The following is a 57,671-nucleotide window of genomic DNA, read 5'->3' on the forward strand; positions in this document are numbered from 1 at the left end:
AACTAGTAAACGATGTAAACTTAGACGGAATGATTGGAGAAAGAACTATTGATGTTTCTTCTCTTGCTTCTGGAGTCTACATGGTACAGATCTCTGGTGAGAACAACGTAGTTGTAAAAAGATTAATCATCGAGTAATCGGTAATTAATAAACACCAATAAATTAAGAAGCCCTTCTCATTGAGAAGGGCTTTTTTTATTTGATTACAATGAACTGTTTAGCTATAAAGATAAGTTCATGTACCGTATTATTTGATTTGTTTAAGAGGCAATAATCCCTTCAGAATGTATAACAGGAATTTCAGTAGTATTTTTTTCAGAAATAGAATGAGGTAAAAAAGTAAATACCTTTTCGTAGAGTTTGTCTTCAGAAAAATAAGTAACCAAATATTCATTGGTAAAGCCTAAAACAGTATCTGTAATAAATTCAATTTTTATTGAACTTTCAGGAGAAAGATTTCCCAAGTTTCGTCTAAGGGTTGTCGTTTTTTTATCCTCACTAATACCTCGAGACATCACCAAAACTGTTTCTAGCAACACATCACTATTATTTACAACGTATATATTCCAGTGTTGCGCAAGAAAATCTTTATCCCACTCTCGAATAGCTACTACTTGTACTTTTTCGGCAGTGTGGAAATTGATATCTTTTCTCATCTATAATTTAATAGGCACTTTTGAATTGTTCTAGAAAACGAAGATCGTTCTCACTAAACATACGGATATCTGGAATCTGATGTAATAACAAGGCAATACGATCTATTCCCATTCCAAAAGCAAAACCAGAGTATACTTCTGGATCTATATTACAGTTTCGTAACACATTGGGATCTACCATACCACAGCCCATAATCTCAAGCCATCCAGTACCTTTAGTCATCTTATAATCGGTTTCTGTTTCCAAACCCCAGTATACATCAACTTCTGCACTGGGCTCTGTAAAGGGGAAATAAGAAGGTCTTAGTCTAATTTTTGACTTTCCAAACATCTCGGTAGTAAAATATTGAAGGGTTTGTTTCAAGTCTGCAAAACTTACTCCTTTATCTACATATAATCCTTCCACTTGGTGGAAAAAGCAATGCGATCTCGCCGAAATAGCTTCGTTACGGTACACACGACCCGGAGATATAGTACGAATGGGCGGCTTATTTTCTTCCATATAACGAACTTGTACAGTAGACGTATGCGTTCGTAATAAGACATCGGGATTTTTTTCTATAAAAAATGTGTCCTGCATATCTCTCGCAGGGTGATATTCTGGAAGATTTAACGCAGTAAAATTATGCCAGTCATCTTCAATTTCGGGTCCTTCAGAAATATTAAATCCTATTCTGGAGAAAATATCGATTATTTTATTTTTCACGATAGATATAGGGTGTCTGGCTCCAAGTTCGATAGGCTCTCCAGGTCTTGAAATATCACCATACACACCTTTAATTTCTTCAGAAGACTCTAATACTTCTTTTAAAGTATTTATTTTATCCTGAGCGGTATCTTTCAGAGTATTGACTACTTTTCCAAATTCTTTTTTCTGTTCATTCGGAACATTTTTAAATTCAGCAAAAAAGTCATTAAGCAGCCCTTTTTTTCCGAGGTATTTAATGCGGAAAGTTTCAATTTCATCTTTATTGGACGCTGTAAAAGCCTCCACCTCTGCAATATGTTTTTTTATCGTTTCTATCATCACTTACATTTCTACAAGAGTGCAAAATTACACAAATTATACCTACGTAATTACTTCTTTTTCTAAGAAATAGTTGACAAGGGCTTCTTTCATTAAAATGCTTTGTTCCCCTGCTTTTAATGTGGGTAGTTGTTCCAGAATTTTATAATGAGGCCAACCCTGTTCGTCAAAATATTCAAATTCATAATATCCAAAAGGTTCCAGCAATCTGCAAATGGCAATATGCATAAGATTCAACTTTTCATCTTTTTTAAATTTTCTGTGCAATTGCCCTAATTCTTGTACTCCCACCAAGTAAATCACAGCATCAAGATCTAACGGATCTCCATCTGCAAATTGGGTGCTTAACAGCTTTATAAGTGTTTCCCATCGGGATTTTAATTGTTCGTCTCTTGCCATAGTATAAAGCTGCAAAGGTACTTAACAATTAATAGTATATTTACTGTAAAATGAAAATTATGGGAGCAATTGATATTGTCTTAGGCATCATATTACTTTTGGGATTATTTTCTGGATGGAAACAGGGGTTATTTGTTGCCCTGGCATCTTTAATTGGGCTTATTTTTGGGGTGTATGGAGCCATTTATTTTTCAGATTATACGGCTCAATATATCTCAGAATGGACCGATCTATCTGAACAAACGACAAACCTAATCGCTTTTGCAGTTACTTTTCTTATTATTATCATTATTATTTCTCTCCTCGGAAAGTTTCTCACTAAGATTGCAGATTTTGCAGCTTTAGGAATGATAAATAAACTTCTGGGAGCTGCTTTTACTGCGTTAAAGTATGCTTTTATCGTGAGTGTTCTCTTTATGTTTATAAACTCTTCTGAAGGATTAAGCGGGTATATAGTTTCAGAAGAAAAGAAAGAAGATTCAGTTTTATACCAACCAGTTGCTTCTCTGGCTCCGATGCTTTTGCCTACGATTCTCAATGAATATGAAAAATATAATTCTGAAAGTGAGCATATAAATGAAACTCAAAAAGCTTCAGAATAAAAAATCCCACCTCTATAAAGACATGGGATATATATTTTATAAAAATTAAGGATTAAACTACATCTTCTACATTTTCATTGATGTAAACCATTGCTTCTCTAAAGTTCTTCACGATACGTTTTTCTGGAACGAGATCAGGAATAATATCAATTTTAGTCATCATGGCTCTGGGTTGTGGCTGTAAGTTAACAAGCACTACTTTTACACCTCTTTGACTGTAACGCAACAATGTATCTTCCAGCGCATAAAGACCAGATTGATCGATATAGTCTGTTTTCTCCATACGAATTATGACATGGGTTGCTGTATCTGGAATAGCACCAGCCAACTCTTGGAAATCACTTGTATTCCCAAAAAATAAAGGTCCTACCAAACGTTTTATAAATACTTCTTCTTTAAATTTTTCCGGAATTTTAATTTCATCCTTCCATTTTAATTGAAGTTCATCTGCATTTCCTAATGGAACTACTTTAGAACGCGTAGCTGTAGAATCTCCAATCTTTTTCATGAATATCAATGACGCTAAGACAAGTCCTATACCTACCGCATAAACTAAATTCCAAAATACCGAAAGTAACAACACCACCATCATAACGATGATTTCACTTTTTGGCATGTTTGGGATTGCTTTTAACCCTTTGTAATCCATAACTCCAATACCCACAGTAATTAAAATACCTGCCAGTACCGCGGCTGGAATTTGTGAGGCAACAGGCCCTAAAGCCAATAAAATTATGAGTAATAATACTGCAGCAACCATTCCAGAAAGTTTACTTGTACCTCCACTATTAATATTTACAACGGTCCTAATAGTTGCACCTGCACCAGGAATTCCACCAAAAACTGCAGCAATACTATTTCCAATACCTTGTCCAACTAATTCTCGATTCGGCTTGTGTTTTGTTTTGGTCATATTATCTGCAACAACAGATGTTAATAACGAGTCAATCGCACCTAAGAACGCTAGGGTTAATGCAGTAAATACATACGGTGTGATTTGAGCTAAGCTAAACTCAGAGAACATTTCCAAATTAGGAATGGGTAGTCCTTCAGGGATACGTTCAATAGGAACATAAGAGAGCATTCCTTTACTTTGCAATACATAAGCTGCACCAGAAACAACGAGTAAGGCCACAAGAGTACTAGGAACTTTTGTAGTAATTCGTTTAAATCCGAATATTATAAAAATGGTAATACTGGCCAATATAAATTCTATCCAGTTAATGGATTGAATAGCACGTGGCAAAGATTTGATAGCCCCTAAAACTCCCGATGAATTAGCACTGGCTAAGGTCGTTGCTTCAAGCATTATTTCATCCTCAGTGATCAATTCTGCCCGTTTTACAGTTTCTCTAAAATCTTCCAAAACAAGAATTCCTTCTCCAGCCTCCTCTTTTAATATTTTATCTAATAAAACTTCTTCTGCAAAAGGTTTAAATTCATTAATATACGCAGTATCATTTTTTGTGTAGTACCCTAACATAGGTAATATTTGTGTAATTAAAATAATTACACCAATAGCTGTCATAAAACCAGATACTACTGGATAGGGGATATAACGAATATATTTTCCAACACCTATAATTCCAAGTACTACTTGCATCAATCCAGCAAGTAAGAAAACTAATAATATATACGGAATGGCTTGTTCAACATTACCATCATTTGCAGCAATGATTCCTGCAATAATGACCATCGAAACCGCTGTCATTGGAGCTGTTGGACCTGATATCTGTGTATTGGTTCCTCCAAATAATGCAGCAAAAAATCCTATAAAAATCGCTCCATATAATCCAGCATCTGGTCCTAATCCTGATTGAACACCGAATGCAAGTGCCAAGGGTAAGGCGACAATACCTGCAGTAATACCTCCAAAAAGGTTTCCTCTAATGTTTGTAAATATTCCTTTAAACATATTTTATTATTAATTTAAGATATAAAGTAAATGATTATAAAACAATGAAGGCCTAAACTTAACATTCGGCCTTCATTTTTTAACACTTTTTTTACAATAAAAGCTATTTTTAGTCCATAAAATCAATTTTTCCAGATGCGACATCATAAACAGCACCCACAATCTTAATTTCATTATTTTCTTCCATTCCTTTTAACACAGCACTGTTAGAACGCATTTCATCAATCGTTAAATGTACATTTTTATATACTACATCATTTACAAAGTCTTTATTGTTACTAGTACGATCGTCTTTGCTTGTTGGTTCTTTTACAGCTTTTACAGCAGGCTTAATTTTGGCGAGTAAAGGAGTAATATTTCCTAATTTTACATCATCGCAGGCTCCCTTTACAGCGCCACAACCCGTATGACCTAAAACAATAACAGCTTTACTTCCTGCTACTTTACAACCATATTCAATACTTCCCAATAAATCTTCATTTACAATATTACCAGCTACACGTGCACTAAATATATCTCCGATTCCCTGATCAAAAACCAGTTCTACAGGAACTCTCGAGTCGATACAGCTTAATACAACTGCAAAAGGGTACTGCCCTCCCTTGGTGTCTGCTACTTGTTCTAAAAGGTTTCTCGAAGCTTGTTTCGTTTCAACAAATCTTTTATTTCCCTCTTTTAAAGCGTCGATTGCTGATTGAGGTGTGTAAGAATTTTGTGTTTCTTTTGTTTGTGCTTTCATTTTATTTTATTTTGATTTTAATATACAAAAAATGTTATTAATTTAATTATTAAATAGTACTATTGGAACTTTTGAGTTATAAATAAAGTCGTTTAATTCTGAAACAGTAAAGTTTTTATTTGTGTTTGAGTTGTTTCGATTAACAACCAATAAATTTACTTTGTGTTTACTCATATACTTATGTATGGTATGAGAGGTATTGTCATTCTTCTCAAAAACATAGGATACGAGCCGTTCAGTTCCAATTTGGTTTTTTTCTGGTTCTCCTTTAATAGAATTTGCAACTTCGAATGAATGGATTGGGCTTTTCGTTGTAGCCAAAATTGAATTAATTAATTCATTATTAGAAACCGTAGTATTAGAATTGAAAAGCCCCATATTTAATTTTGCTTCTGAATCAAGAATGTTTTCATTATCTGCAACTACTACAACCCCTTTAAACTTTTTCATTAAAAAAGAAACGACCCCATCTCCAAAAAAAGCTGGCATTTTGGACACCCTTTTCCCAATGACCACAATATCTGGTTTTGAGTTTTCAATATGATTTTCGATTTCCTTTTTTATGTTTCCAAAAGCAGAAAAATGACTTGTAGTTATTTGATTTTCTTCTCTAACAGAAGTTGCCATTGATTGAAGTTTTTTACCAATGGTTACATAATGTTCTTTTATAGATCTTGCGGCAGATAAGTTGCTTTCTTTTTCTACCACCTTAATAGCTTTTCGAACGTGAAATATTTCTAGCTCACCATCAACGATTTGAGCAATTCTTGCAGCACTTTTTAAGACATTAACGCTATTATTCGTTAAGTCTGAAAGTACTAGGATTTTATATTTATTGTTATTTTTCATAATTAATACGTTAAGCAGACTTTGGTCTGAGTTTAAAAAATTCTATAAAACTAGGAGGGTTCTCAGCGATACCCCTTTCTGAAATTATTTTTATATCTATATTTCTTTCTTTCGCTTTAAAAGCAAAATCATCTAAAATTTCAATAATATCATTATCAAGATATCTTGTTTTTCGGACATCCAGTTCCAAAAATGTATCTCTAGGTAAACTATCTAGCTCTTTTAGAATCGCCCCTTTATTAAAGAAAGTAACCTCCTCTGCTAAAGTCATATTTATTTTGTGTTTTCCATTACTCTTATCTTCAATATGTAAGAAGTGAGAATTCTGGTAACTTTTAAGTAAAACAATGACAATCCCTACTGCCAATCCAAGACCAATACCAATTAGAAGATCTGTAAAAACGATTCCAACGATAGTGACAATAAAAGGTACAAATTGTTTCCATCCGGCTTTATACATAGCTTTGAAAGTAGAAGGTTTAGCCAACTTATATCCAACAATTAATAATACGGCAGCCAATACCGAAAGCGGAATCATATTGAGTATTGTAGGAATGATAATTACAGAAATGAGTAAGAAAAACCCGTGTATGATGGCAGATAATTTTGTTTTACCACCACTCTGAATATTTGCAGAACTTCTTACAATAACCTGTGTAATTGGCAAACCACCTATCATCCCAGAGATCATATTTCCAGTACCTTGAGCCAACAATTCTCTATTTGTAGGAGTGACTCGCTTTTCAGGATCTAATTTATCTGTAGCTTCTACACATAAAAGTGTTTCCAAACTGGCTACTAAAGCAATTGTAAAAGCAACTATCCAAACATCGGCACTAGAAATTACTGAAAAATTTGGAAAACTAAATTGCCCAATAAACGAATCAAAATCATCTGGTACAGGAACGCTCACTAAATGATCAGATGAAATTCCATACACTGCATTATTTTTTGTTAACACAAAATAAATGATACCAAATACTACCGCTACTAAGGGCCCTTGAATAATTTGAAAAATCTTTGCTTTTTTAGCTAGAACCGAACTCCATAAAAGTAAAATTGCCAACCCTACAACAGCAACAATTGTAGCTCCCAAACTTATTGAATTAAGTGCCACAAAAATTTCTGAAAATGTATTTTCACCATCTACTTGAAAAAAAGCAAAATCTCCTTCTGGATTGGCATCATAGCCAAAAAAATGAGGAATTTGTTTTAAAATAATAATTATCCCTATTCCTGTTAACATTCCTTTAATTACAGAGGATGGAAAATAATATCCAATAACCCCAGCTTTTAAAATTCCAAACAGGATTTGCATAGCTCCTCCAATCACTACAGCGACTAAAAAATTCTCATAGCCACCCAAGGTGCCAATTGCTGTTAATACGATGGCGGCCAGACCTGCTGCTGGACCACTCACGCCAATTTGTGATCCACTTAAGGCTCCTACTACAATACCTCCTACAATTCCTGCTATAAGGCCAGAAAAAAGAGGTGCACCACTTGCTAGTGCTATCCCTAAACATAATGGAAGGGCAACAAAAAATACTACGATACTCGCTGGGAGATCATTTTTAATTTTAGAAAACATAAAATATTGATTTTAGCCGAAAGTTTTTCGGCAGAATTTAAAATTAGTCTCTTTTAAGACTTTTAATAAAACGAAAAAATCAATTATGCTTCAGGAGGGGGAGAAATGGTTTCTAAATCCCAATCTGAGAAGTTCATTAGATACCCAAAATTTGAAGTAGTTCTTTTTCCAAAAAGAATCCCAGAAGTGTCAATTAAAGAATGCTCTTCGAATGTTATTTCTTTTTCAATCTCTAAACCATTCTTATTTTCTTCTTCATTCATTGAATAAAAAATACTTACATCTGCATCATGATTATATAACGCCACTACAGACGGTGCCGCAATAAATGCTACAAAAATCAGAAGTAATAAAGTGCTTTTTATTCTCAAAACTTTTTGGTTTGTTTAAGGATGGACAAAAATAATATAACAACTCTTAATTCTTGTTAAATAAGTATTAAATCTAAAGCTGTTTTACGTCATTTGCTGGCAACCAACCTTCTTTTCCATCTGCCAGCTTAATTCGCAACCAATCGTCCTCAGTATCTAAAATCTGTACCTTAGTTCCTTCGTGTAAAGTAAAAGCATTGTCACTTCCCAAGGACGGTCCGCTTTTTACTTCGGAAATTTCAGCTAAGACTATTGCCGGATTGTTACTGGTAACATCACTATAAGTTTTAAAAGCCATTGTAAGAGCTGCGATACCCATAATTACTGAAAGTATAGAACTAATAAACAACATTCGCTTATTTCTTTCCGAAGCCGAAAAATAATATCCTAAAAACAATAGAACGAATGTGCTTACGAGAATTACCGAAAGTAGTGCCCAACCCTCAAAAGTAAAGAGCTGTAAAACTGAAGCATTCCACTTTGCAAAAATTGTTTTAGGCAAAGGCTCTATCGCATCAATTCTTGCGTTTTGTGCGAAAGCTAGATTTGTTTTGATGTCTGCATCATTCGGACTTAACTGCAATGCCTTTTCATAATAATAGACACTCAACCCTACATGATTCATTTTATAATGAGCATTCCCGAGGTTGAAATATAAAGATGCACTGTGTTGTTCATTGTCTAACACCTTCATCCAGGCATTGATTGCATCTTGGTATCGTTCACTTTTATAGGCTGCCTTCCCTTGATCGAATAAGGCGTTATTCTGAGCGATAGAAATACTCACTACACAAAGTAAAATATAAACTAATACTTTTTTCATCCTAACGTAATTGTTTATCTATGTTAGAAATTACTGCTGCTGCATGCTCATAATCCTGTTGCATGGTCACATTTGAAGTGGGTGTATATCTGGCAAACTCACAACTCTTTAATAGGCTAATAAATTGATCGACTGTCGCTTCTGAAACTTCTCTCTCACGTAACATAGTTGCAATTCGCTCTTTCTCCATTTCTGAAGTTTCAATATTGAGTTTTGCTTTTAAGTAATTATGTAATGCCCGTTCCATAGCTTCATAAAAGACAACTTTATTTCCTAAGTTTTTCTTTGCTTCAGCCAGGTATTTACGTGCCATCTTATCTGCTTTTCGCAATCTCGTTCCCTGCACATCGGCCAATCTTGCTTTACGCTTTCTTCCAATTAAAATAAATAGTGGAATTAATACTAAAGGGCCTCCTAGCAACGACCAAAAAGCAACCGATTTAAAAAAGGGCTCTTCCTCCATAGATTGCAGATCGGCATCAAGTTTAATATATTTAAACTGATCTTTATTTAATGTCACAACTTGTTTTCCTTCTTCATCTGTCGTCGTTACTTCATTGGAAAGGGGTCCGTTAGCCACATTAATTAAAATCTCTTCGGAAGCTATGGTCTTATAGGTTTCTGTCTTTGGATCAAAATATGAAAAGCTAATAGGTCGTATTGGATAGTTTCCTTTATATTGAGGCACCACAATGTATTTTTCAGAAATTTGTCCGCTCATTCCAGTGGAATTGGTTCGTACATTTTCTTCACGCTCTGGCTCATAAACCTCTAAAGAACTTGGTAATTTTACCTGTGGTGGATCAAAGAGTTTTAAGTTTCCATTTCCATTTATTTTTACATTCAGTTCTAACGACTCATTGGCATCAAGTGTGGTCTTATTTGAAGTTACCTCCATCGAAAATTCTCCTACAGCTCCTGTAAAAGTATCTGGCTTACCTTCAAGAGGTAACGGTTTTACATTAATAGTTCCACTGCCTGCCGTAATTGTTCGGTTGACCCGTTTCATCAAGGGACGCCCAAACAGGTCACGTCTTCTGGTAGGGATCTCTACAGGAACTTCTACTGTTAACGGCTCAATGTCCAGTTCGCCTGTTTTTTGAGGATATAAAACTGTATTTCGGATAATCACATACCGATAATCTTCCCCTTTATACTTTCCATCGTACACCTTAAAATTCCCTCCATTTTCAATATTCTGACTCCAGAAGTCGGCGTATTTCGGACTAGAAATTTCTCTAAAACCCCTTGCAACGCTTACATCTCGCGAGACATACATCTTATAGGTTACAGTAATCGCTTCATTTAAAAACGGATTGTTTTTTGAAACTTCTGCCACTAAATGTACATTCTCATTGGCAAGATATTCGGGGTCAGTTGCGTCTATAGGAACTTCCTTAGCTTCAGTTACAGTAACTGCAATAGGAACTGTTTTGTAGGTTTCTCCATCTATTTCAATACTTGCCTGTCCTATGGTAAATTTTCCCTTAGCTGTGGGTGATAAGAAATAGGAATAGGTTTTTGAATAAGTGCGTTTTCCATTAAAATAAGAATTACTAATGGCCTGGTTGGGGCCTCCTACGACTCTAAAACCTTCAAAAGAGGGAGAAGAAAAATTATCTCCATCTCTATTCATCTCAAAATCTACACGAAGCCTTTCATTTAAACCTAAGGTTGTTTTACTTACTTTGGCATTGAACTGCACCTGAGCAATTGCAGTAGTTCCGCAAATAAAAAATAATAAAAATGTAACAGCAAACCGTTTCATGATATTACCAATCTTTATTTGATTTCACTTTGGCTCCTTTTGTTTTTTGGGCATTTATTTTTTCCTGAACGTTTTTTTCTTGATTGTTCATTGCTTCTAGCAAACTTTTAACTTGTTGTGGAGATAATTTTCCAGGAACAGGTTGTTGTGGCTTTTGTTCTTGCTCACCCTCTTTTTCTTCAGGTTTCCCTTTATCATTTTGTTGGTCTCCTTCTTTTTTGTCTTCTTTCTTTTCGCCCTGATCTTGTTCTTTCTGATCTTTCTTCTGGTCGTTATTATCCCCTTGATTGTCTTTATTATCTTTTTGATCCTGTTCCTTATTCTCGTCTTTTTTATTCTGCTCCTTATCTCCATCATCTCCGCCGCCTTGATTAGGATTTTGTTCTAGCATTTTTTTTGCTAATGCCAGATTGTATCGGGTTTCATCGTCGGTTGGGTTATTGCGAAGCGCTTGCTTATACGCCTCAACAGCTTCTTTGTATTTTTTTTCATTCATAAAGGTGTTCCCCAAATTATGATATGATTTATGTTTTTCGGGTTTTTCGGTGGCAACCTCTGCGGCTTGTTCAAACCGCTTCATCGCTTCGGCATTTTTCTCTTTTTCGTAATAAGCAGTCCCCAGGTTATACTTTCCAACTTCTTCAGAAGGATCTAAAGCTATCGCTTCTCGGTATTCAGCTTCAGCGATTGGAAAATTATCTTTTTGCATTTTTAAACTCGCTTCACTTAGCAGTTCTTTAGACTGTCGTAATTCCTTTTGTTTCTGTTTATCGTCCTGCGCAACTCCCTTTCCGAAGAAAAAAACCAGCACTACCAGTAATGTGATATCTTTTAGCTTCATCTTATGCATTCTTTTCATTAAATAAATTCAGTTTTCTAAGCCATTCCGTTTTTCTTTCAAGGAATAACACATCCAGTAACAGCAAAAATAATGCCCCACCAATAAACCATTGGTACTGATCTTTGAAGTCTGTAAATTGCTTAGCTTCAAACTCTTTTTTATTCATTCCGCTTAAAATAGCTTTTACTGTTTGTACAACTTCTGTGGTGTTACTCCCGTCAATATATTCTCCATTGGCTTCATCTGCGATATTTTCTAAGGTTTCTTTGCCCAAACGTGTTATTACCTGTTCGTTGTTTTGGTCGCGTTTGTAATACTGAAGAACTCCATTTCGTTTAATAGGAATAGGTCCTCCAGATTCTTTACCTACTCCAATCGTATATATTTTTATCCCTGCTTCTGAAGCTTCTTGTGCTACTTGAGCAACATTTCCTTCATGATCTTCTCCATCTGAAACTATAAATAACACTCTATTAACCTGCTCTTCATCATTGTAATAGGTTTTAGATAGTTCGATCGCTTCGGTAATAGCAGTTCCCTGAGAGGAAACCATATCTGTATTCATGCTATTTAAAAACAATTTCGCCGAAGCAAAATCGGTAGTGATAGGCACCTGAGGAAAAGCACTTCCGGCGTATCCAATAATTCCTACGCGATCGCCTGCTAGACTATTGATGATCTGCGTTACTAGTTGCTTTGATTTTTCTATTCGATTGGGTGCAATGTCTTCAGCAAGCATACTTTTACTTACATCAATGGCAAAGACAATATCAACTCCTTCCCGCTTTACTGTTTCCAGCTTAGTTCCTACTTTTGGATTTACGAGCCCGAAAGCTAAACATGCGATTGCCAAGCATAGTATCAAAACTTTTACTACAGGCTTAAAAACAGATTTTGTGGGTGTTAGTCGTTTTAGCAACTCACTATCAGCAAATTTTTTCTGTACGACACGTTTCCAGATAAGTACTGAAAAGAATAACAGTAACAACACCGGAATGGCGAGTAGTACATAAAAATATATAGGTTCTTCTAGTTGATACAAAATGTTAGTCTTCAGTTTATAGTCGCAGTTGGCAATACTTGCAAATGCTCCTAATAATTAATTTAAACAAATCCTTTAAATACGGTATATCGCAATAAAAATTCTAACCCTAACAAACCAAGTGCCAACAGCACCCATGGACGGAATTTCTCATCGTAATTGGTGTATTTAAATTCTTCAATATCTGTTTTTTCCAATTTATTGATCTCTTCATAGATCTCTTCCAGCTTTGTATTACTGGTCGCTCTAAAATATTTTCCGCCAGTTGCCTCTGCAATTTCTTTTAACAGCACTTCATCTATTTCCACTTGCTGATTTCCATATTGAAATCCGCCATCAGGTCGTATTCCAATTGGCGATAATGCCATTCCATTTGTTCCTAGTCCAATGGTATATACTTTAATTTCAAATTCTAGAGCCAGTTCACTTGCTATTTTAGGATCAATTACCCCACTATTATTAACACCATCTGTTAGCAGTATGATTATTTTACTTTTTGCACGGCTGTCTTTTAACCTGTTTACCGAAGTTCCCAATCCCATACCAATAGCTGTTCCACCTTCAATAATATTATTATAGGTGATACTTTTTAAAGACGAAAGCACAATACTTTTGTCACTTGTTAATGGCGTTTTTGTAAAGCTTTCTCCAGCGTATTCCACCAATCCAATTCGGTCATTAGGTCGTGCATTAATAAATCGTGCTGCCACTTCTTTTAGCGCTTCCAATCGATTGGGACGTAGGTCACGTGCCAACATACTTGCCGAAACATCTATCGCCATAACGATGTCTATTCCCTTAGTTGTCTTGGTTCGTGTACTCTCATCTACCGTTCTAGGCCTAGCCATCGCAACAATTAAAGCCGAAAGTGCTACTAAACGCAGTACAAACAGTAAAGGTTTTAGTTTTGCCAGCCAGTTTTTTTGAGTTTTAAATCCTTGAGTACTTGAAATTTTAAGTGCAGCCGTTTGTTGTTTTCGCTTCCACAAATACCATAAAATTAGTACTGGTAGTAGCAAAAACAACCAAAAGAAAACAGGGTTTACAAATTCAAAATTATTCCACATTATTTTTCTGTTCCTTGCGTTTGTTGCACTTCAATTTCTACCGATCGTATGATCCGATTTTTAATAGCTTCGGCAAAACGACCATCTTCCTGATACACTACAATGACCTGTTGCAGTCCTGCTTCCTGAGAAAATAGGATCAACTCATAGTAACTATCATTCTTAAGAACTTCGTTATCATTCACTTTTACGTTAAACTTTCCGAAGGCTTTTAATCCTTTGATACCACTTTCCGTTTCAAAATCTTCCCGTTTTACCAATAAATTTGTGGCGCCACTTTGTTCAAATTGTACCAGTGATTCATCTAAGGCTTTGTCGAGGTCTACAGGCTTTTCCTGTTGTAAAGAAGTGCTACTTACGTTGATGTATAAGGGATCACTTAATTGTCCAAAAACAAATACACTTTTATCTTTAATGAGCATACTTTCATTACCCGTTTCAGCTATAGGAACACGTACCAACACTTCTGGAGTTTCTATAATGACCGCAGGGTTTCCGTACTCACTTTTAATCCATTTTCCTTCAGAGAGATCTCTCATTTCATTGCCAAATACTTGATCCTTTAAATTGTCAAATCCTGTTACACTTCCGTACACCAAAGCACTAATCAATACAACTGACACAAGTCCTATTGCGCCCAAAATCCATTTATTGCGTTGTTTCTTTTTCCGAAGCTCCTCCAAGTATAGCTCATTTTGAAGTAATTCTTCTTCGGTTGGTTCTGGAACGGCCTCGTGGGTCTCATTAATAATCTCTTCAATGGTGTTCCTATCTGCTCTTGCCTGACCTTCTTCCTGTTGCATTTTGGCAAATTTTACAAGATCGGCTCTACGTAAAATTTGTTGTAGCTCCCGAATATTTTCGGCATCAAAATCAAAACTTCCTCCATCCTTCAGCAACTGAAGACGTTCAATTAATTCGTCTGTCGTTTTTTCCAGGACCGTATCATCTACTTCACGATCCAAATAGCGTTTTACAATGTCTGTTAGCTGCGAATAATACTCTTTCGACTTATGATGTTTCAGCAATTCACTGTTATCTAATTGGTGTAAAGCTGTGATAGCTTCTTCATAGGGAGGCAATTTTTCTTCGCGCGCTTCTTTTATTTTTTTTCTTCGGAAAAGTAAGTACCCAACCAGAACTGCCAGTAAAAGTAGTGGCACCAACCAGTATAAAAGCTGAATATAATCAAATGGAGGGCTATCTACTTCGATTGCTGGCTTGATATCAAACATTTTCTGTTTAGTAGTATCAACAATTACGTCCCGCACTTCCAAACTAAAAGAGTCTGTTTCAAAAATTTTTTCGTTAATGTAGATCTTTTGTTTTGGGATGGTGTAGCGACCCGAATCAAACTGAGTTAATCCGTATTTTTTGATCAGTCGGTATTTTGACTCCTCATAGGTCGTATCAACTTTGTAACTTTCTATGACTTCTAACGGAAGAAACGTTTGTCCTTCTGGAAAAATCACCAGATCTGTTGAATCTGCCGTAACCTCTACTGTGAATTTTGCTTCGGCACCAATTTTTATAGAAGTGGAATCGATAGAGGATGAGACTTGCGCAAAAGTGACAAAAGAGAAAAGAGAAAAGAGGAAAGAGAGTACAATTGTATGATGCACCTTGCTACTAAACTTCCTATGTTGTATTGCATATTTCTCCATTTTCTACCCTCTTCGTTTAAAATAACCTAGTAATTTTTTTACATAGCTTTCGTCCACTCGACAACTCAATGCTCCTGCGCCGCTCTTTAAAAATGCTTCCTGAAAATAGGCTACTTTTTCTCTGTGATAGGAATAATAGCTATTTCGAACTCCTTTTGAAGCTGTGTTGACAAGTAGTAATTCGCCTGTTTCTTTATCTTGCATTTGGACCATTCCCAAATTTGGGATTTCCTCTTCGCGGCGGTCGTACACTCTAATTCCTGTCACATCATGTTTCCCCGAAACAATTTTCAAGGTATCTTTATACCCATCTGTAATAAAATCTGAAAGCACAAAAACAATCGCTTTTTTCTTCATTACATTAGTAAGATACTTTAGTGCCATTGCGACATCAGTCTTTTTACTTTGAGGTTTAAATTCCAGCAATTCACGAATGATTCTAAGCACATGTGATTTCCCTTTTTTAGGCGGAATAAATAATTCTATCTGATCTGTAAATAGAATAAGACCTATCTTATCATTGTTCTGCATAGCCGAGAAAGCGAGCGTCGCAGCAATTTCGGTTACAATTTCATTTTTAAACTGGCTGTCCGTTCCAAAGAACTCAGATCCCGAAATATCTGCCATTAACATCATGGTCAACTCTCTTTCTTCTTCAAACACCTTGATAAAAGGCTCATTATAACGAGCAGTTACGTTCCAGTCGATATTTCGTACATCGTCCCCAAACTGATACTGACGCACTTCAGAAAAAGTCATCCCGCGACCCTTAAAAGTGCTATGATATTCGCCACCAAAAACGTGGTCGCTAAGGCGACGTGTCTTGATTTCGATCTTACGTACTTTTTTAAGAAGTTCTTTGGTATCCATGCTACTCAGTAATCAGTTTTCAGTAGACAGTAATCAGTACTTTTTCAGTGAAACATAGAGCAAACTTATTACCCACTGTTTACTGCGTACTTGTTACTGCATGCTAATTTATGGTACTTGAATTTCGTTTACGATTTTATTGATAATATCTTCTGAAGTTACATTTTCTGCTTCAGCTTCGTAGGTAATTCCGATACGGTGACGTAATACATCATGTACTACCGCACGAACATCTTCTGGAATTACATAGCCACGTCTTCTAATAAAAGCATAACATTTTGAAGCCATAGCAAGATTTATACTTCCCCTTGGAGACGCCCCAAAATTGATCAATGGATTTAAGTCGGATAGATTATAATTCTCTGGAGTTCGGGTTGCAAAGATGATATCGAGAATGTATTTTTCTATTTTTTCATCCATATATACTTCACGAACGGAAGCCTGAGCACGTTTAATTTGATCAAGTGTAACAACAGGGTTTACCTGTTCAAAACCTCCTTTTAAATTTTGACGCATAATGAGCTGCTCTTCGGCCATTTTTGGATAATTAATGACTGTTTTTAGCATAAAACGATCGACCTGAGCTTCAGGTAATGGATAGGTTCCTTCCTGTTCAACTGGATTTTGAGTTGCCATGACCAAAAAAGGTCTATCAAGGGTAAATGTAGTTTCTCCAATAGTCACTTGTTTTTCTTGCATCGCTTCCAGTAGTGCCGACTGTACTTTTGCGGGAGCTCGGTTGATCTCATCTGCAAGGACAAAATTTGCGAAGATGGGTCCTTTTTTAATACTGAAATCATTCAGTTTCATGTTGTAAATTAAGGTTCCTACAACATCGGCCGGTAGTAAATCTGGGGTGAATTGAATTCGGCTGAAGCTACCATGTACTGCCTGCGAGAGTGTATTAATGGCGAGTGTTTTTGCCAAACCAGGCACTCCTTCCAGTAAAATATGTCCTTGACCTAAAAGCCCTATAAGCAATCGCTCAACCATATGCTTTTGTCCAACAATTACTTTGTTTATTTCTAAGGTTAGAATATCTACAAAAGCACTTTCTTTTTCAATTTTCTCATTCAATGCGCCTATGTCCAAGGCAGTCGATGTTTGTTCCATGTTGTAGTATTTATCTTAGTTTAGAATGCGTTTTATTCAACCACGCAAATTGAAAATTTATTGTTTAAATCCCTGTTAATGATAGGTTAAAAAACCTATGAGAAAAGACGACACCTCTTTATGAGAATTACAGTAACATGTGACTTTTTTGCATGGATTTTAAAAATAAAAATTGCGTTATAATTTTCAAAAAACAGTAAAAAAAATGGGAAACTTTTGTTTCCCATTTACAAATATTATTTCCATAATTATTTATGGAGTAAAATTCACTGCTTCCAAAACAGTTACTTCACCTTGAACCACTACAACATTCTCCACGGTGAGGATGGGTAAGTTCAATGCTGTGTCTGCTTCAAAAGTGACAGTGTAAGTTCCATCTGGTACTCCACTTAACACGTAAGCTCCAGTTGCATTTGCATAAGTAGAAATTTCGGTAGCACCATTTTGTGCCGTAATTAACACCTGTCCGTTTATTGGAGTTATTAATCCCGAAATTGCCCCTGTTTCTGCTACAGTAGAAGCTCTAATTACAGGTTTTAGACTAAATCCACCATTACCCTGTGCAACAATTGATTCTTCTACATCGAAATCTAAAATAAACTCATAAAATATTCCAGCTTCCAAATCTTCATTTACTTGTATCTTTAATCCTGATTGTTGCGCACTAGGAGTACTTAAAGGTTGCGTTTCACCATTGACTACAATAGAATTGTTATCTCCTAATACCAAACGTATCTGACTCATACGCCCTGCAGGGATTTCGTCATTCACTAATAATACCGAGGCACCTCCTGTTAGTTCCAGCAGATCATACACGCCAGTGTTTACTTGCCCAATCGATACTTCTGTATCATCATCGCCATTGTATTTGATTACAACATCCTGTACATCGACAAATACAGCATCATAATCGCCAGGAGCGTCAACCAATTTAACCGACATTCGAGCAGTTTCATCTTGTGTTGCTTTATCATCATCACTGCAAGAATAAAATCCAACTAGTAAGATTGCTAAAAAGGAAATTTTTAAAAGATTTTTCATGTTTTTTTAATTTAAATTAATACTTAGGTTTGTTATTTGTGGGGATAAAAAAAAGGAAAACCGAGGCTCTCCCATATTATTTTTAAATTTTTTTTTCAATGAAATTGAAAAAAATTTATTCTTCTAGATTTACAGTACCTAATGCGGTTACTTCTCCAATGCCAATCTCGACATCATCAAATTTGTAAATTTCTAGATTACCTTCAGATTTTGCTTCAACAATAATATCATAAGTACCTTTTTCAAATCCGTTGATAAAAAACTCTCCAAATTCATTTGTAGTTCCTTTTACCATTTCAATTCCATCAATTCCTTTAATGGTAATATCTGCATTAGGAGCTATGACACTTCCTAATATAGCACCATCGGTTTTTATATCTTCTTCAAAATGTTCCGAAGTATTTTCAGCAATCATCTTTGAGATCTCGTTTCTCGTTTCTTTTACATCCACTATTGATGTGAATATTCCCGCTGGTAGCGCGATGAGTAAAAGATATATTGACATTTTCCAAATCATAGCAATTAATTTTTTTTTCAAAGTTACTATAGCAATCCTCTTTATAAGTATGGCTTAACATTGATTAACACGTGATTTAACCATCAATTAACTATACAAAATGTTAAAGAAGGTGTATTTTTAAGCCTCAATTTAAATACATTTTATGCCACATAAAACAGCCCTTATTACAGGAGCGACTTCTGGTATTGGTCGCGCTACTGCCACACTTTTTGCTCAAAACGGAATTCACTTAATTCTCTGCGGAAGAAGACAAGAACGTCTTGATGCTTTGCAAAAAGAACTTTCGGCCATGACTAATATTTACACGCTTAATTTTGATGTCCGCAACAAACATCATGTGGCTGAAGTCTTTAAAAAGCTACCTGAAAAATTTTCAGAAATAGACATTCTTATTAATAATGCAGGGAATGCTCATGGCTTGGATCCTATTCAGGATGGAAGTATTGAGGACTGGGATGCCATGATCGATATTAATGTAAAAGGATTGCTCTACATTACCAAAGCTATTCTTCCGCATATGATCAATAAAGGGGCGGGTCATATTATCAATATTGGTTCTACAGCAGGAAAAGAAGTATATCCTAACGGAAATGTGTATTGCGCAACGAAACATGCCGTTGACGCGTTAAACCAAGGAATGCGGGTTGATCTCAACGGCACCGGAATTAAAGTTGGCGCCATCAATCCCGGAATGGTTGAAACAGAGTTCAGTGAGGTGCGTTTTAAAGGAGACAGCGAGCGAGCCGAAAAAGTATACCAGAATTTTACGCCTCTTCAACCCGAAGACATTGCCGAAATTATCTGGTTTGCAGTCACGCGTCCACCTCATGTAAATATTGCAGATTTAACGGTAATGTGTTTAGATCAAGCAAGTAGTACTATTGTCAATAAAGCATAGGTTTATTTTTATTCTTTATTAATTAGAATAATTTAAAGAGATTCCCGCCTACGCGGGGAATAAATATGATCAACAAACGGCTTCTCATTAAAAACCTACTCGCTCACAACGATGAGAGCTCGTTCTATGATAAAAAAAGAAAAATAGACCTGGGAAGTAAAGAAGGGAAAGCAAAGTTTTTAAAACATATTTGTGCGCTTAGCAATAGCAATCCTGCCAACAATAGTTTTATCGTTATAGGAGTGGAGGATGAAACTAATGAAATTATAGGTACCGACTTTTTTGATGATAGTAAAATTCAAAATTTGATAAATGCGTATCTCACCAATGCGCCGATTATTACTTACGAAAATATTGCCTTTGCGCATCTTCCAGAAGACAAAGTGGTAGGTCTGGTTACCATTCGACCAAATGGTAAAATCACCTCGCTGCGCAAAAATATTTGGAAATACTGGGGAGGCTCCATTTTTTTAAGAGACGGAAGTATTTCCATGCCTAAAAATTTTGACATTGAGATCAAGGATGTAAATTCTGAAATTGTCCAGGCGATAGAAAACAAAGCCAAAAATAATATTGAACTTACCCTTGATGGAGTTATCGATTTTATTAATCATCGCCATAAAGACCTCACGGCAGACTATAAAGTATTTAAAGAACTATTTGTAGTTTGCTGGGCAGGAAATACTAAAATTGTAAATGGAGAGACCTATTATTCGCGGGTAGACATTGAACTTATTAACGAACAAGTTCGTCTATTTTATTCGGCTTTGGATGAAGTGAGTATTACTTTTACTGAAGATGCTTTTAAAATTATAGAGTATGTGCATTTAGGTTTAAACAACCAGTATAAATATTATCCACTAGAAGAAGTAACCATTTTATTTAAAGAGAATGGTTCACATACCATCGATACAAAGTTGATTTTTGAGCCGCCTCAATATAATAAAAAGACACTGCATCATATTTACAATGCCAACAATGCGCTCGTCGGAAAGTTGAAAAAAGATATTCCGCTAAATGCTTCAGAAGAAAAAGACCTACGGAATTTGCCGGCTACCTATCTTATATGTTATCTCAATGATTTTTCTGAAGCAAAATCGAAATTATTGGAAGCCAAACCTTATTTAAAAAAATACCTGAATATCTATCCAGCGTTTAAAGAAGCACAACGTATTTTAAGGAAGATTAAGTATAGTTAATCATATTATCTCTGTAACATTCCACTTCAAAATATTACTTATCTTTAAACTTCAACTTTTTAAAACCACAATCTCATGGGTATTTTTGATAAAATTAAAGAAAAACTAAGTCACGAATTTATAGACATCATTGAGTGGCTGGACTATACAGACGATACCATTGTCCACCGCTTTGAACGCTACCAAAATGAAATTAAAAACAACGCCAAACTCATTGTTCGTGAAGGACAAACTGCAGTTTTTATTAATGAAGGACAGCTGGCAGATGTTTTTAAACCCGGGACCTACACACTTAATACACAAAATTTACCCATTCTTACCACACTTAAGGGTTGGAAGTACGGCTTTGATAGTCCGTTTAAAGCGGAGGTCTATTTTGTAAACACACACCTCTTTACAGACGAAAAATGGGGGACCAAAAATCCAATTACGCTAAATGACGAACGCTTCGGTTTGGTAGAGATACGAGCTTTTGGAACCTATGCTTTTAAAATAAACGACCCGGGTAAATTTATTATCGATATTGTAGGTACCGACAATAATTTTACTAATTATGAGATCAACGAACATCTTAAAAGTTTAATTGCCACTCGTTTTACAGATACCGTAGGGGAAGCCAATTTGCCTATCGAATTGTATGCGGCGAATACCACAGAGCTTTCAGAAACCTGCCAAACGGTAATGAGTCCAGAATTTAACTCTGTAGGTGTTTCTTTGGAGAAATTTTATATAGAAAATGTGTCTATGCCAGAAGATCTTAAAAAGGAGATCTTTGAATATAGTCGTATAGATAAATTAGACCTGGATAAATTAACCAAGTTTAAAACAGCCAAAGCGATTGAAGCGGCTGCCCTTAATGAAGGAGGAACTGCTGGTGCCGGAATGGGTATGGGAATGGGCTTTGTATTGGCACAACAAATGGGTGGCATGATGTCACCACAAATGGGAGGTCAGCAACAACACATGCCACAACAATCAGGAGGAGCGATGCCTCCGCCAATGCCTGCTGCTGTACAGTATTTTTATGCTGCCAACGGAGCACAAGCGGGACCTGTGAGCTTCGAGCAATTAAAAGCTTTGTTCGCTAACCGAACCGTAAACAAAGACACGTTGGTCTGGAAACAAGGGATGAGTGAGTGGGCTGCCTTACATAGTGTAGAAGAACTAAAAGCTTTTTTAGGAGGTGCTACGCCACCGCCACTACCTGGACAATAATGAAACGTATCAGTATTCTGAATTTGTTTCAGAATCTCATTAAATTTTAACCTTTCCGCCTTAAAGGCATTCTTCCTTCAAGAGGAGGGAACAGTTTTATGGAATCGAGTACAACCTCAAAATCTTCCGAACTAAAAAAATCCTGTGTCAATTGCGGCGCAGAGCTTCGGTATGCCCCTGGAACTACTGAGTTAAAATGTGAATATTGTGGATATACACAGGAGATTGCTGTTTCAGAAAGTAGCTTTGAAGAGATTGAATTAAAACCCTATCTCGATAGCATGGGTTCCCAATCACATAGCGAGGAGATCATGATGTTGCATTGTAAGAATTGTGGTGCCAATCAGCATGTAGAAGAAAATTACAAATCGCTACATTGTGTTTATTGCACAATGCCGCTCATAATTGAAGATGCCTATAAGGAAGACTGGATTTTGCCTGGAGCCGTACTTCCGTTTATGATTAACCAGCAGCAGGCGCACTTAATTTTTAGAAAATGGGTAAAAGGGCTTTGGTTTGCACCTAACAAACTTCAAAAAGCTGCATTGGACCCGCAAAATACCAAAGGGTTGTATGCGCCCTACTGGACCTTTGATGCACAACTATATGCGGATTACGTAGGACAGCGTGGAGAATATTATTATGTAACTAAAACAGTAGGGTCGGGCAAAAATAAACGTACAGTGCAAGAACGCCGAACGAGATGGTATCCTGCTGCTGGAAATGTGAGCGGCTTTGTCGATGACACTTTGATAAAGGCATCTAAACAAAAATCGGGTGTCATACCAACCAAAGTGGCACGTTGGAAATTGAACGATCTCAAACCTTTTGATAGTAGTTATCTCGCTGGATTCGTCACCGAAAAATATACCATACCATTAAAAGACGGGCATTTAGATGCTACTAAGACGGCAAGAAACATTGCCAATCAATGGGCGCGAAGGGATATTGGTGGCGATACGCAACGTATTACCCGTATTGACATGAAACTTACCGATGAAACCTTCAAACATATTTTACTTCCTGTATATGTGAGTGCATACAAATACAAAAATAAGCGGTATAACTTTTTTGTGAATGGGCAAACTCAGGTCATCTCTGGCCAACGACCCTATTCCTTTTGGAAAATCTTTTTTATGGTCATAGCCATTCTGTTTGCGATTGTAGTTCTTTATTTGTTTATTGGTGTATGAGGAAATTAGTAGTAGGTGATATTCATGGAGGTCTACGTGGCTTAAAAGAGGTATTGGGTTTTGTAGAACCTGAAAAAAACGATGTTTTTATTTTTGTGGGTGATTATGTGGATGGCTGGAGTGACTGTGCCGAAACGATTGATTTTTTAATTCATTTTGCTGAAAAATTTGAGTGCCGATTTATTCGTGGCAACCACGATCAACTGTTGTATGAATATCTTACAGGAGCAAAAGAAAACCCCATGTGGTTGAATCATGGCGGTATTTCCAGTATAAAAAGCTACGCAAAGCTTTCTGAAGCTGAGGTTGAAAAACATATCTCTTTTCTGAAAGATCTAGAAAATTTTTATATCGATTCGAATAACAATCTATTTCTACACGCTGGGTTTACCAATCAGAAAGGCCCACAATTTGAATACCATCCCGAAAATGTCTATTGGGACCGAACTCTTTGGGAAATGGTATGTGCTTTAGATAAGAATATTTCTGAAGATGATGAAAAATACCCTCAACGCCTCAAACTTTTTAACGAAATCTTTATTGGACACACCCCTGTATATAGAGTAGGTTTTGACACCCCTGCAAACTTTGCAAATGTGTGGAACGTCGATACAGGAGCTGCATTTAAAGGAGCACTTTCAATAATGGATATAGAATCAAAACAGGTGTGGCAAAGCACAGCTGTCTATCAATTATATCCTGAAGAACAAGGAAGAAACTAGTCTTTCTTTTCTATTTCGGCATCTCCAAGTAAACCTTTTATGTTAATTTTAGGCTCTCCCCATAATTCAATTTTACTTTTATCTTTGGCATACACTTCCAGATCTTTTGCAACAAAAACCTCTACGTATGCATTATTTGATAGGTTGATAGACGCTTTGTTTACACGAAGTTTTTTACCCTTCAGTTGGCTGCCATCTGTAAGGTTATATTTTCCTGTGTCCGAATTTCCATCAATATCCAAATCGCCATTATCTGCAATAGAAATTACTAAGTTATCAGATGAGTTGCGCACTTTCAAATCGGTGCGACCATTCATTTTTATATCTGTCTTTTCACTCATTAGATTTAACTTTCCGCCGGCATTTTTGGTAATATTTACAGCAATCGAATCGGCTTCAATATCAAGGTCAAATCTACTAGACTCATTTGCAGTCAATACCATTACTTTCGATTCAAGTTTGCGTTTTGATTCAATTTTCGCATCGTTTTTTAGCGTAATAGCATCAATTCCAGAAGCAGAAAGTTCTATTTTAAGTTTTTTACTACTCGTAATTTTATAGTCACTGTAAATTTTAAGCACACTATCTTCTACTTTAAACTGAAGTATTCTCGATAAATTGAAATCTGTTTCCAATCTATAAAATGGTTTGGAGGCAGGTAATAAATCCACTTCCAAAGCATCGTCGATTTCTATTGCATTAAATGCTTGATCAATAGATTCGGTGATATCGACCACATTTTTATCGCCTTTTATTTTTGGTTTTTTCTGAGCTACACAGGAAAGAGTAATAATTCCGCATAAAGCCAATGTAATAAATTTTTTCATAGTTGTATTTTAAGGCAAAATTAGATAAGATGCAAGGCTGTTGTATATACTTTAACATAATCAAATGAGTGTCAATAAAAAAACCGCTTAACGAAATTCGCTAAACGGCTTTAAATATGATTAAACATATCTCTTAAAGATCAAATTTAATTCTCTGAGCTCTTGCCTCCGACGAGCACCGCGAGAGGAAGGCACATGCTGCCTTAACTTCTACAAGTCAAACTTGATTCCTTGAGCTAAGGGAAGTTCATCACTATAATTCACTGTATTGGTCTGTCTTCTCATATAGACTTTCCAAGCATCGCTACCAGATTCGCGACCTCCACCGGTTTCTTTCTCACCTCCAAAAGCACCACCAATTTCTGCACCAGATGTACCTATATTGACATTTGCGATTCCACAATCGGAACCTGCAAACGATAAGAATTTTTCGGCTTCTTTCATTTCGTTAGTCATAATCGCACTTGATAATCCCTGAGCAACACCGTTTTGTTTCTCGATAGCATTTTCGACCTCTCCAGAATATTTCATTAAGTAAAGGATCGGTGCAAAAGTTTCGTGTTGAACGATTTCAAAATTGTTTTCTGCTTCGATAATGGCTGGTTTTACATAACATCCGCTTTCATAACCTTTTCCTTCTAATACACCGCCTTCAACCAGTACATTTCCACCTTCTTCTTTTGCCTTCTCGATTGCACTCAAATAAGTACTTACTGCATCTTTATCGATCAACGGACCTACATGATTATTTTCATCTAAAGGATTTCCAATAACAATTTGTTTATAAGCTCCTACGATGGCATCTCTTACTTTATCATATACACTTTCGTGTATAATAAGCCTTCTTGTTGAAGTACAACGTTGTCCGCAGGTACCTACGGCACCAAATACCGCACCTGGCACGACCACTTTAAGGTCTGCTGTAGGAGTAATAATAATAGCGTTGTTTCCACCTAACTCTAGCAATGACTTACCAAAACGCTCTGCGACTTTCGCCCCTACAATTCGTCCCATTCTGGTAGAGCCTGTGGCAGAAATAAGAGGGATTCTGGTGTCGGTGGTCATCATTTCACCAACTTTATAATCGCCATTGATGATAGAAGAGATCCCTTCAGGAAGATCATTATCTTTTAAAACACCTGCAATAATATTCTGACAAGCTACAGCACACATAGGTGTTTTTTCTGAAGCTTTCCAAACACATACATCACCACATACCCACGCCAGAGCAGTATTCCATGCCCAAACTGCCACTGGAAAATTAAAAGCTGAAATGATTCCAACAATTCCCAATGAATGCCATTGCTCACGCATCACGTGCCCAGGTCTTTCCGAAGGGATCGTTTGTCCGTTTAGTTGTCTTGAAAGTCCGACAGCAAAATCACAGATATCGATCATCTCTTGAACTTCACCATATCCTTCTTGTAATGATTTACCCATCTCATAAGAAACCAGTTTTCCTAATGGTTCTTTAAGCTCTCTTAATTTATTTCCAAACTGACGAACAATTTCACCACGTTGTGGTGCAGGCATCGCTCTAAAAGTAATAAAGGCATCCTGAGCAGTTGTTATCACTTTTTCGTATTCTTCTTTTGTGGTCGTAGTTACTTTACCAATCAAAGCCCCATCTACTGGTGAGTGCGATGCAATCTCTGCACCGCCAGGATACCATGTATTCCCAGTAGAAGTTCCATGATTAATTTCTTTTAAACCTAGCTGCTGTAGGGCTTTATCCATTCCGAATTCGGTGGCAATTGTTGACATAAATTTTATTTTTATTTTGGTTGCTTTCTGCAACCCTATTTAATTAGTGAATTTGCTGAATAGTATACAACAGCAATTTGTGGTCGCGAAGGTACATAATCGAATGAAGAATTTGAAATGAAGCAGAAGGAGTTTCAGAAAGGTTATTCGTCTGAAACAAATCGGCTATCAGTAGGCATTACAGTCCCACAATTATCGCAAGTGCGCAATTCTTTACTTCCGTAGAAATCTTTGAAGTGTTGTAAAAAATCCTTTTCTACATCATGCAAAGGGAAATAAACTTCATGAAGCTTGGTATTACAATTATCACAATACCATAGTAAACCATCCTTGCCTTTCAGGTCCTGTCTTTTACGTTCAACGACCAACCCAATAGAATTTGCTTCGCGAACTGGAGAATGCGGAACTTTTGCCGGATGTAAATACATGTCTCCAGGCCCTAGCTCCATAGTTCTTTTTTTTCCTTCTTCCTGAATATGCACTTGAATATTTCCTTCTAACTGATAGAATAACTCTTCAGTCTCGTTATAGTGATAATCTTTTCGAGCATTTGGCCCCGCGACGACCATGACGATATAATCTTCGGCATCTACATATAGATTCTTGTTTCCTACGGGTGGTTTAAGAAGTTCTCGGTTATCTTCTACCCATTTATTTAAGTTAAAAGGTTTTGCAATTGCCATACAATTAAATTTTATGATATAAAAATAAGGCAAATCATGGAAACAATGCGAGAGTTCCTAAAGAAAAGATTTCAGATATGCTGTCCTCCAAACAGTACACCTGAAATCTAATTCAATTAATAAAATGAAAAGTAATGTTATTTCTTATAGAAAAGCTGTGTAAAAAAGTATGCTCCGTTATTTCCAGGCATCACTCCAAATCCTGAATGTGTATATGGTCCTTCAATAGCTGCTCTGTGGCTTGGGCTATTTAACCAGGCATGTACTACACTAGCTGCATCATTGTATCCATATGCAACGTTTTCTGTAACGATTTTAGCACCACGTGCTTTCATAGCTGCAGAACGCTCTTGAAAATTATCATGATTGATCTGTGACAAGCTAATCATATACTTTGTATGATCTACAGCGTAAGCAGACGCATACTGTTGGTCACGTAATAAAGGTTCTAAATTAAGAGTTGCACGGTGTGCATTTACTAACGTTAAAATCTCATTTGCCATTTCCCAATCTGTTTCATTGGCAAGGTTTAAATCGATTGAAAAGTTTACCTCTTCTTGAATAGTTTCTGGTTCTTGGTCTTTTTGACAAGATACGGTAAGGCAAAGTAATGCCATTGCCAGTAGGCTGGTAGTTATAAGTTTCATAAGTTGGGGGCATCAAATTTGGGGCATGACGCTAATCAAATATAGGAAAAGTTTCACATTATTTTACACTTAATCGTGAATTAAGTGTATTTCATCGATATTTTACTGTTTTTTATGTGTTTTTTCCTACATAAATTCCTTGCGCAGCCTTGATGAACAAAGGATTTTGTCGTATATTTACCTAAAATGTTAAAAAAATGATAAAATTTAAAACTTTAACACTTTTAATCGGATTTATTGCTCTTTTAAGCTGTAAAAACGAAACAAAAAGTACTTCAGAAACGTCAATAAGTGATACTTTAATTGAAAAAAATGAGACAAATCCAGAAAATTTTGGGATAGTCATTCATGGCGGAGCAGGAACGATTCTAAAAGAAAACATGAGCGATTCGCTTGAAAAAGCATATAAATTAAAATTAGAGGAAGCCATTAGAACGGGCCACGAAATCTTAAAAAATGGAGGAACAGCCATGGAAGCTGTTACAAAAACGATTAATATAATGGAGGATTCGCCTTTATTCAATGCAGGAAAAGGTGCCGTTTTTACGCATGAAGAGACCAATGAGCTAGACGCTTCGGTAATGGATGGTGCTACCTTAAACGCAGGCGCTGTAGCAGGAGTGACTCGTATTAAAAACCCTATTGATCTAGCTCTATCTGTAATGAACGACTCGCCACACGTGATGCTAAGTGGCAAAGGAGCCGAAACATTTGCAATGGAAAAAGGCTTTGAGTTGGTAGACCCCTCATACTTTTATACAAAAAATCGCTTTGAGTCATTACAACGTATCAAAGAAAGAGAATCTAAAAACATAGCCGTCAACACCTTTGAAGATGTATATAGTAAAGACTCAAAATTTGGAACTGTGGGTTGTGCAGCATTAGACAAGAACGGAAACTTAGCCGCTGGAACCTCAACAGGTGGTATGACTAACAAACGCTGGAACCGTATTGGGGATGCCCCAATCATAGGTGCCGGAACTTATGCCAACAATGCGACCTGTGCAGTGTCTTCAACGGGATGGGGCGAATATTTTATTCGTGCTATGGTAGCTCATGATATTTCTGCTATGATGGAATATGGTGGTGCTACCTTACAAGATGCGGCTTCAGAAGTCATTCAAAAAAAAGTGCCTAATTTAGGCGGTGACGGAGGTGTCATCGCAATTGATAAAGACGGAAACGTAAGTATGGAATTTAATACAGCAGGCATGTATCGTGCTCATATGAATGCTAAAGGCGAACTAATAGTAGGAATTTACAAGCAAAATGAATAAAATTACTCAACTCTGTATCATTTTAGGTATGATCGTAATTTCAGCCACTGCGCAGCAAGCTGATGTAAAGGGTGCATTTTTAGAAAAATGGGAAAATAGTAAAATCTATATGCTAGCAATAGCTGAGGCAATGCCAGAAGAGTACTATGACTTTAAACCCACCGAACGCCAGATGACCTTTAAAGAGCAACTCATGCATATAAAAAGTAACATGGACTGGTTGAGCGGCACGTATTTTTCTACTTCGGAAAGTGAACGAGGGAAAAACATACTTCCAACCACAAAAGCGGAAACCATCGCAATCCTTTCCGAAGCCTTTAATAACACTAAATCAATTCTTGAAAAGGTTCCTTTAAAAGATCTCAAAGAGACGGTTACTTTTTTTGCAGGAGACAAAAGCAAACTCCAAATATTAAATTTATTACAGGACCACGTAACTCACCACCGTGGCCAATTAATTGTCTATCTCAATTTAAATGAAATTGAACCGCCTGGTTTTGTAGGTTGGTAACAAGCTTCTTTTAATATTTTTTTAATAGCGGTTTTAAAGACTTTGCGCTACCTTGTAAAAAAATTTATTCTGAATGACCTTATTAATAGTTTACGCAGTACTTTCTATTTTCTTTTCATTTCTATGTTCCATTCTAGAAGCAGCCCTTTTAAGTTTTACACCTACTTTTTTAAAAGTTAAAACTGCCGAAGGCAATGGCTACGCCAAAACTTTAACCAGTCTTAAAAAAGATATTGACAAACCGCTTATTGCGATATTAACAATCAATACCATTGCACATACAGTAGGAGCTATTCTAGTAGGAAACCAAGCGGGAATTATGGCAATTGAAGGGGGATATGATATGCAAATCATGGGAATCAACTTCGTAGGTATCATTTCTACAATAATGACAGTATTGATTTTAATAGTTTCTGAAATTATACCTAAAACCATAGGAGCCACCTATTGGAAAAAATTGGGGAATTTTACAGCCATTGCTCTTAATGCAATTATTTTTCCACTAAAGTATACTGGAATTCTCTGGATACTCACCTTGACAACCAAACTAATTGGAAAATCTGCACACGTGAGCACCATGAGCCGTGAGGAATTTATTTCTATTACTCATACGGCAGAACAAGAAGGGGTGTTTGAAGAAAATGAAAGTGCCGTGATTAAAAACCTACTCGTATTTAAAAGTATTCTGGCAAAAGACGTGATGACCCCCTTTCCTGTAGTTGAAACGGCAGATGAAACCACGAGCCTACAGCAATTTCACAATACTCATAAAAATCTTAGGTTTTCCAGAATACCTTTATTTAAAGATAAAACACATAACATCACTGGTTTCGTGTTAAAAGACGATATTCTTGAAGAAATCGTCGAAGAAAATGGTGAGAAATTGCTAAGCGATATTAAAAGAGAAATATTTGTTATCGATGCAGAAAAACCAATCCCAGATCTTTTTGAAACGTTTATCAAACAACGTAGTCATCTGGCGATGGTGGTTGATGAATTTGGGAATACCATTGGAATCGTCACTATGGAAGATATTATAGAAACCTTACTCGGGCTAGAAATTATGGACGAGAGTGACGATATAGAAGACATGCAGGTAGCGGCCCGTAAAAACTGGGAGCGACGTGCAAAACGTATGGGTATTACATTAGAGGAAGAAAAAAAAGAATCTGAAGAGTAATGGAAACAGCCTATGTACAATCTCCGTTGGGCATTTTAGAGATCAAAGGAGATTCGGCTGGAATAGCTTCGGTAGTATTTTTAGACCCTAAAATAGAGATGGACTTCTCTTCGGAAACACCTTCGGTTTTAGCCAATGCCATGTCACAACTTTCCGAATACTTCAAAGGAGAGCGCACCCAATTTGATGTAAAACTAGCTCCTGAAGGGACCGATTTTCAGAAAAAAGTATGGCGCCAACTACAACAAATCGCTTTCGGAACAACACAAAACTATCAACAAATTGCAAATCTGTTAGGGAATCCAAAAGTCATTCGCGCTGCTGCTTCCGCAAATGGAAAAAACCCAATTGCCATCATTATTCCGTGTCACAGAGTCATTGGGAGTGATGGTTCACTTACGGGATATGCTGGAGGATTGCACCGCAAAAAATGGCTTTTAGAACACGAAAGCCCTGCTAAACAACAATCATTATTCTAAAATGAAAAGATTCTTTAAGTGGTTTATTGGTCTCCTGGCTTTAGTAGTGATTACGCTGTACATAACAGATTACAACTATATATTAAAAGGGATTCGTGTGGTGTATCTTACGGGTCATACGACCGCTTTTATAGACGATCATGTGTATTTTGAAAATGTTGACATCCCTGCAAGTGAGAATCCGCAACCGTGGCCGCTACATAAAGATTTTAATACCATTCAGCCCACCGAAAGACTTTCGGCACAACACAAAGAAATGGGAACCGTTGCGTTTCTTATCATAAAAAATGACAGCATTTGGTATGAAAAATATGCGGATGGCTATGGGTTGAATTCACAAACGAATTCCTTTTCAATGGCGAAAAGCATTACGGCTGCCCTACTGGGGAAAGCAATTAAAGATGGCTATATAAAAGGCCTTGACCAGCGCGTAAGTGATTTCTATCTGCAATATAAAAACACGGGGATGACCGTTGGTGATTTGTCAAGTATGGCTTCTGGGCTCAACTGGGATGAGTCCTATACGAGTCCGTTTAGCATTACGGCTCGCTCCTATTATGATGATGATCTGGCCGAAACTATTCTAGGTCTGGAATTCATTGAAACTCCAGGAGAATCTTTTAAATATCTTAGTGGCAACACTCAATTACTCGGAATGGTCATTGAAAAAGCCACTGGAAAAGAAATAGAAACTTATCTTTCTGAAAGTTTTTGGAATCCTCTGGGCGCAGAAAAAGCAGCCTTGTGGCAAGTAGATGATGCCGAAAATTCCCTACCTAAAGCATATTGCTGTATCGCTAGTAATGCACGTGATTTTTCTCGATTTGGAAAACTGTATAAAGACTTCGGAACCTGGAACGGAGAACAATTACTTGACTCAACATTTATAGCTACTTCTATCCAGCCCCGCTTTACTGAAAGCCCCGAATATGGCTTTGGATTCTGGTTAAGCGATCATCTCGACAAAAAGATAGTTGTAATGCGTGGCATTTTGGGTCAATATGTAATTACAATCCCAGAAGATAATCTTATCATCACGCGTCTGGGCCATCAACGCGGGAATCGTTCGGACAAGCCGTTTAGCAGTGATTTTTATGTGTACGTGGAAGAGGCTTATAAAATGCTGGATGCTAATTAAAAAATATTTTGTAGTTTTAATGACGACTTCCCGCTATAGTAATACATCATGTTAAAAAGAGTCAATTTGGAACATATCCTATTTCTGGATATTGAAACTGTACCTCAACAAAAAAATTACAAAGATCTCGACGATACCACAAAGCAATTGTGGGAATTAAAGACACAATACCAGCGAAAAGATGAGTTCACCCCAGAAGAATTCTATGATCGTGCTGGAATTTGGGCCGAATTTGGTAAGATTATCTGTATTTCGGTAGGATATTTCAAAATACAAGGCGATATAAGAAACTTTAGAACGACAAGCTTCTATGGTGATGAAGTTACCGTATTAAAGGAGTTTAAGACATTGCTTGAAACCCATTTTAACAATACGCACCATTTATTGTGCGCTCACAACGGTAAAGAATTTGACTTTCCGTATATCGCACGCAGGATGATCATTAATAGTATAGATATTCCCTTTAAGTTAAATCTCTTCGGAAAAAAACCTTGGGAAGTTCCCCATCTGGATACTCTTGAACTGTGGAAGTTTGGCGATTATAAAACATTCACCTCTCTAAAGCTAATGGCTCATGTTTTGGGTGTTCCTTCCCCTAAAGACGATATAGATGGAAGTCAGGTGCGTGATGTCTATTATAAAGAAAATGACATAGACCGAATCATAACTTATTGTGAAAAAGATACCGTAACAGTTGCTCAGATCTTTTTACGACTACGTAACGAACCGCTTCTTCCTGAAGAGGAGATCCTTTCAGTATAAAAAATAAAAAACCCACTCCAGATTGGAGCGGGTTTACAATTAGAATAAACTATGTTAGGTTCTATTCTATGATAAAGCGTTCGGTAAATTTCTCACCTTCCGCTTTAACTTCTAATAGGTACATACCTGCTTTTAGATTTGATACATCAAGTCTTTCTGTAAATGTATTTTGAATCACTACCTGACCTAGCATGTTGTAAATAATATAATCGGTAGCTGTTGTTCCTAAAACAGCGACATTTAATACATTCCCATTTACCGGATTTGGATATACTGAAATCGAAGCGATGCTGTTCACAGGAGGACCATCGTTTCCGCCTAACGTAGTATTTGAGGTAGTTGTTCCACAAGGTCCTAAATACGTCCATCCAGAAGAGGTTCTTTCATACAGTCCTCCTTGATAGGTTACTCTGTCACCTGGCGAATAGCTTTGGCTACTGCTCCATGCAGGAACCCCTGCACATGGATCGGTTACCGGAGCACTATTTGTAACTCTTACATTATCGATAGCAATATCTGCTTGCCAAGTCGCACCCGTAAGTCTGTTAAGACGTAACTGAACACTTCCTCCTGTATACGCAGTTAAATCAATGGTTTCTTCTAACCAAGAATTCCCTTGATTACCGGTTTTTGTCCATAAAGTACTCCAAGAAGCACCATTATCATCACTTGCTTGAAGAATGATACTTCCCATATCGCTAGCTCCATACATATGATAGTTGAATGTAATATAGGCTTCGGAAGCACTACTTAAATTAAAACATGGAGAGTTTAAAATGGCTCTTTTGTTTGGATACCCTGTTCCATTACCTGAAGCTTCTACATACATATAGAACGATCCTGCTGCACCAGCAGAGGGTCCTGTTCCGCTCGAAGGCGTTCCGCCAGAATCGCGTGTCCAATTTATATCATCTGCCGTAGATTGTGTCCATGCACCCAAATTGCTTTCAAAACTTTCAGCATATGGGAACGCTGTAATACCTCCGGCACAACCATTACTACCACCTGTAGTAGTTACATTTACAGTATTACTGTAACCAGACACATTACCAGCGGCATCCTTAGCACGAACTCTAAAAGAGTATGCTGTAGCTGCTGTAAGCCCTGTAACATTAGCACTGGTTCCTGTAACGGTTCCTAACACTGTACTTCCCTGATATACATCATATCCTGTTACACCAACATTATCTGTTGAAGCGTTCCATGATAAGTTTACAGTCGTATCGGTAATATTTGAAGCACTTAAACTCGCTGGAGTTGATGGGGCCTGAGTATCTGGTGGAGTTGCTGTAGTAACATTTACTGTATTACTGTAACCCGAGATATTCCCTGCAGCATCTTTTGCACGTACTCTAAAAGAGTAGGCAGTTGAAGCGGTAAGACCCGTAATATTTGCTGAAGTTCCTGTTACAGAACCAAGCACCGTAGCTCCTTGATATATATCATATCCTGTCACTCCAACATTGTCTGTAGAGGCATTCCAAGAAAGATCCACAGTTGTTTGAGTTACATTTGAAGCTGCCAAGCTCGTTGGATTAGAAGGTGCTTGTGTATCTGCAGTAGCACCACTTAAGTTCACAGTATAATCTTCTACTTCACCATAGGTAAATGATTGACAAGCAGTAGGAACAGCATTGTAGCTCATTGTTACACGCATTCGTGTTGCAGTAGCAGATGTTCCGCTTGGTACCGTAAACGAAGCCGAAACAGGTGTGTTTTGAGTTACGGCAATCGAAGCGATTTGCTCGCCCGCATCGGTAAAGTCACCATCATGATTATAGTCAATCCAAGCAGCATATCCTTCAGAATATACCGTTCCTGTCCACGTGGGAGTGATTGTTAACGTATACGTTTGCCCTTCGGAAAGATCTGTTGAAATGTTGGTAAAATCTGAATAGAATTGAGCACCAGAAGCATTATTAATTGTTCCCACTTGTACTCGGCTAATATATTCATCATTGACATTACTACTGGTCGACGTACAGTAATTGAGTTGTACTTCGGTTGTGGTAAATGTTACTGAAGATGAATACGAAGAGGTAGATCCATCGTTACACTTGCTTCGTACCTGAACTTCATATACTGTTGTTGGTGTTAATCCGTTTAAGCTCGCTGACGTTGCAGCAGAAGCTATTGTTGTCCAGCTACTTGTTCCAGACACTCTGTAACGCACGTCATAGGTCGCTCCAGAAACTGCATCATATCCAACAATAGCTGAATTTGATCCAACACCCGAAACATTTAATCCTGTTGGCGTTACCGCAGTACAGTTTACAGCACCTGAAGTGATTCCAGTTACAATTAAGCTGTAGTTCTGACTTCCACCAGAAAGAGATCCTTTGTGAGTGATTGTAATCGTATATGTTCCTGAAGCGTTTGAAACTGCAATTCTTTCATAGGGATCTGCTGTGTTATCTCCCAATCCGTTGGTCGTTACTCCTGTTAATCGGTACGGGAAAAAGGTTGTTCCTCCTTGTGTTACGCGAATATCAAGATCATTTACCAATCTTTTGGTACTTGAGTTTGTTTGAGTTGTTGCTGTTCCCGGAACGTCTGTCCAAGAAATAGAAGCCATTAAATCGTCAATCCCATTAGCATCTACAGTAAATGTGTATGAATTTCCTGATGTTAATGTAAGCTCTTCAATAAGGCTATTCGTTCCTTCGTCAGAAATTGCTTCCGCAGCTCTTTTTGCATTCATTAATCCCCACCCATAAACTGCATCTGGGCCTGTAGGACCGGCATCGTCTGCAGTGTGTAACGCGAGGCCTTTTAAAGTAGCCGCACGCATATAGTTTCCGAAGGTATTATTAGCGTGTTGCTGTAATAAAAGTAATGTTCCAGTAACATTTGGTGAAGCCATGGAAGTACCTGTAATACTCGCATACGCAGTGTCGCTATTTTCGTAGGTCGAATATACCGAAGTTCCATTACCCGTCAAGTCAGGTTTAATTCTAAGGTCGTCTGTAGGTCCTTCACTACTAGAACTATTAATCGTTACACTTACCAGATTTCCATTAGAATCGATATTGGCATCCTGAGCATTGGCAATTACCAAGTTATTTTTGGAAGTTGAATGTCCTGTTAGCTTATCGTAGGAAGAATTTCCTCCTAAAGGTGAACCATTATAACTATTTTGATTACCATCATTTCCTGCTGCCACCACCATTAAATAATAAGGTGCATTGTGCATTACTTCGTCCCAGTTACGTGACTCATCAATATAAGCTCCAAAATAGTAATCTGGCACTAGATCTGAACGAAATCCATAACTATGATTTGAAAGTAACATCCCATTTGCTGCGGCTGCAGTTGCTTCGGCAACATCATTGTTCCACATATAGCCTCGAACACGAGATTGTGGCGCCATTCCCTTTGCTGCAGGCTGAACCCCTGAAGCTGTGATGGTTCCTGTTACGTGAGCCGCATGAAAGTTCAATTGTGTTCCTCCTTCAGAAGCTGCATCCTGAATAGTTACACGATTAGTACCTCCAGCACCATCATATTCTTGGTGAGAAACTCTGGCGTGACCACCATCCCAGACATATCCAATCATATTTTGACCGTCAAGATTGAGACCTAGACCTCCTCCATTGTTTAAAAAGTTTGCTCTGGTTGATTTGGCTGCCGCCACATTGAATGTTCTATAGTAAATAGGACTGCCATCCTCTGCTATATATTGTAATTCGGCAATACTCCCATCTTCAAGAGTCACCTTCACAGGTAAATTTCTTTGTTGTGCTTGATTGATTGCTTCTTGTTTTTGAACTTGTTTCTTGCTGGTAAGGTTTCCCTGAAGTGTTTCAAGTTTTGAAGTGTCGTACCGACTGGTAATTTTTTCCTGTTCTGCTTTTGTTTGAGCAAGAAGAGAAATACTGAAAAATAGAAAAAGTAAAGAAAAGAAACTTTCTCTATAAGAGAAATGATTTTTCATAAATTAGGATTTGTTAGAAATGAATACTAAAAATTGAATGAAATAGAATAAAAAATAGCAATTTGATACTATTTTTAGGGATTTCTATAACAATTCAGCACGAAAAAACACTTTTTTTTCGAAATACAAAATTTTTTTCGATGAACTGCAGTAGATTTTTATTAACAATTTTTAACAAAACATTGTTTTATAACGGATTTAAAATACCTTTTGACGTTAAATTAAAAGCTCCATTTAAAAAACTATCTTTGCCATCATGCCCACACAACCGCTTCTTGATATAACCAATTTGACTATTTCTTTTGGAAAGAAGAAAGAAAAAAAAGAGGTCATTCACCAAATTTCATTTTCTGTTTCTGAGAATGAGATTGTTGGGATTGTAGGCGAATCGGGTTCTGGGAAGTCTGTGACCTCTATGTCCATTATGGGTTTGTTGCCTAAAAAAATAACTTCAATTACAGGTGAAATAATAGTTAATGGAAAAAGTCTGCTGGCAGAAAATGATAGGGTGCTTCGGAAATTGAGAGGGAACGACATTGCAATGATTTTTCAGGAACCCATGAGTGCTTTAAATCCGTCGTTGCGTTGTGGTTATCAAGTATCTGAAATTCTACAGCATCATAAGAAGCTATCTGCTTCCGAAGCAAAAAAAGAAACGCTGGCACTTTTTGAAAAAGTGAAACTACCGCGTCCCAACGAAATTTTTAGAAGGTATCCGCATCAGATTAGTGGCGGACAGATGCAGCGGGTGATGATTGCTATGGCTATCGCCTGTAAACCAAAATTGTTGATTGCAGACGAGCCTACCACAGCATTGGATGTTACAGTGCAAAAAGAAATCTTGCTGTTACTGAAGGAAATTCAGAAAGAGACAAAAATGAGCATGCTTTTTATATCCCATGATCTGGGTTTAGTAAGTGAAATTGCAGATCGAGTGATTGTTATGTATCAAGGAAGTATTGTAGAAGAAGGCACGACACCTTCGGTTTTTAAAAATCCAAAAGCTACCTACACTAAAGCACTTTTAGCATCGAGACCTACCTTAGAGGAGCGCTTTAAAACACTACCTACGATTGCGTCTATAGCAGACAAAAGCTTTAAAAAAGAAGTAATTTCACCTCAGCAACGTGCGGCAAAACATAAGAAATTATATACCCAGACACCTATTCTTGAAGTGATTAATCTTGAAAAAGAATACTATTCGAATGCGGGTTTATTTACAGCAAAAAAAACTGTGAAAGCTGTAAATGATGTGAGTTTTAAGGTTTATAAAGGAGAAACGTTAGGACTTGTTGGCGAATCTGGCTGCGGAAAGTCCACGCTTGGCAAAACTATTTTAGGGTTAGAAACAGCGACAAAAGGGAGCGTGTTTTACAAAGGAAAAGATATTACTTCGCTTTCTACTTCTGAAATGAGATTGCTTCGGAAGGATATTCAACTAATTTTTCAAGATCCTTATTCGTCGTTAAATCCTCGTATTACCATTGGTGAATCATTACTAGAACCGATGACTGTTCATGGTATTAGCAAATCAAAAAAGAAGCGAAAAGAAAAAGTGTTAGAGCTACTCGACCGAGTTGGGCTCGATAAAAATTATTTTTCCAGATATCCTCATGAGCTAAGTGGCGGACAACGTCAACGAGTAGGAATTGCACGTACTATTGTCATGGAACCAAAACTGGTAATTTGTGACGAATCTGTTTCGGCTTTAGATATTTCGGTGCAGGCTCAGGTTTTAAATTTATTAAATGAGCTCAAAGACGATTTTGGATTTACGTATATCTTTATCTCACATGATTTGGCTGTGGTGAAGTATATGTCGGATCAATTACTTGTTATGAATGAAGGAAAAATCGAGGAGCTAGGTGATGCTGACGAAATTTATGCAAACCCTGTAAAGGATTATACGAAGCGACTCATTGATGCCATCCCGAAGGGAATATAAAAAAGTCCCGTTCTAACCTCACAAAGAACGGGACCATATCTGAATCGGTTAAGATTCGGGGGAAATCACTCAAAAACTACATGAGTAAAAAAACTTTTTTGGTTACGTACAATATGTTATTAACTAACTGTACGGTGTTTTTGATTTTAGTAAACATAATTAAAAAGTAGGTTAAATTGTTAATCGTTTGGGACTGCTAATATGAAAACTTTTATTCATTGTATCGTTAAAAAACATATTTATTCGATGAAATACATTTTATTTTAACTTTTTCGGATATGTAATCAGTATTTTCCTACTTTATAAAGACAAGATTTCTTAAAAATAAAAATGCACATTTACGAGCCATTGAAGAAAAACGGCTTGTTTCTAACATAATAAAGATACTGTAATAAAACCCCTTAGAATTGCATTTCAGGAATGTCACCTTCTACAACTAAAGCTCCCGCTGTAGCATTTTTTATTTCTTCTACCGACACTCCAGGCGCACGTTCTAATAAAGTGAAACTGTTATTCTGAACCGAAAGTACTGCCAGGTTGGTGACAATTTTCTTTACACAATTGACACCTGTTAAGGGCAAGCTACATTGTTCCAGTAATTTTGACTCTCCAGCTCTGTTGGTATGCATCATAGCAACAATAATATTTTCTGCGGAAGCGACTAAATCCATCGCACCACCCATTCCTTTTACCATTTTACCTGGTATTTTCCAATTGGCGATATCTCCATTTTGTGAAACTTCCATAGCACCCAGAATCGTAAGGTCTACATGTTGTCCTCGAATCATTCCGAAGCTAGTAGCCGAATCGAAAAAAGAAGCTCCTTTCAATGCTGTAATGGTTTGTTTCCCTGCGTTAATTAAATCAGGATCTTCTTCTCCTTCAAACGGAAAAGGGCCCATTCCTAAAATTCCGTTTTCACTCTGAAATTCTACATCTATGTCATCTCTTACAAAATTGGCGACCAAGGTTGGAATGCCAATTCCCAAGTTTACATAATAACCGTCTTTTACTTCTTTTGCAATGCGTTGTGCAATTTGTTCTTTGGTAAGTGCCATTTATTTTTTTCTTACGGTTCGTTGTTCAATTCTTTTTTCATAGTTTTTGCCCTCAAAGATTCGTTGTACAAATATTCCAGGAATGTGTATTTGATTAGGATCTAGCTCTCCAGCAGGGACTAAATGTTCGACCTCTACCACCGTGATCTTTGCTGCACCACACATGTTAGGATTGAAATTACGTGCTGTTCCTTTAAAAATAAGGTTTCCAGCAGTATCTCCTTTCCAGGCTTTTATAAAACTAAAATCTGCTTCAAATGCTTTTTCCAATATGTGCATTTTTCCATGAAATTCGCGTGATTCTTTACCTTCGGCAACTTCAGTTCCATAACCAGCGGGTGTATAGAATGCTGGTATACCACTTTGTGCCGCTTGACAGCGCTGTGCCAGCGTTCCCTGCGGAATAAGTTCCACTTCGAGTTCTCCACTCAACATTTGGCGTTCAAACTCGGCATTTTCACCTACATACGATGAGATCATTTTTTTTATCTGCTTTTTCTGAAGCAATAATCCTAATCCGAAATCATCAACCCCTGCATTATTAGAAATACAGGTTACATTTTTTACATTTAATCGAACTAATTCTGAAATGGAGTTTTCGGGAATTCCGCTGAGGCCAAAACCGCCCAACATAAAGGTCATCCCATCCTGTATGCCATGACAAGCTTCAGTAACATTTGCAACTGTCTTTTTAATCATTCTTTCTGAAAATTTTACATAAAAATAGGGAAAATAACGGCATAAAAAAACCTCATACGCTATTATGAGGTTTTGAGTTTATAAACTTTCAGAATTAAAAATCAAATTCGTCTGTATCATCACCATCTATATCTGAATTCTCTTCTTTCCACGAAGCACAGTCTGTGGTAATAGTTAGTTTTGAAGGTCTTTTAAAGCGTTCATCTGAAACATCCAACTCTTCATTCGCATAACATTTCTTCATATACATTGCCCAGATTGGTAGTGCCATGGTGGCTCCTTGTCCGTAGCCCGTATTTTGAAAGTGTGTTGCCCTATCTTCACCTCCTACCCACACGCCGGTAACCAAATTTGGGACCATTCCCATAAACCATCCATCACTATTATTTTGTGTCGTTCCTGTTTTTCCTGCAATAGGATTTTTAAATTCGTAGGGGTATCCTGTAACAGCTCTTTTGTATACGGGATCATTCACGCGCCATTTACTTCTTAGTCTGTTACCAGATCCAGATTGAGTAACTCCCTCCATTAAACTTACCGTTACATAAGCAGATTCTTCACTAATCACATCTTTAGTTTCTGGGACATTTTGGTATAAAACCGTTCCGTTTTTATCTTCAATTCTCGATATCAAAGTAGGTTTTACATACACTCCCTGATTAGCAAAGACACTATAGGCCCCTACCATTTCGTAAAGTGAAACATCTGCCGTACCTAATGCAATAGAAGGTGCTTCGGGCATATCTTTTGTGTCGACGCCCATTTTTTTTACGAGATCAATGACAGGTCTTGGCCCCACACGGTACATCAACCTAGCTGTTACCGTATTGATCGATTGTGCCAATGCATCTTTTAGGGTAAGCATTCCGCCGGAAGTCCCTCCAGAGTTTTTTGGAGTCCATGGTTTTAATAATCCATACGTTCCTGCAGGAATAGTAAAAGGAGTGTTTGGCAAGGTATCACATGGCGACATATGCATTTGATCGATTGCGGTAGCATATACAAAAGGCTTAAACGTGGAACCAATCTGTCGTTTCCCTGTTTTTACCATGTCGTATTTAAAGTGTTTATAGTCAATCCCACCAACCCATGCTTTGACCTCACCCGTCTGGGGTGTCATTGACATTAGTGAAGCCTGTAAAAAAGATTTGTAATATCGGATGGAATCCATAGGTGTCATCGTGGTATCAATGACATGCTCTTCATTCTTCCAAGTGAAAATTCGCATCTTTGTTTTTTTCTTGAAACTGGCAATAATTTCTTTTTCAGACTTCCCTTGCTTTTCAAGTTCACGCCAGCGGTCGCTTCGTTTCATTGCAGTTCGCATGATCTGTTCTGTTTCTTCATCTGTTAGATCTCTAAAAGGAGCCGTCTTATTGGATTCATTTTGTCTGTCAAATTCCTTTTGAAGATTTGACAAATGATCATCCATAGCTTGTTCTGCATACGTTTGCATTCTGGAGTCTATCGTAGTAAAAACTTTTAAACCGTCACTATATACATTGTATTTAGAACCATCTGTTTTGGGATTCTTATCGATCCAGTCCTGCATATAGGCTCTTGCATATTCTCTAAAATAGGTTGCTATACCTTCATCATGACCCTGAGGTGTATACGTAAATTCTAATGGAAGTGCCTGAAGAGAATCCTTCACACTTTCAGAAATAAAATCATATTTCTCCATTTGCGCTAATACTACATTACGTCTATTTTTAACTCCAACTGGATTCCGCAACGGATTGTATAAAGAAGAGTTTTTAAACATTCCAACGAGCATTGCAGATTCTACAGTTGTAAGATCTGTAGGTGCCTTATCAAAATAAATATTTGCTGCAGATTCTATGCCTACCGCCTGATTTAAAAAATCGTACTCATTAAAGTACATGGTAATAATTTCCTCCTTAGTGTATCTTCTTTCCAGACGCGTGGCAATGACCCATTCTTTAATCTTTTGAAGACCCCGTTGTAATTTGTTTCGAGAAACCTGTTCTGTAAAAAAGAGTTTTGCCAACTGCTGTGTTATTGTACTTGCCCCTCCTTTGGAGCCTAAAAAAACAAAGGCTCTAACAGTTCCTTTGGCATCTATTCCCGAATGATCATAAAAACGAACATCCTCGGTTGCTATTAAGGCATTGACAAGATGATCTGGTAATTCTTCATAAGGAACAGGTGTTCTATTTTCTTTATAAAACTTTCCAATTACTTTTCCGTCTGTCGCAATAATTTCGGTTGCTAAATTCTTTTCAGGATTTTCAAGACTGGTTTCATCTGGAAGGCTTCCAAAGAATCCCCAGGAAGCAAACAGAAACATAAGTAAAATAAGTCCAATGCCTATGGCGAAGATTTTCCAGAACGTACGGATGTGTTTCCCAACTGGAGTTTCACTTTTCTTTTTATTCGTCGCTGTTGCCATTTTCAAATTTGATTTTTTCAATGCTATACCCCACATCTGTAATGCCCTGTAGTTGTGTAACGCCTTCTACTTCTCCGTTATTGCGCATGGCATGCATTACCATTAATGAGTAGTTACCTGCTTCTTTAAATACCATTTCTTCTTTATACCAAAGTTTGCTTTCTTTTATTGCACCAACACCTGTGCCAAGCCATGTTCCATCCGGATTTGCCATACGATATTCTAACGTGTCTGTCACAACTTTTCCATTCGGAAAGTCAAGTTTTGTAATCAAAAAAAGGTTGCTATACCCATATTCGTTATTATTTCGTACCGTTAAAAATAAATTATACGGTGTGACTGAATCTAAAGCAGGTATCTTAAATACCACAGGTTCATCTTTACTCCAACCACCATCGATAGATTCCATTTCACTAACAACTGTGTCTGAAGAGCATCCTACCAAACAGACCATCATGATACAACTCACAAATATCCTATGCATTCTTTTTGGTATTTCTAGATCTGCTTTTCTGGTTGCGATTCTTGTTTTTATTTTTATTCTTATTTCTACGCCTGTTGTTTTTTGACTTTGGTTGGTCGAAACGTGTGAGACTATCTTGCCCAACCACATTGCTAAACAATTCTTTGTTTGCTGGTGCGGCAGTGTATTCAATATACTCCTCTAGACTGGCTACTTTTTTCCCTTTTTTGTTAATCGCAACAATCTCATTTACTTTCTCGGCTGTTAATTCATGCCAGTTCATTCCATCGTTAGTGTACGAATACCAAAGTAATCCTTTAAAAATGTCTATTTTTTGACAAATAGCTGTTCCTTTTTCGGTTTGTAATTTTACATCGCTCTTCGGAAACTCTTTTAACGCATCCATATAGCTGTCTAACTCATAATTGAGACAGCATTTTAATTTCCCGCACTGACCTGCTAATTTTTGCGGATTTAAAGACAATTGTTGATAGCGCGCCGCAGAGGTACTTACAGACCTGAAATCTGTTAACCAAGTGGAGCAGCACAGCTCACGTCCACAAGAACCAATTCCGCCCAAACGTGAAGCTTCCTGCCTGAAGCCTACTTGCTTCATTTCAATTCGTGTATTAAAGGTTCGGGCAAACTCTTTGATGAGTTCTCTAAAATCTACGCGTTCCTCTGCCGTATAGTAAAAAATAACTTTGGAAGCATCTCCCTGAAACTCCACATCACTTATTTTCATTTGTAACCCTAATCGGATGGCTATTTCACGCGATCTTTTTTGAACGTCTGCTTCTTTATCTCGTACTTTTTGCCAGACATCTATGTCCTTTTGAGTTGCCTTTCGGTAAATTTTTGGTAATGCTTCAGTGTTGGGATTCTCTTTCTTTTTCTTCATTTGAACTCTTACAAGTTCTCCCGTTAAGGTAACCATCCCAATATCATGCCCCGAAGCAGCTTCAGTTGCAACGACATCACCAATACTTAAAGATAAATTTTCAGAATTTATATAAAAATGTTTTCTGCCGTTTTTAAAACGAACTTCGACGCCATTAAAAGGCTCCATGTTTCCTGGCAAAGACATATTTGAGAGCCAGTCAAAAACTGTTAACTTATTACACCCATCGGTTCCGCAGGTGCCATTATTTTTACAACCCTTAGGCTGTCCATCTTTTCCCGTACCACAACTTCCACATGACATATAGATCTATATATTTAATAAACAATTTGTTGGAATTGTTTTATGTATTAATTTTTATAAAATTTCACTCTAACAAATTTAGGATTAAAAACGGACTAACGAAACTTTTATGAGACTCGTTTATAGCCCTATTCTATTTAATGCTTCTTTACTTCTTAAACTTAAGTTTTTCGCTTCTTCCTTTTTTAAATATTTTATTGCTGTTGTGCAATCCGCTACGCAATGCTTTTTGCTCCTCATAAGGCAATTGGATAATGTCTTTACATTCTACAGAACAACACCCTTCCATAGCTTCTTTACATCTGTCACACTGAATAAACAATAGGTGACAAGCTTCATTTTCACAGTTAACGTGTGTGTCACAGGGTTCTCCACATTGATGACAATTAGCAATCACATCATCACTTATCCGTTCCCCGCGACGATGATCAAAGACAAAATTCTTCCCTATAAATTTATTGTCCAGACCTTTTTTCTCAACCTGCCTTGCATATTCAATAATTCCGCCCTCCAGCTGAAACACATTTTTAAATCCTTTGTGTTTATAATACGCACTCGCTTTTTCACAACGTATCCCTCCAGTACAATACATGACCAGTTTTTTATCTTCTTTATGGTCTTTTAGGTCTTCTTCGATAATGTCCAGAGAATCTCTAAAGGTATCTACGTCTGGTGTTATCGCATTTTTAAAATGACCTATTTCACTTTCGTAATGATTTCTCATATCTACCAAAACGGTGTCAGGATCTTCAATAAGTTGGTTAAAGGTTACCGCATCCACATGGACTCCCTTGTTTCGAACATCAAAAGTGTCATCATTTAATCCGTCTGCCACAATTTTGTTGCGCACTTTCACTTTTAGTTTTAAAAAAGATTTTAAATCGTGTTCAATGGCAATATTCAAGCGAACATTTTCCAGAAAGTAAATTCCATCAAGAAAATCTTTAAACCTATTGAAGTTTTTAGCTGGGACCGAAAGTTGTGCATTTATCCCTTCGTGAGCAACATAGATTCGCCCCAATACATTCATGGAATCCCACGCAATAAAAAGATGATTTCTAAAAAGGTGCGGATTACCAATTTTGGCGTATTGATAAAACGAAAGGGTTAAACGATCTTCGCCAGCTTCTTCTAATAGGGCAGCCCTTTCTTTTGCACTTAAGGTGTTGTACAGTTGCATGCTATACGTTTTTAAGGGTAAAAGTGATTAATAAGTGTGCAAAAATAAGGCTTTATGTAATCCAATTCAAATTTTCTACGGCCCTTACAGTGATATTTTTAAAGGGATTAGGAAATATTCCAAATTTTATCGTAACTTTGCTTTCAATTGCTTGGAATTAATCCATATTTATGTATTGGCATTGTTAACAAATTTCAAACATCCCTGCTGAAAATTTCAGTTAAAAAATAAAGGAAGCTGTATTTTTAAGCTTTGAATAAATTTAGAAAAAACACCTTATTATGAGCACCGATAAAGAGAAAGATGCAAAATTAAAAGCCTTAAAGTTAACCCTAGATAAAATGGATAAAACCTACGGAAAGGGTACTGTAATGAAAATGGGAGATGCAGCTATTGTAGATGTAGATGTCATTCCGACGGGCTCGTTAGGGCTTGATGTTGCTCTAGGTGTTGGAGGGTATCCACGTGGTCGTGTAATTGAAATATACGGACCAGAATCTTCGGGAAAAACAACACTTACATTACATGCTATTGCTGAAGCTCAGAAAAAAGGTGGAATTGCTGCATTTATCGATGCAGAACATGCTTTTGACAGGTATTATGCAGAAAAATTAGGTGTTGACGTAGAGAATCTCATCATCTCACAGCCAGACAATGGAGAGCAGGCCTTAGAAATTACAGACAATTTAATACGCAGTGGTGCTATTGACATTATTGTGATTGACTCGGTAGCTGCCTTGACGCCAAAAAGTGAAATAGAAGGTGAGATGGGGGATAGTAAAATGGGGCTACATGCACGTTTAATGTCTCAAGCATTACGAAAACTAACGGGTTCTATAAGTAAAACAAACTGTACCGTAATATTTATTAATCAGCTTCGTGAGAAAATAGGTGTTATGTTTGGAAACCCAGAAACAACTACCGGTGGAAATGCCTTAAAATTCTATTGTTCAGTTCGTCTTGACATTCGTCGTTCTACTCAAATAAAAGACACCAATAGTAATGTAATGGGGAACAAAACCCGAGTAAAAGTGGTTAAAAACAAAGTCGCACCTCCTTTTAAAACAGCCGAATTTGATATTATGTATGGAGAAGGTGTTTCTAAAGTTGGAGAAATCATCGATCTGGGTGTTGATTTTGAAATCATTAAAAAAAGTGGATCCTGGTTTAGCTATGACGACACCAAGCTTGGTCAAGGTCGTGAAGCTGTAAAATCTCTTCTCTTAGACAATCCAGAATTAATGGAAGAACTAGAAACCAAAATTAAAGATTCGATTGCCGTTTTAAATTCATAGTTTTGAGTAACGCAACCAATTATTTTTTTTGGTATCTACTAAACGTAGAACCTGAAAATTACAAGTTGCCTATTTTATAGATTTACTTAATTCTAACAAACTAATTTTCGGGACTATAACTTGACTTTAAGCGAGCTCATTATACTATGTAAGAAGCACGATGCGAAGGCACAGGGAGAATTGTACAAGCGGTACAGCGGTACATTATTTTCTATATGTCTGCGGTATTCGCCTAATTATGTAGAAGCCGAAGATAGTTTGCAGGATGCATTCATTACTATTTTCAAGAAGATTGAGCAGTTTAAAGACAAGGGTTCTTTTGAAGGATGGATGAAACGGATAACCGTGAATACCGTACTTCAAAAGTATCGTAAAAAACGTGTTTTTGACATTCGTGATGAAGGGCAAATAAAGGACGAAGCCGAGGAAGAAGTAACAGACAATGAAATTCCGTTGGACTTTTTACTTGGAATTGTTCAGGAACTGCCAGACAGGTACAGATTGGTTTTTTCTATGTATGTACTTGATGGCTACGCCCACAAAGAAATTGCAAATATGTTAGGTATTAGCGATGGAACGTCTAAATCGAACCTAGCACGTGCCAGAGGAATATTGAGAACCAAGATTGAAGATTATAATGCTCAAAAGGCAATAGAATAATACAGTGAGTACTAAAAAGAACATAGATCAACTTTTTAAAGAGCGTTTCGAAAATTTTGAAGAGACTCCTTCTCCTGAGGTTTGGAAAAACATCCAATCAGAACTCAAGGGGCAAAAAGAGGATCGCAAAGTGATTCCGCTATGGTGGAAAGTTGCAGGGATTGCTGCATTATTAGCGCTTTTGTTTACCATTGGAAATGTTGTTTTAACACCTTCGGAAGGTGATTCTATGGTCACTGAAGATACCGAAATTCAAGAAAATTCCAGTGATGCTGAAAAATCACAAAAAATAATTACAACCCCATCTGAAGATTCTTCTGTCGCTTCAGAAGATATCAACCCTAAAACTGAAAAATCTGTTACAGAAGATTCAACCAAAGATCAAAGTCAGCCTAACAAAAAAACGCTTCAGAAATCTAATAGAATTAATTCTAACAACAAAACGATAATTGCTTCGGAACAAGCTCCAGATAAAAATAAAAAGTTTCAGAATCAATCTTCGTCTAACGATCGGTTTATTAATCCTACAATAACGACAAATAAGGAAACCGGTGTGGCTTCCACTTCCGAAGAAAATTCAAAAAATCAGAAAACTACTATTGATCCGCTTATAGAAGATTCTAAGAAAGTTGAAACAACCGAAAATCCAGCTAGTACAATCGCTAGGGAGGAGACTAAAAAAAATTCAGAAACAGATATAGACCCTAAAAAATCAATTTTTAAAGCTATTGAAGAAACAGAAACTGCTGTAGCAACAACCAGCACAAAAAAACAATTAGATAATCGCTGGGAGGTCTCTCCCAATTTCGCGCCTGTATATTATAATTCTCTGAGTGAAGGTTCTTCTATAGACCCTTCCTTTTCAGATAATACACAAAGTGGCGATGTCAATTTTAGCTATGGTGTAAAAGTAAGTTATGCTATTAATGAGCGTTTAAGTATCCGTTCTGGAGTGAGTAACGTAGATCTTAGTTATGCTACCAGTGGTATAGATTTGGCAACAGGCCCTGTTTCTCAGGCATTACGAAGCATTGATTATGGAAGCAGTTCAATTGTTACTACTGCTGTAGATTCTGGAACTCTCCCTGAAAATAATACGGGCAATCCATTTGATAATTTAACCCCAAAGTCGGCAAGTGGGGAAGTACAACTTATACAAAACATCAATTATTATGAAGTTCCCCTTGAACTAAAATATGCGCTAGTTAATTCTAAGTTTGGCGTTAATATACTTGGTGGATTTAGCAGCCTGTTTTTAGGAGATAATGAGGTTTCGGTAAGAGCAGATAATCTAAATGAAACGTTGGGTGAGGCAAATAATTTATCTCAGGTAAGTTTTACAACCAACGTTGGGTTGGGGCTCGATTATAAAATAAGTAAGAAATTCAAGTTCAATCTTGAACCTATGTTTAAATATCAGTTAAACCCGTATACAGATTCGTCTGTTAATTTTAGACCTTATTATTTAGGGGTTTACACAGGATTTAGCTATCGCTTTTAAACAAAAAACAGTAGTAAGTTTAGTTTAAATTTTTTTCAAATGTTAGATTTTAAAAACCACACTGTCGCCATGGTGTGGTTTTTTTATGTCTTTATATTGTAGGTTGTTCTAATTCAGCTAAAATTACTGCTCTAGTTGTAGCACTTAAACGCTTACGGTCTTCTGGTGATAATGAGCGAGTAGGTATTGTAGGATGCACTTTTACACGCATTTTCCCAGGACTTCCGCTAAAAAACTGATATGAAAATCTCTTTTTATTATCGTGAAAGGTCATGGGTGCAATTGGTATTTGATGTTCGATCGCTAATCGAAAGGCTCCGTCCTTGAAAGCATCTAATGTAAGGCTAATATCATCTGGCACGCCACCTTCAGGAAATATACAAACGCCATAGCCTTCCTTTAGTTTTTGTTGTGCTCTGGCAAATACGTTACCACGGCTTTTGGGGCTTTTTCTATCTACAAGAATACAGGTGCGTTTATAGAAAAATCCGAAGACCGGTATTTTACTAAGTTCTTTTTTACCTACAAATACAAACGGATTTCTAGTGACATAGAGCATCAGCATGATATCTGTCATTGAGGTATGGTTGGAGACAAACATATAGCTTTGCCCTTTTGTAAAGCGTTCTTCTCTTTTAATTATTGGATAAAAGCCCATTCCAAAAAGTATGATCGTTGCCCAAAGGCGAGCTAACTTGAAAAAGAAAGGATACCAGCTTTCTTTTAAAATACTTATAAGTAAAACAGGAAACATAATAACAATGGGCAATGCCAGCAATATGTAAAACCAAATTCTATAAAGGGTTGTGAAAATATAGCGCATTGTATGTTCTAAAGCTTTCAAAAATACAATTTTGATAGGTAGGAGTATTCTAAAAAAAGTAACTTTGCTAAGAAAATAAAGCCTTTTGTTTAATAAAATATGATTCCCATGCGTATGGGAAATTGAGCATGTCAAGAATACTTACAGGAATTCAATCTACAGGAACCCCCCATTTAGGAAATTTATTAGGTGCCATTTTACCTGCCATAGAAATGGCAAATGACCCTAAAAACGAATCCTATTTATTTATTGCAGATTTACATTCCCTTACACAGATTAAAGATGAAGAAACCCTAAAAAGCAACACCTATAGTACTGCTGCAGCCTGGTTGGCGTGTGGGCTGGATATTAAAAAAACTGTTTTTTATAGGCAGAGTGATATTCCGCAGGTCGCTGAATTATCATGGTATCTAAGTTGTTTTTTTCCGTATCAGCGGTTAACATTGGCACACTCTTTTAAAGATAAGGCAGACAGACTGGAAGATGTAAATGCAGGACTGTTTACCTATCCTATGTTAATGGCTGCAGATATTTTATTATACGATGCCGAACTAGTTCCTGTTGGTAAAGATCAATTGCAGCACATTGAGATGACTCGTGATGTGGCTTCAAGATTTCATGCCCAGATGGGTGACGTTTTTGTTATGCCCGAAGCTAGGATTCAGGAGCATACTATGTTGATTCCCGGTACAGATGGCAGTAAAATGAGCAAGTCTAAAAATAACATCATCAATATTTTTCTGCCAGAAAAACAGTTAAAAAAACAGGTGATGAGTATTGCTACAGACAGTACACCCTTGGAGGAACCAAAAGATTTCGAAACCTGTACTATTTTTGCGTTGTATAAGTTATTGGCCACTCCAGAAGCTACAAATCGCATGGAAGCAAATTATAGAGCAGGTGGGTATGGGTATGGACATGCCAAAAAAGCATTACTGGAGCTAATATTAGAGCGATTTAAAGAAGAACGCTCCCGCTATACTTTTTATATGGAAAATATCTTAGAAATCGATAAGGCATTAAGCATTGGAAAAGAGAAAGCAACGGTCGTTGCCAATACTGTTTTACAGAGAGTTCGTGAGCGACTCGGGTATTAAACCACCTGAAACAATTTCCCAGGTAAGGGTTGTATCACCCCTTTTAATTCCATTGCCAATAATATACTTGCTAGTTTATAGGTTGGAATTTTACAATCTATTGAAATAGTATCCATAAGTTCTTTATCCTTTTCTTTTAAGTACTCCCAGATTATTTTTTCCTCTTCTGTTAATTCAACAAACAATTGCATTTGTTGTACTATGGCTTTTTGTTTGTCAAGCTTCCACCCTAGCATGTAAACAATATCTGCGGCACTTTCCAACAGATGCGCTTGTTGTGTTTTGATCAAGTGGTTGCATCCTTCACTTTGAGAATCTGTAGTACGACCAGGTACTGCAAATACCTCTCTGCTATAAGAATTAGCAATATCTGCTGTAACCAAACTTCCCCCTTTCTCTGCAGATTCGATCACTATTGTAGCTTCACTCATTCCAGCGATTATCCGGTTTCGTTTTAAAAAATTGGTACGGTCAAAAGAATCGTTGCTCCAGAACTCTGAGATGAATCCGCCATTTTTTTCTATAGCTGAAACGTATTTTTTATGTGTTTTAGGGTAGACCTCAGTAAAGCCATGTGCCATACAAGCAATGGTCTGCAAGCCCTGCTCTATAGCAGTTTTATGCGCTATAATATCTACGCCATAAGCAAATCCTGAGACGATCACAGGGTTTAAAGGTGCTAAATCTTCCACTAATTTTTCGCAAAATGCTTTTCCATGAGTTGTGACTTGACGAGTTCCTACAACACTAATAATATGTTTGTTTTTAAGATCAATATTGCCCTGTTGAAAAAATAATATAGGACCGTCTATACAATGTTTTAAGCGTTCGGGATAATGAATGTCTTGAAAGTAACAGTAGTCAATTTTGTTGTGATGTATAAAATGAAGTTCTTGCTCTACTTCGTCCATCACTGTGACTTCGGAAAGATATTCTAATTTTGAAGCACCAATGCCTTCAATTTTAAGAAGGTTGCTTTTTTTCTCTTTAAAAACCCCCTCGGCAGAGCCAACATACTGTATTAATTTTTTGGCTGAAGCATCTCCCAGATTAGGAACTCGTTGCAACGCCAAGGTGTAGCGCAATTCGTTTTGTGAAAGCATTAGATTGAAACTAACGGGGAGCAGTCTTTAAAAATACATTTTTTTTAGGTTGTTAATAACTCTGTAAGCAGAAATTTGAAAGCTTCTTAAAAATCTCTAAGTTTGTGTTGTGCAGCTAGCCACTTACATACAGGATTTATTATATCGGTACGAATGTGTTATTATTCCTGGCTTTGGAGCCTTCCTAACACAGTATGAATCAGCACGAATTGACTCTGATTCAAATACTCTATATCCGCCTGGAAAAAGCATTTCATTTAACCGACAACTACAAACAAATGACGGATTACTGGCTAATTATATCGCTTCAGTAGACGGTTCTAGTTATGAAACTGCTCTCGACAAACTTCGAACTTTTACAAGAAATCTTTCGGTAGAACTTTCGGAAGGCAAAACCGTTTCCGTAGAAAAAATTGGAGTATTTAAAATTAACGAAGCACAAGCTGTTCAATTTATTCCTTCAGAAAAAGGCAATTTTAATACCGCTTCTTTTGGATTGGTTCCTTTTGTTGGCACCTCCATTCAGCGGGAAGTATATAAAGAGGAAGTTGCTGCTCTTGAAGCAGAAACTCCATTACTTTTCACACCAGAAAGACGTGAAAAATATCCTTATTTAAAATATGCTGCGGTTGCCCTAATTGCTGTTTCTATAAGTGGCCTTGTAGGGTTCAATATCTATAAGAACAATGTGGCCGAATATAATTTTGCTGAAAAGCAAAAAGCAGATGCGCTTCTAGATAAGCAAATTCAGGAAGCTACTTTTGTCATAGAAAATCCTTTACCTCCCTTAAAAGTTACAGTACCAAAACAAACAGGTACCTATCATATTGTGGCAGGAGCTTTCAGAATTGAAGCAAATGCGTATAAAAAAATAGCGTTATTAAGCGAGAAAGGCTTTACTCCAAGGTATATTGGAAAAAACAAGTATGGCTTACATGAAGTTGTTTATCAAAGTTATGAAGATAGGGTTGAAGCTTTACAATCGTTACGAAATATCAAAAACACAGAAAATAAAGACGCCTGGCTGTTAGTTAAAAAGCTAGACTAGTTTCCTTTCCTCTTCCTGAAAATACTGCGTACCTTTGCAAAAAAATCAAATGATGGAAGCAAAGACTCCTTATCAATCTCGAACTATAATAACAGATTTAGTACTTCCTAGTGAAACTAACCCAATTGGAAATATGTTTGGTGGTGAATTGTTGGCTCGAATGGACCGTGCGGCTAGTATTTCGGCAAGAAGGCACAGTAGAAGAATAGTCGTAACAGCTTCTGTTAACCATGTTGCATTTAATAAAATGATCCCTTTAGGAAGTGTGGTTACGGTTGAGTCACATGTTTCCCGTGCGTTTAAAAGCTCTATGGAAGTGTATATGGATGTTTGGATCGAAGACCGGGAAAGTGGAATGCGTAGTAAGGCTAATGAAGCTATTTATACATTTGTTGCTGTTGATGAAATGGGGAATCCAGTACCTGTCCCGCCTCTAAAACCTGAAACCCAGTTAGAAAGAGAGCGCTATGATGCAGCACTTCGTAGAAAACAGTTGAGTCTTGTGTTGGCAGGAAAAATGAAGCCAAAAGATGCAACAGAGTTAAAAGCCTTATTTGAAGAATAACTTTTTTAGCCTAAAGAAACTTAGTAACCTACTATTTTAGTAGGGATTAAGTATGTTAAATCTCTAGAAAAAAGCTATTTTTTTGTTCTAATTAGTCTCTCATTGAATATATTTGAAATTCTTAAAAATTTCTTAATATAATTCAACAATGAAAAAAATTACTTCTACCCTAAAAAATGCTTTCCTTTTTGTAGCATTTTTATTGATTGCTACAGCGTCATTTGGTCAAAATGACTATACCATTAGGTTTCAGAATGAAGCTATTGAAATTCCTGAAAATATACATGCTTTTGAACTAAATGAAATGCCCGAATCGGCTAGATTGGCTGGCGGGACGTATAGTTGGATTCAATTTTATGAAACTCCTACTCAAAATATTCAGAATAGTTTTAAGGCAAATAATATTGAACTAATTGATTATATCCCACATAAAGCTTATTTGGCCTATATTCCTAATGGCGTTAATGAATCTTTTTTAAGAAATAATAATGTGCGTGGAATTATTCCAGTTCCTGCAAGTGTAAAGCTTTCAGAAGCCTTACAAAATGGAGATTATCCGGAGTATGCGACAGAAGGTTCTAAGATTTTGGTAACCTTAACTTTCTACGATAAAGTATCTTCAGATTTTGTGATTAATGATTTAACTACAAAGCAAATTTCATTAAAACAGCAATTTAAGAGTGCTACAGTTCTTGAATTAGCAATTCCAGATAACTGTTTAGAAGAATTATCAAATTTACCATACGTAAAAAACATTGAATTAATTACTGCTCCAGATGTGAAAGATGATACTGAGGGTAGAAGTTTACACAGGTCTTCAGGATTGGATACTCAAACGTCAGCAGGCAGAAATTATACAGGTGAAGGCATAGGAGTTATGGTAAGAGATGATGGTATTGTAGGACCACATATTGATTATCAAGGAAGAATAGACAACTCTGGAGCAAGTGGTTCAGGAGCAACTCATGGAGATGGTGTTGGAGGAATTATGGCTGGAGCAGGGAATTTAAATCCTCGTAACAGAGGTATGGCTGCTGGCTCAGATGTGTATGTTGTAAATTACGTTTCATCGTTTTTAGACACACCCACTTTAAATTTAATCAATAGCGGTGATGTTCAAATTACCAATTCATCCTATAGTAATGGTTGTAATGAAGGATATACAAGTATTGCTCGTAGAGTGGATGAACAAACAAATGATATCCCTTCCTTATTGCATGTCTTTTCGGCAGGAAATTCTAATAATAGTAATTGTGGATATGGAGCAGGAACTCAATGGGGAAATATTACAGGAGGACATAAGCAAGGAAAAAATGTCATTGCTACAGCAAATGTATTTTATGAAGGATCTTTAGTAAACTCAAGTAGTCGTGGACCTGCTCATGACGGAAGAATCAAGCCAGACATTGCTGCCAACGGTCAAAATCAAATTTCTACTGCCGAAAATAACACTTATCAATCTTTTGGAGGTACTTCAGGTGCTGCACCTGGTATTGCCGGAGTTTCTGCTCAATTATATGAGGTCTACGGGGATGAAAATAGTGGAGCTTTACCTCCCTCAGCCCTAATCAAGGCAACCTTATTAAACACAGCAAATGAAGCTGGTAATATTGGACCTGATTTTAGATTTGGTTGGGGTATTGTAAATGGATTAAGAGCAGGAAAATTAATTGAAGATGGAAGATATCTTGACGATGAGATCTCTCAAGGAGAAAATAATACACATACTATAGCAGTACCTGCAGGAACCGCTCAGGTTCGGTTTATGATATATTGGAGTGATGTCGAAGCTGCACCTAATGCAAATCCTGCTCTTGTAAATGATCTGGATCTAGTCGTTACAGATCCTTCAAATAATGAATTATTGCCATGGATATTAGATCCAACACCTAATCCCACAACACTAAATCAGCCTGCAACTACTGGTGAAGATCACCTTAATAATATGGAGCAGGTACTTATTAATGCTCCGGAAGCTGGTAATTATGAAATTGATGTTACAGGATTTAATGTTCCTATGGGACCACAAGAGTATTTTGTAGTCTATGAAATAATTGAAGAAAAATTAACCGTTTCATTTCCTAATGATGGAGAACACTTTACCCCTGGTCAGATAGAAACTTTACATTGGGATGCTGTTGATCTTTCTGGCACTACACTTATTGAATATTCATCAGATAATGGAACGACTTGGAATACTATTAATTCTGTCTCTGCTTCTACTACTAATTATGATTGGAGCGTGCCTTCAGATATTACAGGAGTAGCTAAGATACGTGTTACAAATGGTGGATCTACAGATGTAAGTGATGGAACATTTTCTATCGCTTCAAGAGTTACTGGTCTTACCTATTCTCAGGTATGCCCCAATGAAGCTAGTTTTACTTGGAATGCTGTAACTAATGCAGAAGAATATGATCTCTATCTTTTAGGTGATCAATATATGGAGGTTGTAGGAACTTCTTCTACTGAAACTATTACAGTCCCAATTGATGATGCGAATAATGTTCAGTGGGCAGCAATTGTAGCCAGAAATAATACGGAAGGATGGGAAAGTCTAAGAACGATTGCGATACGCCATGCAGGAGGTTTATTAAACTGTGCGCTTGCTAACGACGTTGCCATTACTTTAAACAATACCGAAGGAGATTTTGCTACAGTGTGCAGTGGTAATTCAAATGTAATTGTTTCTGTAGATATTCAAAATACAGGGGTTGATCCACAGAGTAATTTTAGTATTTCGTATCAGCTAGATACTAATACTCCTGTTGTAGAAACCTATTCACCAACTATTACTTCTGGAACAATTGTCACCTATGACTTTACGACTCCTGTTTCGATAACAGACCAAGGAGATTATACAATTACTGTTAGTATAGATCTTACAGGGGACCAAAACCCTAATAATGACTCCGAAACTTTAGCGTTCTTTGCTGTTACAGAAGCAACAGCTTTGGACTTTACAGAATCTTTTGATACAAATGGTGTTCCTCCTGCTGGTTGGTCTATAGAAAATCCAGATGGTGAAGACACTTGGGGGGAGAGAACTATTACTGGAAGTGACGGCTCTTCCACATTAGCTGCCTATATGAACAATTATGATTATAATGCACCAATGCAAGAGGATATCATAAAAACTGAAATTTTTGATCTTTCGAATGCTGAAGACGTAGCATTAACTTTTGATCTTGCTAAAGCACAATTTTCTTCAACACTTTTTGATAGCCTACGTGTAGAAGCTTCTATAGATTGTGGAGACACGTATACCGAGATTTATAACAAAACAAATC

The 57,671-nt window shown here is 37.0% G+C and carries 52 protein-coding genes (1 of these 52 running past the window's edge); 21 read left to right on the forward strand and 31 right to left on the reverse strand.

Features of this window, described 5'->3' with window-relative positions:
• Positions 1-29 precede the first annotated feature (29 nt).
• Complete coding sequence (locus ACFQO1_RS00005) at positions 30-137, forward strand: T9SS type A sorting domain-containing protein (protein WP_380216794.1); 108 nt, start codon at positions 30-32, stop codon at positions 135-137.
• Between the two features lie 123 nt (positions 138-260).
• Here the strand turns inward: ACFQO1_RS00005 and ACFQO1_RS00010 are convergent, their stop codons facing one another.
• From ACFQO1_RS00010 to ACFQO1_RS00020, 3 genes are read right to left on the reverse strand one after another with little or no spacing between them, the layout of a single operon-like run.
• On the reverse strand, positions 261-656 hold the full coding sequence (locus ACFQO1_RS00010; protein ID WP_380215429.1) for a hypothetical protein: 396 nt from the start codon (positions 654-656) through the stop codon (positions 261-263).
• Positions 657-663: 7 nt separating this feature from the next.
• A complete protein-coding gene (locus tag ACFQO1_RS00015) occupies positions 664-1,683 on the reverse strand; it encodes a phenylalanine--tRNA ligase subunit alpha (RefSeq protein ID WP_380215431.1) in 1,020 nt (339 codons plus the stop codon).
• Between the two features lie 42 nt (positions 1,684-1,725).
• Positions 1,726-2,082 (reverse strand): hypothetical protein, encoded by a 357-nt coding sequence (locus ACFQO1_RS00020; protein WP_380215433.1) that lies wholly within the window; start codon positions 2,080-2,082, stop codon positions 1,726-1,728.
• 59 nt (positions 2,083-2,141) lie between these two features.
• Here ACFQO1_RS00020 and ACFQO1_RS00025 point away from each other — a divergent pair, with 59 nt between their 5' ends.
• Positions 2,142-2,684: a CvpA family protein gene (locus ACFQO1_RS00025; protein ID WP_380215435.1), complete on the forward strand. Its 543-nt coding sequence runs from the start codon at positions 2,142-2,144 to the stop codon at positions 2,682-2,684.
• Between the two features lie 52 nt (positions 2,685-2,736).
• Here ACFQO1_RS00025 and ACFQO1_RS00030 read toward each other — a convergent pair whose 3' ends face one another.
• The 15 genes from ACFQO1_RS00030 to ACFQO1_RS00100 all read right to left on the reverse strand — a co-directional run bounded on the left by ACFQO1_RS00030 (position 2,737) and on the right by ACFQO1_RS00100 (position 18,895).
• Positions 2,737-4,599 carry a SulP family inorganic anion transporter gene (locus tag ACFQO1_RS00030; protein WP_380215437.1) on the reverse strand — a complete coding sequence of 621 codons (1,863 nt, stop codon included), beginning with the start codon at positions 4,597-4,599 and terminating at the stop codon, positions 2,737-2,739.
• A gap of 109 nt (positions 4,600-4,708) precedes the next feature.
• Positions 4,709-5,338 (reverse strand): carbonic anhydrase family protein, encoded by a 630-nt coding sequence (locus ACFQO1_RS00035; RefSeq protein ID WP_380215439.1) that lies wholly within the window; start codon positions 5,336-5,338, stop codon positions 4,709-4,711.
• A 42-nt stretch (positions 5,339-5,380) separates the two neighbouring features.
• Positions 5,381-6,187, reverse strand: a complete 807-nt coding sequence (locus ACFQO1_RS00040) for a universal stress protein (RefSeq protein ID WP_380215441.1) — start codon at positions 6,185-6,187, stop codon at positions 5,381-5,383.
• 10 nt (positions 6,188-6,197) lie between these two features.
• Positions 6,198-7,778 carry a SulP family inorganic anion transporter gene (locus ACFQO1_RS00045; protein ID WP_380215443.1) on the reverse strand — a complete coding sequence of 527 codons (1,581 nt, stop codon included), beginning with the start codon at positions 7,776-7,778 and terminating at the stop codon, positions 6,198-6,200.
• A gap of 83 nt (positions 7,779-7,861) precedes the next feature.
• Positions 7,862-8,149, reverse strand: coding sequence for a hypothetical protein (locus ACFQO1_RS00050; RefSeq protein WP_380215445.1), 288 nt, complete (start codon positions 8,147-8,149; stop codon positions 7,862-7,864).
• Positions 8,150-8,222: 73 nt separating this feature from the next.
• Complete coding sequence (locus ACFQO1_RS00055; RefSeq protein WP_380215447.1) at positions 8,223-8,972, reverse strand: SH3 domain-containing protein; 750 nt, start codon at positions 8,970-8,972, stop codon at positions 8,223-8,225.
• A 1-nt stretch (position 8,973) separates the two neighbouring features.
• On the reverse strand, positions 8,974-10,740 hold the full coding sequence (locus ACFQO1_RS00060; RefSeq protein ID WP_380215450.1) for a BatD family protein: 1,767 nt from the start codon (positions 10,738-10,740) through the stop codon (positions 8,974-8,976).
• 4 nt (positions 10,741-10,744) lie between these two features.
• Positions 10,745-11,581 (reverse strand): tetratricopeptide repeat protein, encoded by an 837-nt coding sequence (locus ACFQO1_RS00065; RefSeq protein WP_380215452.1) that lies wholly within the window; start codon positions 11,579-11,581, stop codon positions 10,745-10,747.
• 1 nt (position 11,582) lies between these two features.
• Positions 11,583-12,623 (reverse strand): VWA domain-containing protein, encoded by a 1,041-nt coding sequence (locus tag ACFQO1_RS00070; protein WP_380215454.1) that lies wholly within the window; start codon positions 12,621-12,623, stop codon positions 11,583-11,585.
• 62 nt (positions 12,624-12,685) lie between these two features.
• Positions 12,686-13,690 (reverse strand): vWA domain-containing protein, encoded by a 1,005-nt coding sequence (locus tag ACFQO1_RS00075; protein WP_380215456.1) that lies wholly within the window; start codon positions 13,688-13,690, stop codon positions 12,686-12,688.
• A complete protein-coding gene (locus ACFQO1_RS00080) occupies positions 13,690-15,354 on the reverse strand; it encodes a DUF4381 family protein (protein ID WP_380215458.1) in 1,665 nt (554 codons plus the stop codon). The genes ACFQO1_RS00075 and ACFQO1_RS00080 overlap by 1 nt, the downstream gene beginning before the upstream one ends.
• A gap of 3 nt (positions 15,355-15,357) precedes the next feature.
• Positions 15,358-16,224 (reverse strand): DUF58 domain-containing protein, encoded by an 867-nt coding sequence (locus tag ACFQO1_RS00085; protein ID WP_380215460.1) that lies wholly within the window; start codon positions 16,222-16,224, stop codon positions 15,358-15,360.
• Positions 16,225-16,332: 108 nt separating this feature from the next.
• Positions 16,333-17,337 carry an AAA family ATPase gene (locus ACFQO1_RS00090; protein WP_380215461.1) on the reverse strand — a complete coding sequence of 335 codons (1,005 nt, stop codon included), beginning with the start codon at positions 17,335-17,337 and terminating at the stop codon, positions 16,333-16,335.
• A 252-nt stretch (positions 17,338-17,589) separates the two neighbouring features.
• Positions 17,590-18,378, reverse strand: coding sequence for a DUF4382 domain-containing protein (locus ACFQO1_RS00095; protein WP_380215463.1), 789 nt, complete (start codon positions 18,376-18,378; stop codon positions 17,590-17,592).
• A gap of 115 nt (positions 18,379-18,493) precedes the next feature.
• Complete coding sequence (locus ACFQO1_RS00100) at positions 18,494-18,895, reverse strand: carboxypeptidase-like regulatory domain-containing protein (protein WP_380215465.1); 402 nt, start codon at positions 18,893-18,895, stop codon at positions 18,494-18,496.
• Between the two features lie 145 nt (positions 18,896-19,040).
• On the opposite strand from ACFQO1_RS00100, the gene ACFQO1_RS00105 reads away from it, so the two are divergent.
• The 5 genes from ACFQO1_RS00105 (at position 19,041) to ACFQO1_RS00125 (ending at position 24,125) form a co-directional block, all read left to right on the forward strand.
• A complete protein-coding gene (locus tag ACFQO1_RS00105) occupies positions 19,041-19,796 on the forward strand; it encodes an SDR family NAD(P)-dependent oxidoreductase (protein WP_380215467.1) in 756 nt (251 codons plus the stop codon).
• Positions 19,797-19,861: 65 nt separating this feature from the next.
• A complete protein-coding gene (locus ACFQO1_RS00110; protein WP_380215469.1) occupies positions 19,862-20,995 on the forward strand; it encodes an ATP-binding protein in 1,134 nt (377 codons plus the stop codon).
• 75 nt (positions 20,996-21,070) lie between these two features.
• Positions 21,071-22,210 carry an SPFH domain-containing protein gene (locus tag ACFQO1_RS00115; protein ID WP_380215471.1) on the forward strand — a complete coding sequence of 380 codons (1,140 nt, stop codon included), beginning with the start codon at positions 21,071-21,073 and terminating at the stop codon, positions 22,208-22,210.
• Between the two features lie 98 nt (positions 22,211-22,308).
• A complete protein-coding gene (locus tag ACFQO1_RS00120) occupies positions 22,309-23,403 on the forward strand; it encodes a TFIIB-type zinc ribbon-containing protein (RefSeq protein ID WP_380215472.1) in 1,095 nt (364 codons plus the stop codon).
• Positions 23,400-24,125, forward strand: a complete 726-nt coding sequence (locus tag ACFQO1_RS00125) for a metallophosphoesterase (RefSeq protein ID WP_380215474.1) — start codon at positions 23,400-23,402, stop codon at positions 24,123-24,125. The genes ACFQO1_RS00120 and ACFQO1_RS00125 overlap by 4 nt, the downstream gene beginning before the upstream one ends.
• Here ACFQO1_RS00125 and ACFQO1_RS00130 read toward each other — a convergent pair.
• The 4 genes from ACFQO1_RS00130 to ACFQO1_RS00145 form a co-directional block, all read right to left on the reverse strand.
• The gene (locus tag ACFQO1_RS00130; protein WP_380215476.1) at positions 24,122-24,952 is read right to left on the reverse strand and encodes a GIN domain-containing protein; all 831 of its coding nucleotides are present in this window, start codon (positions 24,950-24,952) and stop codon (positions 24,122-24,124) included. The genes ACFQO1_RS00125 and ACFQO1_RS00130 overlap by 4 nt on opposite strands.
• A 210-nt stretch (positions 24,953-25,162) precedes the next feature.
• Entirely contained in the window at positions 25,163-26,716 is a 1,554-nt protein-coding gene (amaB, locus tag ACFQO1_RS00135; RefSeq protein WP_380215478.1) for an L-piperidine-6-carboxylate dehydrogenase, read from the reverse strand.
• Positions 26,717-26,859: 143 nt separating this feature from the next.
• Complete coding sequence (locus ACFQO1_RS00140; protein ID WP_380215480.1) at positions 26,860-27,399, reverse strand: 3-hydroxyanthranilate 3,4-dioxygenase; 540 nt, start codon at positions 27,397-27,399, stop codon at positions 26,860-26,862.
• A gap of 137 nt (positions 27,400-27,536) precedes the next feature.
• Positions 27,537-28,046, reverse strand: coding sequence for a CAP domain-containing protein (locus ACFQO1_RS00145; protein ID WP_380215482.1), 510 nt, complete (start codon positions 28,044-28,046; stop codon positions 27,537-27,539).
• Positions 28,047-28,243: 197 nt separating this feature from the next.
• On the opposite strand from ACFQO1_RS00145, the gene ACFQO1_RS00150 reads away from it, so the two are divergent.
• The 6 genes from ACFQO1_RS00150 to ACFQO1_RS00175 all read left to right on the forward strand — a co-directional run bounded on the left by ACFQO1_RS00150 (position 28,244) and on the right by ACFQO1_RS00175 (position 33,393).
• Positions 28,244-29,323 (forward strand): isoaspartyl peptidase/L-asparaginase family protein, encoded by a 1,080-nt coding sequence (locus ACFQO1_RS00150; RefSeq protein ID WP_380215484.1) that lies wholly within the window; start codon positions 28,244-28,246, stop codon positions 29,321-29,323.
• Positions 29,316-29,834, forward strand: a complete 519-nt coding sequence (locus ACFQO1_RS00155; protein WP_380215486.1) for a DinB family protein — start codon at positions 29,316-29,318, stop codon at positions 29,832-29,834. The genes ACFQO1_RS00150 and ACFQO1_RS00155 overlap by 8 nt, the downstream gene beginning before the upstream one ends.
• Positions 29,835-29,907: 73 nt before the next feature.
• A complete protein-coding gene (locus tag ACFQO1_RS00160) occupies positions 29,908-31,014 on the forward strand; it encodes a CNNM domain-containing protein (RefSeq protein ID WP_380215488.1) in 1,107 nt (368 codons plus the stop codon).
• Positions 31,014-31,493 (forward strand): methylated-DNA--[protein]-cysteine S-methyltransferase, encoded by a 480-nt coding sequence (locus tag ACFQO1_RS00165; RefSeq protein WP_380215490.1) that lies wholly within the window; start codon positions 31,014-31,016, stop codon positions 31,491-31,493. The genes ACFQO1_RS00160 and ACFQO1_RS00165 overlap by 1 nt, the downstream gene beginning before the upstream one ends.
• Position 31,494: 1 nt before the next feature.
• On the forward strand, positions 31,495-32,631 hold the full coding sequence (locus tag ACFQO1_RS00170) for a serine hydrolase domain-containing protein (protein ID WP_380215492.1): 1,137 nt from the start codon (positions 31,495-31,497) through the stop codon (positions 32,629-32,631).
• 48 nt (positions 32,632-32,679) lie between these two features.
• Positions 32,680-33,393, forward strand: a complete 714-nt coding sequence (locus ACFQO1_RS00175; RefSeq protein WP_380215494.1) for a 3'-5' exonuclease — start codon at positions 32,680-32,682, stop codon at positions 33,391-33,393.
• Positions 33,394-33,454: 61 nt separating this feature from the next.
• On the opposite strand, the gene ACFQO1_RS00180 is transcribed toward ACFQO1_RS00175, so the two are convergent.
• A complete protein-coding gene (locus ACFQO1_RS00180; protein ID WP_380215496.1) occupies positions 33,455-37,327 on the reverse strand; it encodes a fibronectin type III domain-containing protein in 3,873 nt (1,290 codons plus the stop codon).
• A 256-nt stretch (positions 37,328-37,583) separates the two neighbouring features.
• Here ACFQO1_RS00180 and ACFQO1_RS00185 point away from each other — a divergent pair, with 256 nt between their 5' ends.
• Positions 37,584-39,272 carry an ABC transporter ATP-binding protein gene (locus ACFQO1_RS00185; RefSeq protein WP_380215498.1) on the forward strand — a complete coding sequence of 563 codons (1,689 nt, stop codon included), beginning with the start codon at positions 37,584-37,586 and terminating at the stop codon, positions 39,270-39,272.
• A gap of 401 nt (positions 39,273-39,673) precedes the next feature.
• Here ACFQO1_RS00185 and ACFQO1_RS00190 read toward each other — a convergent pair whose 3' ends face one another.
• The 6 genes from ACFQO1_RS00190 to trhO all read right to left on the reverse strand — a co-directional run bounded on the left by ACFQO1_RS00190 (position 39,674) and on the right by trhO (position 46,289).
• On the reverse strand, positions 39,674-40,330 hold the full coding sequence (locus tag ACFQO1_RS00190) for a CoA transferase subunit B (protein WP_380215500.1): 657 nt from the start codon (positions 40,328-40,330) through the stop codon (positions 39,674-39,676).
• Positions 40,331-41,029 carry a CoA transferase subunit A gene (locus tag ACFQO1_RS00195; protein WP_380215502.1) on the reverse strand — a complete coding sequence of 233 codons (699 nt, stop codon included), beginning with the start codon at positions 41,027-41,029 and terminating at the stop codon, positions 40,331-40,333.
• A 94-nt stretch (positions 41,030-41,123) separates the two neighbouring features.
• A complete protein-coding gene (locus ACFQO1_RS00200) occupies positions 41,124-43,442 on the reverse strand; it encodes a penicillin-binding protein 1A (protein ID WP_380215504.1) in 2,319 nt (772 codons plus the stop codon).
• Positions 43,423-43,926, reverse strand: coding sequence for a gliding motility lipoprotein GldH (locus ACFQO1_RS00205; RefSeq protein WP_380215506.1), 504 nt, complete (start codon positions 43,924-43,926; stop codon positions 43,423-43,425). Before ACFQO1_RS00205 ends, ACFQO1_RS00200 begins: the two co-directional genes overlap by 20 nt.
• Entirely contained in the window at positions 43,919-45,109 is a 1,191-nt protein-coding gene (locus ACFQO1_RS00210; protein ID WP_380215508.1) for a PSP1 domain-containing protein, read from the reverse strand. Before ACFQO1_RS00210 ends, ACFQO1_RS00205 begins: the two co-directional genes overlap by 8 nt.
• 148 nt (positions 45,110-45,257) lie before the next feature.
• Positions 45,258-46,289 carry an oxygen-dependent tRNA uridine(34) hydroxylase TrhO gene (gene trhO, locus ACFQO1_RS00215; RefSeq protein WP_380215510.1) on the reverse strand — a complete coding sequence of 344 codons (1,032 nt, stop codon included), beginning with the start codon at positions 46,287-46,289 and terminating at the stop codon, positions 45,258-45,260.
• A 281-nt stretch (positions 46,290-46,570) separates the two neighbouring features.
• Between trhO and recA the strand changes: the two genes are divergently transcribed.
• The 3 genes from recA to ACFQO1_RS00230 all read left to right on the forward strand — a co-directional run bounded on the left by recA (position 46,571) and on the right by ACFQO1_RS00230 (position 49,745).
• Positions 46,571-47,584, forward strand: coding sequence for a recombinase RecA (recA, locus tag ACFQO1_RS00220; protein ID WP_380215512.1), 1,014 nt, complete (start codon positions 46,571-46,573; stop codon positions 47,582-47,584).
• 120 nt (positions 47,585-47,704) lie between these two features.
• Complete coding sequence (locus ACFQO1_RS00225; RefSeq protein ID WP_380215514.1) at positions 47,705-48,244, forward strand: RNA polymerase sigma factor; 540 nt, start codon at positions 47,705-47,707, stop codon at positions 48,242-48,244.
• A 4-nt stretch (positions 48,245-48,248) separates the two neighbouring features.
• Positions 48,249-49,745: an outer membrane beta-barrel protein gene (locus ACFQO1_RS00230; protein WP_380215516.1), complete on the forward strand. Its 1,497-nt coding sequence runs from the start codon at positions 48,249-48,251 to the stop codon at positions 49,743-49,745.
• Between the two features lie 91 nt (positions 49,746-49,836).
• Here the strand turns inward: ACFQO1_RS00230 and ACFQO1_RS00235 are convergent, their stop codons facing one another.
• Positions 49,837-50,568 (reverse strand): lysophospholipid acyltransferase family protein, encoded by a 732-nt coding sequence (locus ACFQO1_RS00235; protein ID WP_380215518.1) that lies wholly within the window; start codon positions 50,566-50,568, stop codon positions 49,837-49,839.
• Between the two features lie 128 nt (positions 50,569-50,696).
• Here ACFQO1_RS00235 and trpS point away from each other — a divergent pair, with 128 nt between their 5' ends.
• Positions 50,697-51,665 carry a tryptophan--tRNA ligase gene (gene trpS, locus ACFQO1_RS00240; protein WP_380215520.1) on the forward strand — a complete coding sequence of 323 codons (969 nt, stop codon included), beginning with the start codon at positions 50,697-50,699 and terminating at the stop codon, positions 51,663-51,665.
• Here trpS and dprA read toward each other — a convergent pair.
• Positions 51,662-52,768, reverse strand: coding sequence for a DNA-processing protein DprA (gene dprA, locus ACFQO1_RS00245; protein WP_380215522.1), 1,107 nt, complete (start codon positions 52,766-52,768; stop codon positions 51,662-51,664). The genes trpS and dprA overlap by 4 nt on opposite strands.
• Positions 52,769-52,877: 109 nt before the next feature.
• On the opposite strand from dprA, the gene ACFQO1_RS00250 reads away from it, so the two are divergent.
• From ACFQO1_RS00250 to ACFQO1_RS00260, 3 genes are all read left to right on the forward strand, one after another.
• Positions 52,878-53,816, forward strand: a complete 939-nt coding sequence (locus tag ACFQO1_RS00250) for an HU domain-containing protein (RefSeq protein WP_380215524.1) — start codon at positions 52,878-52,880, stop codon at positions 53,814-53,816.
• A 52-nt stretch (positions 53,817-53,868) separates the two neighbouring features.
• Positions 53,869-54,381, forward strand: coding sequence for an acyl-CoA thioesterase (locus ACFQO1_RS00255; RefSeq protein ID WP_380216795.1), 513 nt, complete (start codon positions 53,869-53,871; stop codon positions 54,379-54,381).
• A 148-nt stretch (positions 54,382-54,529) separates the two neighbouring features.
• A protein-coding gene (locus tag ACFQO1_RS00260; protein WP_380215526.1) for a S8 family serine peptidase crosses the window boundary here: on the forward strand, positions 54,530-57,671 show its 5' portion. The gene runs 458 nt beyond the window's last position; only the first 3,142 of its 3,600 coding nucleotides appear in the window; the start codon lies at positions 54,530-54,532; its stop codon lies beyond the right edge, outside the window.

Source organism: Jejudonia soesokkakensis (assembly GCF_042664795.1).
Classification (GTDB): Bacteria; Bacteroidota; Bacteroidia; order Flavobacteriales; family Flavobacteriaceae; genus Jejudonia; species Jejudonia soesokkakensis.

Bases quoted from the DNA above. Each gene is read 5' to 3' on its own strand.
- ACFQO1_RS00035 (WP_380215439.1), bottom strand. From the start codon at position 5,338: ATGAAAGCACAAACAAAAGAAACACAAAATTCTTACACACCTCAATCA.
- ACFQO1_RS00095 (WP_380215463.1), bottom strand. From the start codon at position 18,378: ATGAAAAATCTTTTAAAAATTTCCTTTTTAGCAATCTTACTAGTTGGA.
- ACFQO1_RS00200 (WP_380215504.1), bottom strand. From the start codon at position 43,442: ATGGCAACAGCGACGAATAAAAAGAAAAGTGAAACTCCAGTTGGGAAA.
- ACFQO1_RS00170 (WP_380215492.1), top strand. From the start codon at position 31,495: ATGAAAAGATTCTTTAAGTGGTTTATTGGTCTCCTGGCTTTAGTAGTG.
- ACFQO1_RS00040 (WP_380215441.1), bottom strand. From the start codon at position 6,187: ATGAAAAATAACAATAAATATAAAATCCTAGTACTTTCAGACTTAACG.
- ACFQO1_RS00110 (WP_380215469.1), top strand. From the start codon at position 19,862: ATGATCAACAAACGGCTTCTCATTAAAAACCTACTCGCTCACAACGAT.
- dprA (WP_380215522.1), bottom strand. From the start codon at position 52,768: ATGCTTTCACAAAACGAATTGCGCTACACCTTGGCGTTGCAACGAGTT.
- ACFQO1_RS00130 (WP_380215476.1), bottom strand. From the start codon at position 24,952: ATGAAAAAATTTATTACATTGGCTTTATGCGGAATTATTACTCTTTCC.
- ACFQO1_RS00155 (WP_380215486.1), top strand. From the start codon at position 29,316: ATGAATAAAATTACTCAACTCTGTATCATTTTAGGTATGATCGTAATT.
- ACFQO1_RS00100 (WP_380215465.1), bottom strand. From the start codon at position 18,895: ATGATTTGGAAAATGTCAATATATCTTTTACTCATCGCGCTACCAGCG.
- ACFQO1_RS00235 (WP_380215518.1), bottom strand. From the start codon at position 50,568: ATGCGCTATATTTTCACAACCCTTTATAGAATTTGGTTTTACATATTG.
- ACFQO1_RS00185 (WP_380215498.1), top strand. From the start codon at position 37,584: ATGCCCACACAACCGCTTCTTGATATAACCAATTTGACTATTTCTTTT.
- trpS (WP_380215520.1), top strand. From the start codon at position 50,697: ATGTCAAGAATACTTACAGGAATTCAATCTACAGGAACCCCCCATTTA.
- ACFQO1_RS00160 (WP_380215488.1), top strand. From the start codon at position 29,908: ATGACCTTATTAATAGTTTACGCAGTACTTTCTATTTTCTTTTCATTT.
- ACFQO1_RS00030 (WP_380215437.1), bottom strand. From the start codon at position 4,599: ATGTTTAAAGGAATATTTACAAACATTAGAGGAAACCTTTTTGGAGGT.
- ACFQO1_RS00065 (WP_380215452.1), bottom strand. From the start codon at position 11,581: ATGAAGCTAAAAGATATCACATTACTGGTAGTGCTGGTTTTTTTCTTC.
- ACFQO1_RS00180 (WP_380215496.1), bottom strand. From the start codon at position 37,327: ATGAAAAATCATTTCTCTTATAGAGAAAGTTTCTTTTCTTTACTTTTT.
- amaB (WP_380215478.1), bottom strand. From the start codon at position 26,716: ATGTCAACAATTGCCACCGAATTCGGAATGGATAAAGCCCTACAGCAG.
- ACFQO1_RS00020 (WP_380215433.1), bottom strand. From the start codon at position 2,082: ATGGCAAGAGACGAACAATTAAAATCCCGATGGGAAACACTTATAAAG.
- ACFQO1_RS00060 (WP_380215450.1), bottom strand. From the start codon at position 10,740: ATGAAACGGTTTGCTGTTACATTTTTATTATTTTTTATTTGCGGAACT.
- ACFQO1_RS00025 (WP_380215435.1), top strand. From the start codon at position 2,142: ATGGGAGCAATTGATATTGTCTTAGGCATCATATTACTTTTGGGATTA.
- ACFQO1_RS00075 (WP_380215456.1), bottom strand. From the start codon at position 13,690: ATGTGGAATAATTTTGAATTTGTAAACCCTGTTTTCTTTTGGTTGTTT.
- ACFQO1_RS00045 (WP_380215443.1), bottom strand. From the start codon at position 7,778: ATGTTTTCTAAAATTAAAAATGATCTCCCAGCGAGTATCGTAGTATTT.
- ACFQO1_RS00210 (WP_380215508.1), bottom strand. From the start codon at position 45,109: ATGTCATGTGGAAGTTGTGGTACGGGAAAAGATGGACAGCCTAAGGGT.
- ACFQO1_RS00005 (WP_380216794.1), top strand. From the start codon at position 30: ATGATTGGAGAAAGAACTATTGATGTTTCTTCTCTTGCTTCTGGAGTC.
- ACFQO1_RS00080 (WP_380215458.1), bottom strand. From the start codon at position 15,354: ATGGAGAAATATGCAATACAACATAGGAAGTTTAGTAGCAAGGTGCAT.
- ACFQO1_RS00140 (WP_380215480.1), bottom strand. From the start codon at position 27,399: ATGGCAATTGCAAAACCTTTTAACTTAAATAAATGGGTAGAAGATAAC.
- ACFQO1_RS00115 (WP_380215471.1), top strand. From the start codon at position 21,071: ATGGGTATTTTTGATAAAATTAAAGAAAAACTAAGTCACGAATTTATA.
- ACFQO1_RS00175 (WP_380215494.1), top strand. From the start codon at position 32,680: ATGTTAAAAAGAGTCAATTTGGAACATATCCTATTTCTGGATATTGAA.
- ACFQO1_RS00015 (WP_380215431.1), bottom strand. From the start codon at position 1,683: ATGATAGAAACGATAAAAAAACATATTGCAGAGGTGGAGGCTTTTACA.
- ACFQO1_RS00145 (WP_380215482.1), bottom strand. From the start codon at position 28,046: ATGAAACTTATAACTACCAGCCTACTGGCAATGGCATTACTTTGCCTT.
- ACFQO1_RS00010 (WP_380215429.1), bottom strand. From the start codon at position 656: ATGAGAAAAGATATCAATTTCCACACTGCCGAAAAAGTACAAGTAGTA.
- ACFQO1_RS00055 (WP_380215447.1), bottom strand. From the start codon at position 8,972: ATGAAAAAAGTATTAGTTTATATTTTACTTTGTGTAGTGAGTATTTCT.
- trhO (WP_380215510.1), bottom strand. From the start codon at position 46,289: ATGCAACTGTACAACACCTTAAGTGCAAAAGAAAGGGCTGCCCTATTA.
- ACFQO1_RS00150 (WP_380215484.1), top strand. From the start codon at position 28,244: ATGATAAAATTTAAAACTTTAACACTTTTAATCGGATTTATTGCTCTT.
- ACFQO1_RS00125 (WP_380215474.1), top strand. From the start codon at position 23,400: ATGAGGAAATTAGTAGTAGGTGATATTCATGGAGGTCTACGTGGCTTA.
- ACFQO1_RS00090 (WP_380215461.1), bottom strand. From the start codon at position 17,337: ATGGAACAAACATCGACTGCCTTGGACATAGGCGCATTGAATGAGAAA.
- ACFQO1_RS00205 (WP_380215506.1), bottom strand. From the start codon at position 43,926: ATGCATAGGATATTTGTGAGTTGTATCATGATGGTCTGTTTGGTAGGA.
- ACFQO1_RS00120 (WP_380215472.1), top strand. From the start codon at position 22,309: ATGGAATCGAGTACAACCTCAAAATCTTCCGAACTAAAAAAATCCTGT.
- ACFQO1_RS00105 (WP_380215467.1), top strand. From the start codon at position 19,041: ATGCCACATAAAACAGCCCTTATTACAGGAGCGACTTCTGGTATTGGT.
- ACFQO1_RS00085 (WP_380215460.1), bottom strand. From the start codon at position 16,224: ATGGATACCAAAGAACTTCTTAAAAAAGTACGTAAGATCGAAATCAAG.
- ACFQO1_RS00195 (WP_380215502.1), bottom strand. From the start codon at position 41,029: ATGATTAAAAAGACAGTTGCAAATGTTACTGAAGCTTGTCATGGCATA.
- recA (WP_380215512.1), top strand. From the start codon at position 46,571: ATGAGCACCGATAAAGAGAAAGATGCAAAATTAAAAGCCTTAAAGTTA.
- ACFQO1_RS00165 (WP_380215490.1), top strand. From the start codon at position 31,014: ATGGAAACAGCCTATGTACAATCTCCGTTGGGCATTTTAGAGATCAAA.
- ACFQO1_RS00255 (WP_380216795.1), top strand. From the start codon at position 53,869: ATGGAAGCAAAGACTCCTTATCAATCTCGAACTATAATAACAGATTTA.
- ACFQO1_RS00190 (WP_380215500.1), bottom strand. From the start codon at position 40,330: ATGGCACTTACCAAAGAACAAATTGCACAACGCATTGCAAAAGAAGTA.